This window comes from Shewanella sp. AC34-MNA-CIBAN-0136, assembly GCF_040309945.1.
GTDB lineage: Bacteria > Pseudomonadota > Gammaproteobacteria > Enterobacterales > Shewanellaceae > Shewanella.
This window is the reverse complement of record NZ_JBEOPJ010000008.1, coordinates 1-57,671: the sequence shown is the minus strand read 5'-3', so window position 1 is coordinate 57,671 and position 57,671 is coordinate 1. Positions and strand designations below refer to the sequence as shown.

The 57,671-nt window shown below is 38.1% G+C and carries 50 protein-coding genes; 49 read left to right on the top strand and 1 reads right to left on the bottom strand.

The window, feature by feature from the left end; all coding sequences use genetic code 11:
- Positions 1 to 36: 36 nt before the first annotated feature.
- From hemH to glmM, 49 genes are all read left to right on the top strand, one after another.
- Positions 37 to 1,050 carry a ferrochelatase gene (gene hemH, locus AAEY94_RS09745; RefSeq protein ID WP_162023652.1) on the top strand — a complete coding sequence of 338 codons (1,014 nt, stop codon included), beginning with the start codon at positions 37 to 39 and terminating at the stop codon, positions 1,048 to 1,050.
- Positions 1,051 to 1,338: 288 nt separating this feature from the next.
- A complete protein-coding gene (gene yciH, locus AAEY94_RS09740; protein WP_059744130.1) occupies positions 1,339 to 1,668 on the top strand; it encodes a stress response translation initiation inhibitor YciH in 330 nt (109 codons plus the stop codon).
- A 33-nt stretch (positions 1,669 to 1,701) separates the two neighbouring features.
- Positions 1,702 to 2,262: a YqgE/AlgH family protein gene (locus AAEY94_RS09735; RefSeq protein WP_101086414.1), complete on the top strand. Its 561-nt coding sequence runs from the start codon at positions 1,702 to 1,704 to the stop codon at positions 2,260 to 2,262.
- A gap of 501 nt (positions 2,263 to 2,763) precedes the next feature.
- Positions 2,764 to 3,183, top strand: a complete 420-nt coding sequence (ruvX, locus tag AAEY94_RS09730; protein WP_059744132.1) for a Holliday junction resolvase RuvX — start codon at positions 2,764 to 2,766, stop codon at positions 3,181 to 3,183.
- A 1,177-nt stretch (positions 3,184 to 4,360) separates the two neighbouring features.
- Positions 4,361 to 5,221, top strand: a complete 861-nt coding sequence (locus AAEY94_RS09725; protein WP_157822787.1) for an HAD-IIB family hydrolase — start codon at positions 4,361 to 4,363, stop codon at positions 5,219 to 5,221.
- 1 nt (position 5,222) lies between these two features.
- Positions 5,223 to 6,443: a glycosyltransferase family protein gene (locus AAEY94_RS09720; protein WP_350978648.1), complete on the top strand. Its 1,221-nt coding sequence runs from the start codon at positions 5,223 to 5,225 to the stop codon at positions 6,441 to 6,443.
- Between the two features lie 27 nt (positions 6,444 to 6,470).
- Positions 6,471 to 8,219 (top strand): sugar phosphorylase, encoded by a 1,749-nt coding sequence (locus AAEY94_RS09715; RefSeq protein WP_350978646.1) that lies wholly within the window; start codon positions 6,471 to 6,473, stop codon positions 8,217 to 8,219.
- A 198-nt stretch (positions 8,220 to 8,417) separates the two neighbouring features.
- Complete coding sequence (locus tag AAEY94_RS09710) at positions 8,418 to 8,975, top strand: DUF4136 domain-containing protein (RefSeq protein ID WP_350978644.1); 558 nt, start codon at positions 8,418 to 8,420, stop codon at positions 8,973 to 8,975.
- A gap of 652 nt (positions 8,976 to 9,627) precedes the next feature.
- Positions 9,628 to 10,137, top strand: a complete 510-nt coding sequence (gene rfaH / locus AAEY94_RS09705; RefSeq protein ID WP_350978642.1) for a transcription/translation regulatory transformer protein RfaH — start codon at positions 9,628 to 9,630, stop codon at positions 10,135 to 10,137.
- A 462-nt stretch (positions 10,138 to 10,599) separates the two neighbouring features.
- Positions 10,600 to 13,347, top strand: a complete 2,748-nt coding sequence (locus AAEY94_RS09700) for an SLBB domain-containing protein (RefSeq protein WP_101086420.1) — start codon at positions 10,600 to 10,602, stop codon at positions 13,345 to 13,347.
- 74 nt (positions 13,348 to 13,421) lie between these two features.
- Positions 13,422 to 14,390 carry a Wzz/FepE/Etk N-terminal domain-containing protein gene (locus AAEY94_RS09695; RefSeq protein WP_350978641.1) on the top strand — a complete coding sequence of 323 codons (969 nt, stop codon included), beginning with the start codon at positions 13,422 to 13,424 and terminating at the stop codon, positions 14,388 to 14,390.
- A 43-nt stretch (positions 14,391 to 14,433) separates the two neighbouring features.
- Complete coding sequence (locus AAEY94_RS09690) at positions 14,434 to 15,372, top strand: exopolysaccharide biosynthesis polyprenyl glycosylphosphotransferase (RefSeq protein ID WP_101086422.1); 939 nt, start codon at positions 14,434 to 14,436, stop codon at positions 15,370 to 15,372.
- 35 nt (positions 15,373 to 15,407) lie between these two features.
- Entirely contained in the window at positions 15,408 to 16,484 is a 1,077-nt protein-coding gene (gene rfbB, locus AAEY94_RS09685; protein WP_101086423.1) for a dTDP-glucose 4,6-dehydratase, read from the top strand.
- Positions 16,485 to 16,614: 130 nt separating this feature from the next.
- A complete protein-coding gene (gene rfbA, locus AAEY94_RS09680; RefSeq protein ID WP_101086424.1) occupies positions 16,615 to 17,478 on the top strand; it encodes a glucose-1-phosphate thymidylyltransferase RfbA in 864 nt (287 codons plus the stop codon).
- Positions 17,479 to 17,497: 19 nt separating this feature from the next.
- Positions 17,498 to 18,055 carry a dTDP-4-dehydrorhamnose 3,5-epimerase gene (gene rfbC, locus AAEY94_RS09675; RefSeq protein WP_350978638.1) on the top strand — a complete coding sequence of 186 codons (558 nt, stop codon included), beginning with the start codon at positions 17,498 to 17,500 and terminating at the stop codon, positions 18,053 to 18,055.
- Positions 18,056 to 18,883 carry an NAD-dependent epimerase/dehydratase family protein gene (locus tag AAEY94_RS09670; RefSeq protein WP_350978636.1) on the top strand — a complete coding sequence of 276 codons (828 nt, stop codon included), beginning with the start codon at positions 18,056 to 18,058 and terminating at the stop codon, positions 18,881 to 18,883.
- The gene (locus AAEY94_RS09665; RefSeq protein ID WP_350978634.1) at positions 18,883 to 20,358 is read left to right on the top strand and encodes a lipopolysaccharide biosynthesis protein; all 1,476 of its coding nucleotides are present in this window, start codon (positions 18,883 to 18,885) and stop codon (positions 20,356 to 20,358) included. The genes AAEY94_RS09670 and AAEY94_RS09665 overlap by 1 nt, the downstream gene beginning before the upstream one ends.
- The gene (locus AAEY94_RS09660; protein ID WP_350978633.1) at positions 20,336 to 20,929 is read left to right on the top strand and encodes a CatB-related O-acetyltransferase; all 594 of its coding nucleotides are present in this window, start codon (positions 20,336 to 20,338) and stop codon (positions 20,927 to 20,929) included. Before AAEY94_RS09665 ends, AAEY94_RS09660 begins: the two co-directional genes overlap by 23 nt.
- Positions 20,922 to 21,518 carry an acyltransferase gene (locus AAEY94_RS09655; protein WP_350978631.1) on the top strand — a complete coding sequence of 199 codons (597 nt, stop codon included), beginning with the start codon at positions 20,922 to 20,924 and terminating at the stop codon, positions 21,516 to 21,518. The genes AAEY94_RS09660 and AAEY94_RS09655 overlap by 8 nt, the downstream gene beginning before the upstream one ends.
- A complete protein-coding gene (locus tag AAEY94_RS09650; protein WP_350978630.1) occupies positions 21,505 to 22,392 on the top strand; it encodes a glycosyltransferase family 2 protein in 888 nt (295 codons plus the stop codon). The genes AAEY94_RS09655 and AAEY94_RS09650 overlap by 14 nt, the downstream gene beginning before the upstream one ends.
- On the top strand, positions 22,376 to 23,641 hold the full coding sequence (locus AAEY94_RS09645; RefSeq protein WP_350978628.1) for a hypothetical protein: 1,266 nt from the start codon (positions 22,376 to 22,378) through the stop codon (positions 23,639 to 23,641). The genes AAEY94_RS09650 and AAEY94_RS09645 overlap by 17 nt, the downstream gene beginning before the upstream one ends.
- Complete coding sequence (locus AAEY94_RS09640; RefSeq protein ID WP_350978626.1) at positions 23,625 to 24,665, top strand: glycosyltransferase family 4 protein; 1,041 nt, start codon at positions 23,625 to 23,627, stop codon at positions 24,663 to 24,665. Before AAEY94_RS09645 ends, AAEY94_RS09640 begins: the two co-directional genes overlap by 17 nt.
- A gap of 11 nt (positions 24,666 to 24,676) precedes the next feature.
- Complete coding sequence (locus AAEY94_RS09635) at positions 24,677 to 25,276, top strand: DapH/DapD/GlmU-related protein (RefSeq protein WP_350978625.1); 600 nt, start codon at positions 24,677 to 24,679, stop codon at positions 25,274 to 25,276.
- Positions 25,269 to 26,270, top strand: coding sequence for a WaaS/CpsH family glycosyltransferase (locus AAEY94_RS09630; RefSeq protein ID WP_350978624.1), 1,002 nt, complete (start codon positions 25,269 to 25,271; stop codon positions 26,268 to 26,270). The genes AAEY94_RS09635 and AAEY94_RS09630 overlap by 8 nt, the downstream gene beginning before the upstream one ends.
- A 13-nt stretch (positions 26,271 to 26,283) precedes the next feature.
- A complete protein-coding gene (locus tag AAEY94_RS09625) occupies positions 26,284 to 27,699 on the top strand; it encodes a mannose-1-phosphate guanylyltransferase/mannose-6-phosphate isomerase (RefSeq protein WP_101086435.1) in 1,416 nt (471 codons plus the stop codon).
- A 3-nt stretch (positions 27,700 to 27,702) separates the two neighbouring features.
- Positions 27,703 to 29,139, top strand: coding sequence for a phosphomannomutase (locus AAEY94_RS09620; RefSeq protein WP_350978622.1), 1,437 nt, complete (start codon positions 27,703 to 27,705; stop codon positions 29,137 to 29,139).
- Between the two features lie 1,544 nt (positions 29,140 to 30,683).
- Positions 30,684 to 31,796 carry a polysaccharide export protein gene (locus AAEY94_RS09615; RefSeq protein ID WP_350978620.1) on the top strand — a complete coding sequence of 371 codons (1,113 nt, stop codon included), beginning with the start codon at positions 30,684 to 30,686 and terminating at the stop codon, positions 31,794 to 31,796.
- 35 nt (positions 31,797 to 31,831) lie between these two features.
- Positions 31,832 to 32,266, top strand: a complete 435-nt coding sequence (locus AAEY94_RS09610) for a low molecular weight protein-tyrosine-phosphatase (protein ID WP_350978618.1) — start codon at positions 31,832 to 31,834, stop codon at positions 32,264 to 32,266.
- A 14-nt stretch (positions 32,267 to 32,280) separates the two neighbouring features.
- Positions 32,281 to 34,512 (top strand): polysaccharide biosynthesis tyrosine autokinase, encoded by a 2,232-nt coding sequence (locus tag AAEY94_RS09605; RefSeq protein WP_350978617.1) that lies wholly within the window; start codon positions 32,281 to 32,283, stop codon positions 34,510 to 34,512.
- Between the two features lie 202 nt (positions 34,513 to 34,714).
- Positions 34,715 to 35,821, top strand: a complete 1,107-nt coding sequence (gene rfbB, locus AAEY94_RS09600) for a dTDP-glucose 4,6-dehydratase (RefSeq protein WP_350978615.1) — start codon at positions 34,715 to 34,717, stop codon at positions 35,819 to 35,821.
- Complete coding sequence (gene rfbA, locus AAEY94_RS09595; protein WP_350978613.1) at positions 35,818 to 36,693, top strand: glucose-1-phosphate thymidylyltransferase RfbA; 876 nt, start codon at positions 35,818 to 35,820, stop codon at positions 36,691 to 36,693. The genes rfbB (AAEY94_RS09600) and rfbA (AAEY94_RS09595) overlap by 4 nt, the downstream gene beginning before the upstream one ends.
- The gene (rfbD, locus tag AAEY94_RS09590) at positions 36,690 to 37,565 is read left to right on the top strand and encodes a dTDP-4-dehydrorhamnose reductase (protein ID WP_350978611.1); all 876 of its coding nucleotides are present in this window, start codon (positions 36,690 to 36,692) and stop codon (positions 37,563 to 37,565) included. Before rfbA (AAEY94_RS09595) ends, rfbD begins: the two co-directional genes overlap by 4 nt.
- Positions 37,566 to 38,123: a dTDP-4-dehydrorhamnose 3,5-epimerase gene (rfbC, locus tag AAEY94_RS09585; protein ID WP_350978609.1), complete on the top strand. Its 558-nt coding sequence runs from the start codon at positions 37,566 to 37,568 to the stop codon at positions 38,121 to 38,123. It abuts the gene before it with no gap.
- Positions 38,110 to 39,108 carry a UDP-N-acetylmuramate dehydrogenase gene (gene murB, locus AAEY94_RS09580; protein WP_350978607.1) on the top strand — a complete coding sequence of 333 codons (999 nt, stop codon included), beginning with the start codon at positions 38,110 to 38,112 and terminating at the stop codon, positions 39,106 to 39,108. Before rfbC (AAEY94_RS09585) ends, murB begins: the two co-directional genes overlap by 14 nt.
- Positions 39,109 to 39,127: 19 nt before the next feature.
- On the top strand, positions 39,128 to 40,378 hold the full coding sequence (murA, locus tag AAEY94_RS09575) for a UDP-N-acetylglucosamine 1-carboxyvinyltransferase (RefSeq protein WP_350978605.1): 1,251 nt from the start codon (positions 39,128 to 39,130) through the stop codon (positions 40,376 to 40,378).
- A 94-nt stretch (positions 40,379 to 40,472) separates the two neighbouring features.
- Positions 40,473 to 41,708 (top strand): hypothetical protein, encoded by a 1,236-nt coding sequence (locus tag AAEY94_RS09570; RefSeq protein WP_350978603.1) that lies wholly within the window; start codon positions 40,473 to 40,475, stop codon positions 41,706 to 41,708.
- A complete protein-coding gene (locus AAEY94_RS09565; protein WP_350978601.1) occupies positions 41,705 to 42,970 on the top strand; it encodes an oligosaccharide flippase family protein in 1,266 nt (421 codons plus the stop codon). The genes AAEY94_RS09570 and AAEY94_RS09565 overlap by 4 nt, the downstream gene beginning before the upstream one ends.
- Complete coding sequence (locus AAEY94_RS09560; protein ID WP_350978600.1) at positions 42,948 to 44,057, top strand: CapA family protein; 1,110 nt, start codon at positions 42,948 to 42,950, stop codon at positions 44,055 to 44,057. Before AAEY94_RS09565 ends, AAEY94_RS09560 begins: the two co-directional genes overlap by 23 nt.
- A complete protein-coding gene (locus AAEY94_RS09555; protein ID WP_350978598.1) occupies positions 44,054 to 44,890 on the top strand; it encodes an ATP-grasp fold amidoligase family protein in 837 nt (278 codons plus the stop codon). The genes AAEY94_RS09560 and AAEY94_RS09555 overlap by 4 nt, the downstream gene beginning before the upstream one ends.
- A 247-nt stretch (positions 44,891 to 45,137) precedes the next feature.
- Positions 45,138 to 46,058, top strand: coding sequence for an O-antigen ligase family protein (locus tag AAEY94_RS09550; RefSeq protein ID WP_350978596.1), 921 nt, complete (start codon positions 45,138 to 45,140; stop codon positions 46,056 to 46,058).
- The gene (locus AAEY94_RS09545; RefSeq protein ID WP_350978594.1) at positions 46,021 to 47,001 is read left to right on the top strand and encodes a glycosyltransferase family protein; all 981 of its coding nucleotides are present in this window, start codon (positions 46,021 to 46,023) and stop codon (positions 46,999 to 47,001) included. The genes AAEY94_RS09550 and AAEY94_RS09545 overlap by 38 nt, the downstream gene beginning before the upstream one ends.
- A gap of 27 nt (positions 47,002 to 47,028) precedes the next feature.
- Complete coding sequence (locus tag AAEY94_RS09540) at positions 47,029 to 48,195, top strand: nucleotide sugar dehydrogenase (protein ID WP_350978592.1); 1,167 nt, start codon at positions 47,029 to 47,031, stop codon at positions 48,193 to 48,195.
- Between the two features lie 27 nt (positions 48,196 to 48,222).
- Positions 48,223 to 49,227 carry an NAD-dependent epimerase gene (locus AAEY94_RS09535; RefSeq protein WP_350978590.1) on the top strand — a complete coding sequence of 335 codons (1,005 nt, stop codon included), beginning with the start codon at positions 48,223 to 48,225 and terminating at the stop codon, positions 49,225 to 49,227.
- A gap of 96 nt (positions 49,228 to 49,323) precedes the next feature.
- Positions 49,324 to 50,370 carry a DUF1972 domain-containing protein gene (locus AAEY94_RS09530; RefSeq protein ID WP_350978589.1) on the top strand — a complete coding sequence of 349 codons (1,047 nt, stop codon included), beginning with the start codon at positions 49,324 to 49,326 and terminating at the stop codon, positions 50,368 to 50,370.
- On the top strand, positions 50,370 to 51,323 hold the full coding sequence (locus AAEY94_RS09525; protein WP_350978587.1) for a UDP-glucose 4-epimerase family protein: 954 nt from the start codon (positions 50,370 to 50,372) through the stop codon (positions 51,321 to 51,323). The genes AAEY94_RS09530 and AAEY94_RS09525 overlap by 1 nt, the downstream gene beginning before the upstream one ends.
- Positions 51,324 to 51,332: 9 nt before the next feature.
- Positions 51,333 to 51,881 (top strand): sugar transferase, encoded by a 549-nt coding sequence (locus AAEY94_RS09520; protein ID WP_350978585.1) that lies wholly within the window; start codon positions 51,333 to 51,335, stop codon positions 51,879 to 51,881.
- Between the two features lie 296 nt (positions 51,882 to 52,177).
- Positions 52,178 to 54,112, top strand: a complete 1,935-nt coding sequence (locus AAEY94_RS09515; protein ID WP_350978584.1) for a polysaccharide biosynthesis protein — start codon at positions 52,178 to 52,180, stop codon at positions 54,110 to 54,112.
- A 113-nt stretch (positions 54,113 to 54,225) separates the two neighbouring features.
- On the top strand, positions 54,226 to 55,113 hold the full coding sequence (galU, locus tag AAEY94_RS09510; RefSeq protein WP_350978582.1) for a UTP--glucose-1-phosphate uridylyltransferase GalU: 888 nt from the start codon (positions 54,226 to 54,228) through the stop codon (positions 55,111 to 55,113).
- Between the two features lie 410 nt (positions 55,114 to 55,523).
- Positions 55,524 to 56,876 (top strand): phosphoglucosamine mutase, encoded by a 1,353-nt coding sequence (gene glmM / locus AAEY94_RS09505; RefSeq protein ID WP_350978581.1) that lies wholly within the window; start codon positions 55,524 to 55,526, stop codon positions 56,874 to 56,876.
- A 241-nt stretch (positions 56,877 to 57,117) separates the two neighbouring features.
- Here glmM and AAEY94_RS09500 read toward each other — a convergent pair whose 3' ends face one another.
- Positions 57,118 to 57,501 carry a four helix bundle protein gene (locus AAEY94_RS09500; RefSeq protein WP_350978579.1) on the bottom strand — a complete coding sequence of 128 codons (384 nt, stop codon included), beginning with the start codon at positions 57,499 to 57,501 and terminating at the stop codon, positions 57,118 to 57,120.
- Positions 57,502 to 57,671: the final 170 nt, after the last annotated feature.

The following is a 57,671-nucleotide window of genomic DNA, read 5'->3' as shown; positions in this document are numbered from 1 at the left end:
TATTTATAAAACCATATCAATAACGGAGAAGATACTTTGGCTAGATTTTCAGGGTTAGATAAAGACACCGGCCACAAAGCTCGTGGCAAAACTGGTGTATTATTATTGAATCTAGGTACACCAGATGCACCTACGGCATCAGCTGTTCGCATCTATTTAGCTGAGTTTTTGGCGGATCCTCGAGTAGTCGAAATTCCAAAGCTGATATGGATGATTATTCTTCATGGGATTATTTTACGTATTCGTCCTGCTAAATCAGCAGCCTTATACAAACAAGTCTGGACCGACGAGGGCTCTCCTTTACTGGCTATCAGCCAACGTCAACAAGCCAAACTAGCCAAACATCTTCAAGCGCAAGGGTACGATGCAAGTGTACATTTAGCGATGCGTTATGGTTCGCCATCAACGTCGAGCACCTTACAAGCTATGCATAAACAAGGCGTAGATAACCTAGTTGTTCTGCCTTTATATCCGCAGTATGCTGCGCCAACAACGGGTTCAGCATTTGATGCTTTAGCTAAAGAATTAATGAAATGGCGATATATCCCTGCACTGCATTTTATAAACACCTACCATGACAACCCAGATCTTATTGATGCGCTTGCAGCATCTATCCAAAAAGATTTTGATCAGCACGGTAAACCGCAAAAACTAGTGATGTCTTACCATGGTATGCCTGAGCGTAATTTGCATTTAGGCGATCCCTATTACTGTTTCTGCTTGAAAACGACTCGTTTAGTGGTCGAAAAATTAGGCTTAAGTGAAGACGATTACGTTGCAACATTCCAGTCTCGCTTTGGCAAGGCTAAATGGTTACAACCTTATACCGACGCAACAATCGCCAGCCTACCAGCCAAAGGCATCACCGACATCGCCGTCATCTGCCCAGCATTTAGCGCCGATTGCCTAGAAACCCTAGAAGAAATCAAAGGCGAAAATCGTCACGTATTTGAAGATGCCGGCGGCAAAAACTTCAGATACATTGAATGTTTAAATGACAACGACGACCACATCAATATGATGGCAAATCTGGTAAAACCTTTTCTATAATTTCATCGAAAAGAAACTACGATGAAATGAGGGTAACAAGCGGTAACAAGTGAACAGACGATGACAAGCTTCGCTGTTAAGATCTTTATAATCTAGCAGCGATGTAATTTCTCCGATGTTAATTTTAGCTCTTCACCGCTTGTTATCCTTCGACCTCGCTATATCGCTCGCTATCGTTTTCCACCGCTCTTCACCGCCAGTTATCATTCTTTTAATCGCCTTACATTGCTCGCCTCTGCTTTTATGATTTGTTAAACTCAAATAATGTTTTACTGCTAAAGAAATAATATGAGAATAGATCCCAATATCGCATTAGTTTATAGCACTGATAAAGGTCGTATTGATCAGCCAAAGCCACAAGCTGAAGTACCCACTGGCGACGGTATAGTGCGGATCCATAAAGACAGTAAAGGGCGTAAAGGTAAGGGTGTAAGTGTGATCAAAGGGCTCGAATTAGATGAAAAAGCCTTAAAAGACCTTGCGCAAAAATTGAAGAAACAATGTGGCTGCGGTGGTACAGTGAAAGACTTCTGCATTGAAGTACAAACTGACAATCGCGAACAAATAAAATCCATATTAGAAAAGTTAAATTTCACTGTGAAATTAGCGGGTGGATAATACAAAACGCTAAAACACTATTGGGGATAGCATATGGATAATTTCAAAGACCACTTTTTAATTGCAATGCCATCGTTAGATGACACATTTTTCGAGCGCTCGGTGATATACATTTGTGAGCATGATAAAAAAGGTGCCATGGGCTTAATGGTTAACCGTCCAATCGGTGTTGAGGTTGAAGATCTGCTTGAACAAATGGAACTCTATCTATCGCCAGAGTTTTTATTCTCCTTAGACAGTCAAGTGCTCATTGGCGGCCCTGTCGCCCCCGAACGTGGTTTTGTGTTACACACGCCTCAAAAGCACTGGGTTAACAGCACTGAAATTAGCGAAGAGACTATGTTAACCTCCTCGCGAGATATATTAGCCTCGATTGGTTCTGATAAATCACCCGAAAATTTTATTGTTGCGCTAGGTTATGCCGGTTGGAGTAAAGACCAGCTTGAACAAGAAATTGCCGACAACACCTGGTTGACGATTAAAGCGACACCAGAGTTATTATTTAACGTTGAGCCTGAACAAATGTGGCTAATGGCTACCCAACAGCTCGGGTTTGATATTTGGCAAATGTCGAGCCAAGTCGGACATGCTTAAAGCAAGGTAACAAGCGGGTAGAGAGATAACAAGCGGTTAAAAGATCACAGACGATGACAAGCGGTTATTAGATCATAGACGGTGACAAGCGATAACAAGCGGTTATTAGATCACAGACGATGACAAGCGGTTATTGGATCATAGACGGTGACAAGCGATAACAAGCGGTTATTAGAGCACAGACGATGACAAGCGATAACAAGCGGTTATTAGATCACAGACGATGACAAGCGATCACAAGCGGTTATTAGATCATAGACGGTGACAAGTGATAATAAGCAGGAACAGCGATTAAAACGATGAAATCCGAACGTGATGAAAAGCGCATGCTTGCTTACGAACACAATGACTCTAGAACTTAGGCTTTTTCGCTCGTAATCGCTCGTAATCGCTTGATATCGCTTGATATCGCTCGATACCGTTTGTCACTGCCCTTTCTACGTACGAAGCGTAGGCTCTTTGCCCTTATTAAATTATTCTCGCTCGATTAAAGAGATAAACATGCAACCACAAACCGTTTTAGGGTTCGACTACGGCACTAAAAGTATTGGTGTCGCTATAGGTCAAGCCATTACAGCTAGCGCCACACCTTTATTATCAATCAAAGCGGTTGATGGGATCCCTAATTGGGATGATATCGATAAATTATTGAAAGAATGGCAACCAGATCTTGTTGTTGTCGGTTTACCGTTAAATATGGACGGCACCGAGCAAGAGATGACTCAACGAGCTCGGAAATTTGCTAATCGAATTAACGGTCGTTTTGGCGTTAAAATTGCCACCCAAGACGAACGTTTAACCACTGCAGATGCTAAAGCCCGCTTATTTGAATTGGGTGGTTTTAAAGCGTTAACCAAAGGTCAAATTGATGCGGTGTCAGCGGTGTTAATTATTGAAAGCTATTTCGAAAACCAGTTCTAACTTAATGCCGAGATTCTAGGCCGCTACGCGGATAGAGCGACAGCTTCGCTGCTAAGATTTAGTCACCAGATTCCAGTACCGTTCGAGTTACTAGGTCTTTTAGCTTTTATAGCATCTAGCAGCGTAGCGCTCTAGTGATCTAGATTCTAAGTACTAGGCCGCTACGCGGATAGAGCGCTGCGCTTCTAGGAACAGCTTCGCTGCTAAGATTTTATAGAATCTAGCAGCGTAGCGTTCTAGCATCTAGGCTCTATCGCTTTTTATCGCTCGCCATCTCTTTCTATCGCTCGTTACCTCTCATCATCTTCTTTTTCTGCCCTAAAATGGTGCAATTTTTATTCATTGTTGCACATATCTTCTTATCCTGGTCAATACACCTTTTCACATCATCGTTTTTATTCTGAAAATAATATCAAATATATCAATGGGTAAAGTCTATTTGTGCCATTAAGGTGCAAAGTTATTACGTTTGGCACATATCCTGAATCTACCTAATCAGTTAATTGAGTTACAGCGACAACAGAAATAGCTATGGCGGGTGATAACAAGCGAACTGCGCTTACGAATTTAGTGATGACAGACGATAACGAGCGAACGCTGCGCTTACTGATAGAACTATGACGAGCGATAACAAGCGATAACGAGCGAATGCTGCGCTTACTGGTAGAGCTATGACAGGTGATAACAAGCGAACGTTGTGCTTACTGATGGAGCTATGACAGGCGATAACAAGCGAACGTTGCGCTTACTGATAGAGCTATGACAGACGATAACGAGCGGACGTAGCGCTTACTGATAGAGCTATGACAGGTGATAACAAGCGAACGCTGCGCTTACTGGTAGAGCTATGACAGACGATAACTAGCGGACGTTGCGCTTACTGATAGAACTATGACGAGCGATAACAAGCGAACGCTGCGCTTACTGATAGAACTATGACGAGCGATAACAAGCGAATGCTGTGCTTACGAATTTAGTGATGACAGACGATAACAAGTGAGGGCGATAACAAGCGGATTGTGTGGAAACGGGTGAACGTTGGCTTTCAGCTTTTATAGAATCTAGCCGCGCAGCGAATTAGCTTCTAGGCTTTAAGCTCGTTATCGCTCGTCACCGTTTATACCGCTAGATAACCGTTCTTGATAGTCAGCATTCAATGATTGAAAAGGGATACGATATGACAACACGACCACTTATCTTTACCGACATCGATGGCACTTTACTGGACCATTTTGACTATAGTTTTAGTCATGCAATTGAAGTGATTGAAGCATTGAATGAACGCCATATTCCTATTATCGCTAATACCAGTAAAACCTTTGCTGAAATGGTGAAGCTACAACAAACCATCGGGTTTAACTCACCGTTTATATCTGAAAATGGTGCAGTCGTTTATATTCCAATTGGGTACTTTGACCAACAGCCTGAAGGGACATTTACCCAAGGATATTATTGGATAAAAGAGTTTTGTCAGCCGCGACAATACTGGCTTGAATTGTTAAACCAACATGCACAAGCATTTAACGATGACTTTATTGGTTTTTCATCTTTATCAGTTGAAGAGTTATGTGAGATAACCGATTTGTCACCCGATAATGCCAAATTGGCTTTGATTAGGCATTATGCCGAGCCAGTACTTTGGCAAGGCAATGAAGCTAATAAACAAGCCTTTATTGAGTTGATGACAAGCGTTGGTGCACATACCCTGCAGGGGGGACGCTTTCTACATGTGGGCGGAGATAGCGATAAAGGCAAGGCAATGAAATGGTTAGCCGATATCTATTCCAAGCAATATAGCGCTCCAGTGACTACCATTGCACTCGGCGACAGTGGTAATGATAATGCCATGCTCGAAGCCGCTGATCTTGCAATACAAATTAAGTCACCTGTTCATCCATTTCCCATATTAACGACCCAAAAACAAAGTATTCAAAGCAGTGAGTGCGGCCCTAAAGGTTGGGCCGAATGCATTAAGCAAACTCTATTGTCTTCATCGGCTGAATCGCAGCTAAACCAACTACCATTTGGAGGGGCGTAACATGGCCGACTTTTATCAAAATGGCATTGTCACCACAATGCATAATTTAACCCGACGTACCCATGAAGAGCTTGAGCAAGACTTAATCAAGTTTTCAAAAACGCGTCCGTTAGGATTAATTTTGCCATCTCTGTATTCAGAGCTAGAAGGCGCCGCACTTAAAGATATTGTCAGTAAATTAAAACAGGTGCCGTATTTATCCGAAATTGTAGTTGGATTAGATAGGGCCGATCTGAAGCAGTACAAACACGCGCTAAGCTTTTTTGGTGAGTTACCGCAGCACCACCGAATACTATGGAATGACGGCCCGCGCTTACAAGCGCTGGATGCAAAGCTGCAAGCGTTAGGTTTAGCCCCTAAAGAGCTGGGTAAAGGTCGAAATGTCTGGTACTGCATGGGCTATATTTTGGCTTCAGGCAAAACAGAATCGGTTGCATTGCATGATTGTGACATCGTGACCTATGAAAAATCATTACTCGCTAGACTGCTTTATCCGGTCGCTAATCCACAGTTTAACTATGAATTTAGCAAAGGGTATTATGCACGTGTGTCTAATGGGCAAATTAATGGTCGAGTGTCACGTCTATTAGTTACACCGTTAATTAAAGCGCTTAAAAAAGTGGTTGGTTATAACGAATATTTAGAATACATGGACAGTTTTCGTTATCCATTAGCGGGTGAGTTTTCATTTAGACGAGACGTGCTCAACGACCTACGTATTCCAAGTGACTGGGGCTTAGAAATTGGGGTGTTATCAGAAATGCAGCGTAATTATGCCCATAATCGCATTTGTCAGGTCGATATTGCCGACAATTACGATCATAAACATCAAGACTTATCATTGGATAATGAAGAAGCGGGCTTGTCTAAAATGTCGATTGATATCACCAAAGCATTTTTCCGAAAATTAGCCACTCAAGGTAATACTTTTAGCACCGAATCGTTTCGAACCCTTAAGGCAACGTATTACCGTATTGCCCTCGATTATGTCGAAACCTATCACAATGATGCATTAATGAATGGCTTAACCACCGATATACATTTAGAAGAAAAAGCGGTTGAAATGTTTGCCCAAAATATTGTCACGGCAGGGCAACGCTTTTTAGATAATCCAATGGAAACCCCGTTTATGCCAACATGGAGCCGAGTCGTGAGTGCCATGCCCGACGTGCTTGAACAGCTTAAAGCTGCAGTTGAAGCCGATAATGCCGAGTTTAGCTAATATCAAAATCGACCAAGAGGACACCATATGTCAGTAATGGATGGATTACAGCAAAAGCTGCAGCAACAACTTAGCTGTATTTACAACGATGTCGACATTGGCATAAGTGTGCCAGCATTGGCTGATCAGCTCATCGATATCATGCGTATCACCGAGTATTGCCAAGTGCCCGAACCCTTTGTAAATCATTGGTCTGAAAAAGACATTATTATGATCACTTATGGTGACAGTGTGATCCAACAAGGGGAGCGGCCACTCACCACGCTGGCACAATTTATCGACAGCTATTTAAGTTGCATCAATGCTGTGCATATTTTACCGTTTTTCCCTTACAGTTCAGACGATGGTTTCTCGGTTATCGACTATTCAAGTGTTAACGAAGGCCTCGGTTCGTGGGCAGACATCAGTGCAATCGCCAGTAAACGACGATTGATGTCAGATTTAGTGATTAATCATTGTTCTAGTCGAAGCTTATGGTTTGATAATTTCTGTAAAGGTGAGGGTGTAGGCCATGACTATTTCTTTACTGCCAATCCAAATGATGACTTAAGTGCGGTGGTTCGGCCAAGAACGTCAGCACTATTAAGACCCACAGAGACACCTAACGGAACTCAGCATGTGTGGTGTACCTTTAGTCATGATCAAGTTGATTTTGATTTTCGTAATCCACAAGTATTAATCGAGTTTGTCCGCATCATTCGTCAATATTTAGATGCGGGTGTGAGTATTTTTCGCCTCGATGCGGTGGCTTTTTTATGGAAAATAGTCGGTAATAAATCAATTAACTTACCGCAAACCCATGAAGTTGTACGTTTATTGCGGACATTAATTGAACACGCCCAACAAGATGCCATTATCATTACCGAAACTAACATTCCCAACACCCAAAACTTAACTTATTTTGGTAATGCAAACGAGGCACATTGCATATATAACTTCTCGTTGCCGCCTTTGTTGATCAACAGCCTGATTACCGGCAGTTGCTTATACTTAAAGCGCTGGCTTATGAGTATGCCGCCCGCACAAGACGGCACAACTTACTTTAATTTTATTGCTTCTCACGATGGCATTGGTTTACGCCCGGCAGAGGGCTTACTCGATGAAGCTGAGATTGAAACTCTGGTCGACACCATGAAGCAGTTCGGTGGCCAAATTTCATCAAGAACCACAGAAGATGGCCTGCAAAAACCTTACGAAATGAACATAGCCTTGTTTGATGCGTTACAAGGAACCACTAAAGGTAAAGATCTATGGGGAATGCAACGTTTTGTGTGTGCTCATACCATCATGTTAGCGCTTGAAGGAATTCCAGGTATTTATATTCACAGTTTACTGGGAACCCGCAACGACTATGAAAAACTGGCCAATACCTCCCATAATCGGGCCATTAACCGTCATCGTTGGGATCTCAATCAACTAACGGAACAATTAAATGATGCCAACAGCGATCATAGCCAAGTGCTAACCGAGCTGACCAATTTAATCAATATTCGTACTCAGCAAATTGCATTTCATCCCAATGCCACTCAATTCACCTTACATCTAGGGTTACAGCTATTTGGTTTTTGGCGTCAAAGTCGTAATCGTAAACAAAGTATCTTCTGTATCAGTAACGTCTCGGATCAAATCACCGATCTCCCCATTAACGAACTGAATCTTATTATTGCGGAAAACTGGGTTGATCTATTAAGCGGACAACCAATAGAAGACATCACCCAAACAATGTCACTGCAACCGTACCAAACAGTGTGGATCAGCAATGTAAAAGAGCGGTGACAGGCGATGGTAATAGATGACAAGCGGGTCTCGCTTGCCATCGTTATTCCGCTTATACCGTTCGTTATCGATTTTGCATGTCATCGCTCTTTAACACTATTTCCGTTTGTTATCATTTGTTATGAAACCTTGTTAACTTGACAACGCCTTTGCTCTCTATAAGCTAATAAGAATTAACATCTTGTTTTTGGAGCCTGTATGAAAACCTTATTTATCGCTGCGGCAGTATTAGCATTGAGCGCATGTAGCACCTTGAAATCTACTTCAGACTTCGATCCATCGGTATCATTTGAACAATATAAAACCTATTCATGGGTAGAGAAAAAAAATGAAGATGCAGGCTATCATTTAGACGGACTCATGGACCAACGTGTTCGTGCTGCTGTCGAAACTCAATTAAGCCAAAAAGGCATCAGCAAAGCCGACAAACAAAATGCCGATTTATTAGTTAACTACATCACCAAAGTTGATAAAAAAATCAATATCGACACCTTTAACAGTAACTTCGGCTATAACCCATATTACGGCCCTCGTTGGGGATTTGGCGGCAGTATTCATAGTGAAACGACTGTGCGTGAATATGATGTTGGCACATTAATGGTCGACTTAGTTGATAACAAAACCGGTAAGTTAATTTGGCGTGGTACAGTGGCCGATACCGTGCGTGAACAAAGCACTCCAGAAGAGAGAATTAACACTATCAATCAAGCAATTGGTACTGTAATGATGAATTATCCACCCAAGCCGAATAAGTAACCTTTACGTCAACATAAAATATCTAATGAAAGCCTCGTTTATCGAGGCTTTCTTTTTTTGTAGGCTAGCAATAGCTATATCTATATCTATATCTATATCTATATCTATAGCGCCTTAAACTGACATTAATGACTAACATCAAACAGAATTTATAAATTATCGATCGATAGTCGATCAATAATGTATCGATGGAGTAAGTAATTTAATAATCGGTCAAGTCAGATTTGGATTGTCATAACTGGAAGCAAAATAACATGATAAAAGACAGTCAATTAGTTGTTAAATCTGTTTAGGTATACAAAATATCAACGGATTTTGAGACTGTGCGTTTGCATTTGGTAACCGCCAACGTAAGCAGATTGACATTACTAAGCACTTTTTATTATACATAAAGCAAAATTAACCGAGTGCTGTGCGCTAAAAGTGTTAAGTCAATGTAGAATGATAAATCAATTAGTTACTTCTGAATGTAGATAATAAATGATGGTGTTATTGCTTAATATAAAACCAGACAATGATTTAAACGCTGTATTTATAGGCATTAAGGCTCAAAAACACATTCAAATAAGTAAGTAATTTTGTTAATATCCCAAGTCGTGAATGGGATGTCACTTGCTCAAACTGATGAGCAAATCTAAACAAGCGAGTAATAATGAAATCTTGGTATTTACTGTATTGCAAACCACGTCATGAAGTACGTGCACAGCAAAATTTGGCTTTACAAGAAGTCGAGAGTTATTTACCTGTGATAACCCAGCAAAAAATGGTCCGCAATAAACCACAAATGGTTACGGCACCACTTTTCCCTAGCTACCTGTTTATCTATTTTGATCCTCTTATCACCAGCGTCAGCAAAATCCACAATACACGTGGTGCTAATCGTATTGTTGGCTGCCGAGAAGATATGACTCCCATTGACGACAGAATTATTTCAGCGCTTAAAAGACGTGTTGAAGGTTATGTACCAGAAGAGGTAAAACCGTTAGGCAAAGGCGATAAAGTCAAATTTGTCGATGGACCGTTTAAAGACCTTGAAGCAATATTCGACGAGAATAATCCAGATAAACGTTGCCATGTGTTATTTAACATCATGGGGCAACAGAAAAGGATTTTAGTTGAGTTGACGAATCTAACGCCTGTTTCTGGTAGCAAAACAGAATAATAGTAGTATGTTAAGACTTCCGCCCTAGATCTTGTAGGATATTGTCTATTCACATATTTAACTTTGGTTGTTATTTAACCAATTGATTGGTAAAAAGAACCAATATTAATGTTTTTATCTACTTTGCTATTTGTAGGTAAGTAAAAAACAATTTACTTACAACATTAAAGTTATCGTTTAGGTATAATTTCGCGCCGATTATTTAGATTATATCGGCGATAAAGATATATTTCGCACAGCGAAGGGCATGTTGGAAGCCGTAATCCATGGGCGGTAGCGTGTCTTAAAATCGATAATCAAAAATCTAGATGCGAGAGCGCTTCGCTGCTAGATGCTATAAAATCTTAACAGCAAAGCTGTCCCTAGTAGCGCAGCAACACTAGTAGGACGAAGTCCGTCCTCTGGCGAGCCTGCGAGTTCCTAGAACCATTTTAATTAAAAAAATAATATTGGAGATACCTGGTGTTACATAAAACCAAAAACGTGTTAATAGCTGGCTTATCAGCCCTTATTATTTTAACAACACAAGCAAATGCTGTTACACCTACACCGCAGATGCTTGAACAGTTTAAACAATTACCTAAAGCAGAACAGGAACGAATCGCCCGTCAGTATGGTATCGATCCATCAATGATTTCAGGTAGCTCTAATAATTCTGTTAACGTTACTAATCCTAACGTAGTTGAACCCCGTGATGATAAAGGCAACAAAGAAGATAAAGATCAATACACAGAAAAAAATAAAAAGAATGAATTTGATTTTAAAGAAGACAGTGACAAAGACGCACTAAAACGTTTCGGTTACGAAATGTTTGAAGGTGAACCAACAACTTTTGCACCAGTAACAGATGTTCCTGTACCAAGTGATTATATGGTCGGTCCTGGTGATGTTATTAAAGTTCAGTTATACGGCAAAGAAAGCAACGAATACAGTTTAACCATTAATCGTGATGGTACAGTACAAATTCCTGATTTAGGCCCTGTATCTGTTGCCGGATTAAGCTTTTCCGATTTACGTCAAGAACTGTCTAAGCGCATAAAGCAGCAAATGATTGGCATTGAATCAAATATCACCATGGGTGAATTACGTTCAATTCGCATTTTCATCGCTGGTGATGCCTACAAACCAGGCTCATATACCGTATCAAGTTTATCAACCATCACTCAGGCGTTATTCGTTGCTGGTGGAGTAAATGAAATTGGTAGTCTTCGTAACGTGCAAGTTAAGCGTAGTGGTAAGCTTATTGGCTCATTCGACTTATATGATTTATTACTTCGTGGTGATGCTTCTGGAGACATTAATCTCCGTTCTGGTGACGTGGTATTCATCCCATCAATCGGTGGTTTAGTCAGTGTTGCTGGTGAAGTACAGCGCCCAGCTATTTATGAACTGAAAAAGAACGAAACCATTGCGGATGTTATCAATATGGCTGCTGGTATTAAACAAGGTGCCTATCCGAAAAATAGCAGTATTGAGCGCTATAATACTAATGGATTAAAAACCATAGTTAATGTCGATTTAACTTCTGCCAAAGGTAACAACACTTTAGCTAAAGCTGGCGATTACATTCGAGTTAAAAATGCCTCTAATCAGTACGAAGATGCCATTACGGTAGTTGGTGCAGTGGTTCGCCCTGGTAAATATCAATGGAAGCAACAGCGTATTAGCGATCTTATGCCATCAATTTGGGGGGATTTACTCATATCTGCTGATTTAGATTATGGCTTAATCATTCGAGAAATAAATAAGCACGGCGATATCGAGACGTTACAGTTTGCCCCTGGTGAAGCCATTACTTCTCCTAATTCTGTACAAAACCTGGCTTTACAGCCTCGTGATAAAGTGATGATATTTAATTTTAATGACGATACTCAAAATCGCTTTGAATTAAACTCGTTAGTAAAGAAACGAGTGAATAAAGTTGAAGCATTGAAAGGTGATTCATTACTGGATGCAGATCTTTTCAAAGTAGGGTTCGAAACATTAGACAATTCAGTAGCAAAAAAATATACCAACGAAATTGCGGGCGTTGTCTTAAGTGAAAAAGAATCTGAAGAACAGTCGCTAGTCAGTAGCGAAGTCGCCAAAATGCTATCAAATCTTTTTGAAGACCGCGACTTAATCAAGCTCAGTAATGTGATGTCGCGAAAAGAGTTATTATATCCTATCGTAACCAAACTGACTCTTCAGGGTAACGCACAACAAGGCATAAGAATTGTCGCTATAGCAGGTAAAATTCGCCATCCAGGTGTTTATCCTTTAACAAATAACGCTAACGTAACCGACTTGCTTAAAGCCGCTGGTGGGTTGTTAGAAGGTGCCTACATTGAGCGAGCAGAACTAACACGCACACATACTACGTCAATAGTATCGGATATTATCCATAAAACCATTAACCTTCATGCAGCAATTAATGGCAGTCAAGAAGACAATCTCGAGCTAAAAGGTCGTGATATGGTCACTATTCTGACGACTCCAGAGTGGCAAGAAAGAAAAGTTATTGAAATCAAAGGTGAAGTTAAGTTTCCAGGTACATATAACATCAGACGTGGTGAAAGGCTATCAGACGTGATTGCTAGAGCAGGTGGGTTTACTGAATTTGCATATCCTTCAGCGTCAGTATTTGTTCGTGAATCCGTTCGTTTACAAGAGCAGCTCGAAATTAAGAAGTTAGCCGATCAACTTCGCAGAGACATTGCGACTCGTGGTGTATCAAAAGACGGTTTAGCCAGTAGTTATTCAGAAGTACAGTTAATGTTAACTGATTTGGAAAACATAAAAGCGGTAGGTCGTTTGGTTGTTGATTTAAATGCAATTAAATTAGGTATCCCAGAAGCCGATCTTCAACTTGAAGACAGTGACGTATTGTATGTTCCAACGACCAAGCAAACAGTTGCAGTAATGGGTGAGGTTCAGCATCCTTCAACGCATAGATTTAAAGAAGGCTTAACGTTAGAAGAATATTTACAACTGTCTGGTGGCTCTAGAGAGCGCGGAGACGAAGACCGAATTTATGTTATAAAAGCCAATGGTTCAGTGATGATGCCAACAAAGAGCATCTGGTTTAGTTCCGACTCTCAAATCTCGGCTGGCGACACGGTTATCATTCCTTTAGACACTGAATACAAAGATAACTTAACTCTCTGGTCACAAGTTTCGCAGATTATCTACAACTCAGCTGTAGCATTTGCCGCAATTTCAGGTCTGTAATCTCGTTCAGTCTAGTATGTAAAAATAGCTTTATACTGAATCTCTCGAATGAATAAAAAGATAAAGATAATAATATGAACAAACTAAACATATATGACGATGTTTATAAGCCAGAACAGCAAGCGTTTGCAGCAACAGAAAATGATGCAATTGACTTTCGCTTGCTAGTAAAATCATTATGGAAAGATAAATGGTTAATTGCAGTCACAACTCTATTCTTGTCCGTTGCAGCAGTTATTTTTGCTCTATATCAACCTAATATTTATCGTTCTGATGCATTGTTGGCACCAGCAGAAGCAGAGCAAGGTAGCGGTGGTTTAGCTGCTTTGGCTGGTCAATTTGGTGGTTTGGCTAGCATGGCTGGTATCAATTTAGGTAATTCTGGAAGTAGTGATAAAAGTAAACTGGCAATAGAGGTGCTAACCTCACGTTTTTTTATTCAAAACTTTATTGAAAAGCACGATATTCTAGCCGATGTGATGGCAGCTAAATCATGGGACTATAATAGTAAAGAGTTGAATTATGATTCAGATGATTACGACGTTGCCAGTAACTCATGGACTCGTGATGTCTCTGGACCATTTGCAGCCAAACCGTCATTACAAGAAGCATACAAAGAATTTGTGGCTAAGATGATAGTTTCAACATCCAAAGACACTGGAATGACATCATTATCAATCGAGCATGTTTCGCCAATCGTTGCACAAAAATGGGTAACATGGTTAATTGCTGACATAAACGCAGACATGAAAAACCGTGATGTTAATGAAGCTGAGCGCAGTATTGCTTTCCTAAAAAAGCAAATCGAACAAACCAATGTTGCCGATATTCGCTCAATTCTATATAAACTAGTTGAAGAACAAGCAAAAACCATTATGTTTGCTGAAGTTCGTAATGAATATGTCTTTAAAACGATTGACCCAGCGCAAGTAACACAAGAAAAAGCTAAACCTAAAAGAGGATTAATTGTATTATTAGGTGTTTTTTCTGGTATTTTTCTAGGGTTGTTTATCAGCATTATTCGTTATTTTTTCAAAAAATAAATCTTAGCGATTTAGTCCTTATTAAATTGAAGTATCCAAATTTATGCTAATAACAAACAGATTTAAATCTAGACGTCAGGCTCTAACACAGAAGGTTATCTATGTTTACTGTCCTGTCGAATTAGAGATTACGATAGGTCAAATAATCGACGATTTTTCATTTGATATGATAATCAATGATTTCACTATTACAGACTTCAGCAAAAAAGTGATCTGTCATTATCAGGCATCCAGCTTAACCAAAGAGCAGCGAAACTTTCTGGTTGTCGCAACAGAGTTAGGTGCATGGGTTGAACCGCTTGTCAGTTATTTAGATGGACGGTTAGGCTATACAGAAGTACGCCTGTTACATAGCAGCTACTTTCTGCACCAAAAAGCTTTTTCAATTTTGTCTACAAAGCGCACTCAATTAGCAAAAAGAATAGTGGATGTTGTCGCGGCATTATTACTTTTAATTGTGGCATTGCCCATCGCACTTTTAACGGCCATAGCCATAAAGTTAGAAAGTCCAGGCAATGTGTTTTATAAACAAAAACGCACCGGCCAATACAATATCGAATTTGAAGTGATCAAATTTAGATCAATGCGAAATGATGCAGAAAGCTCAGGTGCAAAATGGGCTTCTAAAAATGACGCCAGAGTGACTAAAGTAGGTCAATTTATTCGTAAAACGCGCATTGATGAACTACCGCAAATATTAAATATTCTCAAAGGTGAAATGTCGATAGTTGGCCCACGTCCAGAAAGAGAATTTTTCATCAATACACTCGAGAAAGAAATTCCATACTATCGTTTTCGTCATGCAGTTAAGCCCGGCGTTACTGGCTTAGCACAAGTGCGCTATCCATATGGCGACTCTATTGAAGATGCAGTCTGGAAACATAAATACGATATTTTTTATATAAAACACCATAGTACCAGGTTAGATATCAAGATTTTATTCCGAACCATAAAAGTGGTTCTCTTTGGAATGGGCAGATAGTTTTCGATTTGGTAAATAGATAAAAGAGACATATTGTGAAAATTCTTATTACAGGTGGTGCAGGGTTTATTGGCTCTGCAGTTGTTCGTCACATCATCGCTAACACTCCAGACAGTGTCATCAATGTCGATAAACTCACTTATGCAGGTAACCTCGAATCGCTAGCAACCATTAACGACAACTCTCGTTACCATTTTGAGCAAGTGGATATTTGCGATCATGCAGAGTTAAAACGTGTTTTTGCTACTTATCAACCAGATGCTGTCATGCATCTAGCGGCAGAAAGCCATGTTGATCGTTCAATTACCGGCCCGTCTGATTTTATCCAAACCAATATTGTCGGTACATATACCTTACTTGAGGCCACTCGCGAATATTGGAATACACTTACGCCAGAAGCTAAATTGGCTTTTCGTTTTCATCATATTTCTACCGATGAAGTGTATGGTGATCTCCCTCATCCAGATGAAGTTTCAGCAACAACTCATTTACCTTTGTTTACTGAAACTACAGCTTACGCACCAAGCAGCCCATATTCAGCATCAAAAGCATCAAGCGATCATCTTGTTCGAGCTTGGTTACGCACTTATGGATTACCAACAGTGATCACTAATTGTTCTAATAACTATGGTCCTTACCATTTTCCTGAAAAACTCATCCCACTCGTTATTTTAAATGCACTAGAAGGTAAGTCGTTGCCAATTTATGGCAAAGGTGACCAAATTCGTGATTGGTTATATGTAGAAGATCATGCGCGTGCACTTTACAAAGTGGTAACAGAAGGTAAAGTCGGCGAGACCTATAATATAGGCGGACATAACGAAAAACAAAACCTCGAAGTTGTGCAAACGATATGTACAATTTTAGATGTTTTAGTGCCTAAAAATGACCCTTATGCCGACCAAATTACTTATGTTACCGACCGACCAGGTCACGACCGACGCTATGCCATTGATGCCAGCAAAATGAGTAAAGAACTCAACTGGACACCAGTCGAAACATTCGAAACTGGCTTACGCAAAACCATTCAATGGTACTTAGATAATCAGTTATGGTGCCAGCACGTGCAAGATGGCAGTTACCAACGTGAGCGTTTAGGTATTAACGACTAGGTATTAACAACTAGGTATTAACGACTAGGTATTAACGCATAGGTTACAGCAATATGCAGTTAAGCTAGTGGGTGACATTATTATTTTATGATTCGGTTTAGCATATACCGTAATCTGTATTCGAGGTTTTATGAAAGGCATTATTTTAGCCGGTGGTTCAGGTACAAGACTACATCCAATAACAAAAGGCGTATCAAAGCAATTACTGCCTATTTATGACAAACCGATGATTTACTACCCATTGTCGGTATTAATGTTGGCGGGAATTAACCAAATCCTCATCATTACTACGCCAGAAGAACAAGATGGATTCATCCGTTTATTAGGTGATGGCAGCCAGTTTGGCATTAACCTAACTTATGAAGTTCAACCATCACCAGATGGCCTTGCTCAAGCATTTATTATCGGCGAATCATTCATTGGTTCAGACGATGTCTGCTTAGCATTGGGCGACAATATCTTCTTTGGTCAAGCATTTGGTAAACAATTAAAGCATGCAGTTCAAAACCTATCTGGAGCAACGGTATTTGGTTACCAAGTCATGGATCCAGAACGTTTCGGTGTGGTTGAGTTCGATGAAAACTTTAAAGCGTTATCAATAGAAGAAAAGCCAACAACACCTAAATCAAACTGGGCTGTTACAGGACTTTATTTTTACAATAATTCTGTTGTCAATATTGCTAAAAATGTTAAACCATCTGTACGCGGTGAGCTTGAAATCACCTGTGTTAATCAAGCGTATTTAGAGCAAGGTAACCTAAACGTTGAGCAATTAGGACGGGGTTTTGCATGGTTAGACACAGGGACTCATGACTCATTGTTAGAAGCGTCACAATTTGTTCAGACGGTTGAAAAAAGACAAGGTTTCAAAATTGCTTGTTTAGAAGAAATAGCCTTATTACAGGGCTGGTTAACAAAACAGCAAGTACGCGACATTGCGCAAACCTTAGCTAAAACCGGTTATGGTCAATATTTATTGAACATCACAAAATAATTTCAAAAAAGAAACCAATATGAATATTATTAAAACAAAAATTAAAGATTTGTTAATTATTGAACCCAAAGTATTTGGTGACGATAGAGGTTTCTTCTATGAAACATTTCAAGCTGAACGTTACAAAGCTGCGGGAATAGATGCTGACTTTGTCCAAGATAACCGTTCACGCTCAAGCCAAGGTGTTTTAAGAGGTTTGCATTTTCAAAAAACGAAACCTCAAGGAAAATTAGTCACGGTAACAGACGGTGAAGTCTTTGATGTTGCGGTTGATTTACGCCCAGGCTCTGAAACATTCGGACAACATGAAGCGATAATATTAACCGGACAAAATAAGTTACAGTTTTATGTGCCTCCAGGGTTTGCTCATGGCTTTTGTGTACTGAGCGATACTGCAGACTTCCAATATAAATGCACCGATTACTATGACCCATCAGACGAAAGTGGCTTATTGTGGAATGACCCAAGCTTGCAAATACAATGGCCATTAAGCAAGCCATTATTATCGGATAAAGACAGTATTCAGCCTACGTTAGAGGCAATTAAAGACAAACTGATTAACGGGTGGGGACAATAAATGGCACTTTATACTGTTTTTGGCGGCCGTGGTTTCATTGGTTCAGAAATCGTCAGTCAACTTCAAGCTCAAGGCCATAGTACTTTCGTGCCAGCAAGAGACGACACGAGTCTGTTAGAGCGCGAACTGGGGATTGTTTTATATTGTGCCGGAAATGGCGACTGTAAAAATACCCCTTTCTCTGTATTAGAAGCCAATGTCAGTTTACTCGCCCAATTACTGCAACATGCAAAGTTTGAGCGTTTAATTTATGTGTCTTCAACTCGGGTATACATGAATCAAGCATCAGCTAATGAACAAGCAAACCTAACGGTATGCGTCGATGATAACCGTCGTCTATTTAATTTAACTAAACTAGTTGCAGAAGAGTTATGCCTTAAAAGCGGTCGTAATGTCTGCATCGTTAGACCAAGTAATGTTTATGGCGTGGCGTTAAATAGTCCGCTATTTCTACCCGCTATTACCCGTAATGCGATTAACCACGGCAAAGTCGATATGTATATTGCTAAGGATTACGCTAAAGATTACGTGTCAGTAAAAGATGTTGCCTCTAGCTGTATTGAGATAGCATCAAATGAACTATGCCATAATCAAACCATTAATGTAGCAGCAGGTTATAACATAACGGCAAAGCAAATTGCTGATGTGCTACAAGAGCATACACAATGCGAAATTATCTGGCATGAAATTGACTTTCCTAATGAGTCTTTTCCAACAACAGACATAACCACAATAAACCAATTGATTACAAACTTTACGCCTAATAATGTGTTAGTTGATTTAAAAGACATGATTACCGAGTTTAAAAAAGTGTTAAGTACCAATTAATGAGCGGATTTAATCGTTTAATAAAAAACTCTTTAGCTAACATCATCAATGGTTTTTCAAATGTTATTTTAGGCATAGTAATATCACCATTTTTGATAAACATATTAAGTTTGGATGAGTTTTCAGTTTGGTCTATTTGTCTTCAAGCTGGAATTGCAGTTAGTATTTTTGGAGTGGCAGGACAAATAACCATAGGCCGCTTCACATCTCAGTTCAAGTTTAACAATGATGAGCTAGGATTAAATCGAGTTATTAACAACTACTTCAATATTATTCTCTATATTTTTATCTTTTTCCTACTCGTACTCGCTGTTGTTCTGGTTAACTTTGAATCGATATTCGCAAACATTCCAAATGAGATAGTTTTCGAGTCTAAAATCGCATTCTTGTTAGTTTTTGGCTCATTTACTCTCGGTATTTTTGCGACGGTATTCATTGGTTACTTCATTGGAATTGAGAAAAACCATGTCACGGCAAATATTAACCTTATCTCTAGAGTTTTTATTGGTATCGTAGTTGTATCTCTAGCTGACTATGGCTTAATTGCTATAGCGTCTGGCTACTTCGTGATTAATATTGTTTCCTATTTATTTATGTACAAACAGTTTAGTTCTTTTGAAAAACATCATTTTTCAATTGGTTTGCAAGGTAAAATCGACGAACTAGTAAAGTTCTTTGGTGGGTTAACGATTTGGAATGTGGCGCAGTTTCTAATATCCGGAATAGGTATCTTTGTTGTTTCTATTTACGACTTCGATAATCTAGCTTATTTTGTCCTCGCGATGACCATGGTGAATGCCATAGTTGGTTTGTTAGGTGCTATTGTAAATCCAATCATTCAACCTATAGTAAAGTTAAACGAAGCTGGTAACAAAAAGGGGGTTGATGAACTGGTGATATCGTTATCAATGATTTTTGCGTTGACGATATTCCTAGGTGTTAACCTTTCTAGCTATATCTCCTTACCGATACTTCAGCTTTGGGTTGGCGACAGTAATGGCGCATTAGCTAATAACTACTTCAATTATTTATTAGTCGCATTTGCCATTCGAATGGTTATTGCACCTTACGGTATGAAGTTAGTTGCCAATGCTCAGCAACTAAAAATTGCCCACTTTCCTGTTTTCGAAGGCCTGTTAAATTTCATTCTTTCAATTATTCTAGTCAAAGAATTTGGTGCAATCGGTGTAGCATATTCAACCATAATCTCAGCTATTACGATTATGCTTGTCTATACATTAAAATACTCAAAAGAAACCATTTTAGATAAAAGTGGTTTAATTATATCCTTGTCATTTCTGGTAATACCTTCAGTAGCTGTAATCTCTATTTTTTCCTTTGATTCTGTAAGTGATGCATATCGTATTTATTTGCAATTAGCACAGGTTGCTGTATTTATTGCTACTGGGTTCTATCTGAGTAAATATTTTGCGAAAGTTAAAGGTATTGTTAATGAAACTAAAGCAATTGATTAGAGATTACTTAGTCGTAATAAAGTCTAATTACTATAAAAGATTAAATAAAAATTCTGTTTTTGCGGATAAAACAATCCTTTTTAAAAAAATAGATATATCCAATTCATCAATCGGAAAATACACTTACTTTGCCGGTAAGGGAACTGTCAGTAATGCAATAATTGGTAGTTATTGTTCTATTGCCGATGGCGTTAAAATTGGCATCGGATTACACCCGCTTGATTGGGTCTCTACACATCCATCAACTTTCTCTAGTAAAACTATTTTTCCTTATAGACATTTTTCAAGATCAAAACCTTTTATCGAATCAGAAACCGTCACTATAGGTAACGATGTCTGGATTGGTTTAAATGCAATCATTTTGGATGGTGTCGTTGTAGGGAATGGCGCTGTTATTGCGGCGGGTTCTATCGTTACTAAGAATATTGATGATTACGCTATAGTCGCTGGAGTACCGGCAAAAATAATTAAGTATCGAACTCAGCCAGAAGTGACTAATATTCCATGGTGGGAACTCGATGATACTAGCTTGAATGAATATTTATCCAAGGCTGATGATTCACATGTATGAGTTTATTTATAAAGTAAATCGTCGTATTTACTTATTATTATGGAACATTCTATTTCAACGCGATTTTAAGTCATTTGGTAAAAAAACGACTATCTATAAGCCTAGAAATATTCAAGGTGCAAAGTATATTGATTTAGGTTGTAGAACATCATTTATGCCTGATGCTTGGTTACTAGCGCTTAAAATTGATGATAATGATCCGCAGTTAGTCATCTCAAATGATTGTTATATTGGTCATTATGTTCATATTGTTTCTGTAAGAAAAGTCATAATTGAAGATGCCGTTTTAGTTGCTGATAAAGTTTATATTTCAGATAATTTACACGACTTCGAATCAATATCATTACCGATAATCCATCAACCTGTTAAATACCATCGTGATGTGCTTATTAAATCAGGAGCTTGGATTGGTGAGAATGTATGCATTATTGGTGCTAGTGTCGGTAAAAATTCAGTCGTTGCAGCAAACTCTGTCGTCACAAAAGATGTACCAGATTACTGTGTAGTCGCAGGTGCTCCTGCCAGAATAATCAAACGTTATTGTCATGAAAGCCAGTCTTGGAAAAAAGTTAACCATGAATCAACATAAAAAACTGGGTCTAGTCACCGTTTTATTTAACTCACCAGACGTATTAGACGACTTTTTTGTTAGCTTATCCTGCCAGAATTATAAACACTATCAGATATATATTATTGACAATAGTACCATTCCTGAACCGTTAGCTAAATCGCGAGAACTAGCTGAACGTTATCAAATCCCTGTTACCTTTATCGATAATAAAGGCGATAACGTGGGGGTCGCAGCCGGTAATAATCAGGGTATAGATGCCGCATTAGATGACAACTGCGATCTGGTATTGTTTATTAACAATGACCTAATTTTTAAAGATGAAAATGTGCTGTCCACTCTGGTCAACAGCATGAACTCAGATGCACTCAATATGTGTAGCCCTGTTATTCTCAACTATCCAGCAAAAAAAATCTGGTACGCTGGCGGATACATAGACACAATTAAAGCTGTTGCCCCTCATCACTGTATAGATGATGAATACATTCCTAATAGCATACAACGCGCATCGTACGACTACGCACCCACCTGTTTCTTAATGGTTACGGCTGCATTACTCCGCAGAGTAGGGCGTATGGATGAAAAGTACTTTGCATACTACGACGACACTGATTTCTTATTTCGTTGTAACCAAGCTGGATACAAAGTAGAACTACTGCCAAATGTGGTTATTTACCATAAAGTGGGCAGTTCAACCGGCGGTGACTTATCCTACTTTGGCGCCTATCACCTAGCACGAAATAGAATTTACTTTATCCGTAAAAACATTAGTGGCATAAGAAAGTACATTAGTTTGCTTTACACTGTATCCACGCGTGGTATTAGACTTTTATCAGCCACCCCTGAAATTAGTCGGGCGATAAAAAAAGGGATGGCGGATGGTTTCAAAATGTAATCGTAATACTCCGCAAACATTATTGATGTTTTTCGCTGTCTCAATGATATTGTTTTCCCCTTCTTTAACAATGATTTTGTTAAAACAATCATCGTTTACATTAGGAATTGTCGTTGCTTCTTTGTGTATTTCTTTTTTCTTAGGTATTCATTTTTATTTACACAGAACGGTAAAACTCGACCAAAGTGTTATCTTTGCTTTACTCATTATAGTGTCATGCTGTTTTTTTGTTTTTGTGCACTTATTCTTTGTAAACCAACAATTACCAATGCTAGTCGAAGTGGATGCTAAACGATTTATTTTCAGCTTTGCCTGTTTATTTATCGTGGTGTTATCTGCTTTTTTAGCCGCTTTATATTTAAAAAATAACTCAAATACCTATCACTTTTACAGTGTGGTTAATATTTGTGGCATTTTATTGTTATTAAATGGGTTAATGAGTTTAACAAAAATAGATTTTTTTAGTACAGGGCTAGCTAAGCCAACATTTTTGTTTCTCGAACCGTCACATTTTGCCTTAGTAGTCACTCCATTTTTAATCTATTTTTGTCTCACTCTTTCTCGAAATAAAGCGTTATTACTACTGCTTATTGTGGCAAGTTGGGCTGGGTATATTCAAAATTTAACTCTGTTGATGGGGGTGGTATTAGCGTTTACGATTTCTACCCGCCAAAATTTAGTATTTGCAGCACTATTATTTACGTTATTTGTTGGTGCGCTAGTCACTTTACTGGGTATCGATAGCCTAAGTTATTTTACCGATCGACTGGTTCTTTCAGGTGATAACGACAACTTATCTGTACTGGTATTATTTCAAGGTTGGCAAAATGCAATAGAGACATTAACAACTCAATCCTACCTAGGTGGTGGTTTTCAACAGTTTGGTGTAACCACTGTTTATGGGTCGGTGTCCGACAAGCTTTATGCATTGCTTGGCTTCAGTATTAATCAATTTGATGGTGGCGCAACAGCGCCTAAACTTGTCGGCGAGTTTGGTATATTCGGAATCGTATTTCTATGTGGTTACTTAATATTTTATCTAAAAGTATTTTTAACACTAAGAAGCAATGCATCTGTTTCCAAAATGGATGTATTTTTTTATGCCATTTTTTTAGCCAGTTTTCTCGAGTTTTTTATTCGTGGTGTCGGCTATTTCAGCCCTCTAATGTATCTATTTCTAGTCAGTGTTTTTTATTTCACTGTACAAAAAGCAAAAATTAAGTTGGAAAAAAATGAAACTGATTGTTGATGGTATTATCGAAAACTTACAAGACAACGGTGGTTGTACCGTTTACTTTGCGCAAATACTTTCTTTTATGCAAAACAACAACATCGATCTTAACTATATTCGATTTAAAGACGAGCAAGGTCATATCCCACTGTTTGGCGAAAATACCCAAGTGAATTTTCAAGCCCCAAAGTGGCAAGAAAGATGGCGAGACGTAAACCTGCAACAAGTCACTAACGATACTGTTTTTCACTCTACTCATTACCGTTTAGCCAAACAAAAAGTGAAAACGGTGACGACAGTGCATGACTTTACCTACGAGCTGTACCGTAAAGGTCCTGCTAAATGGATGCATTCTTGGCAAAAATTTAGAGCGATTCGTAATAGTCATTTAGTGATTTGCGTATCGCAAAATACTGCCGATGATTTAATGAAATTTTGCCCTATCGATCCAAGTAAAATTCGAGTGGTGTACAATGGTGTGTCATCTGACTACTACCCGCTCGATACCACAGAACAAACGAATGAAGTGGTGTTTATCGGTGCCCGCGGATGGTACAAAAACTTCACGTTAGCAGTACAAACATTAAAGCATCAACCAGACTTAACCCTATCAATTGTCGGTGGTGGTAAACTTTCTGATGAAGAACTCCAGTTGCTTGAAGCGACAATACCTGGCCGATACGAATGGTTGGGACGCCTAACTGATGAACAGCTAAACGAACTTTACAATCGCGCCCATTGCTTATTTTATCCCTCTAGCTATGAAGGTTTTGGCATCCCAGTTATAGAAGCCATGCGCTCAGGTTGTCCGGTAATCGCGGTAAACGTGTCTTCTATTCCAGAAGTCGCAGGCTCTGCTGCCATACTCACTCAACAAGCTGACGTAGCAAGCTTCAACCAAGCATTTACCACATTACATAATCAACAAATACGCAGTTATATTATTCAAAAAGGATTTCAACAAGCGAGTCGTTTTTCATGGGAAAAATGTTACCAAGATACTCTCGCTGTTTATCAAGAACTTGATGCAATATCTTTGTAAAGGAATAGATTTTGGGTAATTTAATCAAACATTACGGCTTCTTTGGTATTCTGTCCTTAGCTTATGAGAAAGTATTAACCTATTTTCTGTTCAAACAAGCTAAAATAATACGTCGTCCATTTGATTGTCGCGGCAAACAAAATATCCAAATCGGTAAGGGTTTTTCGACTGGTCGTTATTGTCGTTTCGAAGCCCATGGCCAACATGGAGAAATTAATATTGCTATTGGTGACAATTGTCAGGTTAATGATTCAGTGCACATAGCAGCTCTAAAAAGTGTCAGTATCGGCGATAATGTGTTAATCGCGAGTCGAGTGTTTATTACCGATCTCAATCATGGTAGCTACGGTGGTGACGTGCATTCAGATCCACTATCAATATGCAAAGACAGACCATTAACAGGTACCCCCGTCGTAATAGAACAAAATGTATGGTTAGGCGAAGGAGTGATTGTTTTACCTGGTGTAACCATTGGCCAAGGTGCAATCATTGGCGCTAATGCTGTGGTATCTAAAAATGTACCGGCATTTTCAATTGCGGTAGGTAATCCTGCCAAAGTAATTAAAACTTATAACTTCGAGCAAAAAAAGTGGCTAGCAATTCATGGGTAATAACGACCACGCAGTATTAATTTGTCCCGCATTTTTCGACTATAAAGTACTGATTGAAAACCAACTAACAAAGCGTTTTACTTCTGTACACTCTTTTCCCGACAGACCGCTATGTTCTTCTATTGGTAAAGCGTTAATCAAATATAACGTAGCTAATTACAATCACTTTATTTCGCGCCAGTATAGTCAACAATTACTCGATAAAATCACTCCGTTAATAGACGATATAACCACCGTTATTATTGTTAAAGGCACCTGTATTTCACCGCTTTTAATACAGGGGATTAAGAGGTTAAATCCAAAAGTCCGCGTGGTTGTATATTGTTGGGATTCTATAGCTAACTCAAATGGATTTGTTCAATTAGCTGCGGCAGCAGATAAGGCTATGTCATTCGACTTTGCCGATTGCCAGCAACACCAATTAGAGTATGTGCCATTATTCTATCCAGATGATAACACTAGCAGCGCAGCATCAAACAAATCAGCCAACAGCTATCAATACAGTTTTATTGGCAGTTATCACGGCGACAGAGCAAAGCTGTTATATCAGGTAGTAAACAATCAACAAGGCCATTCTGCAGCCTCATTTATTAAAATTTATTTTCAAAGCAAAATACAATTCTGTGTATTTTATCTACTCGATCCTTATGTAAGAAAATGTCCTAAAGAATGGATTACATTCGACATTATTGATCGCGACACTATGAACGATATTTTCTCAGATAGTCGTTTTATTATCGATATACACCATAAAGGACAGTCGGGGTTAACCATGCGAACCTGGGAAACCTTGAGTCTAGATTACAACTTGCTGACAACAAATCCTTACGTGTTATTACACCAACCAATTGCAGCCATCGACATTCTCGACCGCACCAATGGAACCGTGTGGAGCAACGACCAAAAACAACAATTTGTTAAACAAGTTGCCATTGGCAATATATCGACAACACCTCTTTCCTTGTCCCATTGGTTGGACACACTTTTAAAATAGCATTGGCGGCATTATGACAATTACACCTATTATTATGGCTGGCGGTTCAGGTACACGTTTATGGCCGCTTTCGCGCGGTAATTACCCCAAGCAATTTTTAACCTTAAGTGGTGAGCAAACAATGCTGCAAAACACCATTACACGTTTAAAAGGCCTTGAACATACGCCTGCAATGCTTATCTGTAATGAAGAACATCGTTTTATTGCAGCAGAACAAATTAGGCAGCTTGGGGTTAAACATAGCGGGATATTTTTAGAGCCAGTAGGCCGAAATACTGCACCGGCCATTGCATTAGCAGCATTTAAAGCCACAGAGCAAGGCCAAGACCCATTGTTGTTAGTGTTGGCTGCAGACCATGTTATTGATGACGTAAGTGCGTTTCAACAAAGTGTCGCAAAGGCGGCAGAGTTAGCAGCACAAGACAAGCTGGTGACGTTTGGCATTGTAGGTAACAAACCAGAAACCGGCTATGGTTATATAAAACGCGGCCAGCAATTTCAAAGCGGTTTTGTTGTCGACAGCTTTGTCGAAAAACCGGACCTCGTCACAGCGCAACAATATATTCAAAGCGGTGATTATTATTGGAACAGCGGCATGTTTTTATTCAAAGCTAGCCGTTACTTAACCGAGCTAAAAGCATTTCGACCAGACATTTATGCCGCTTGCGAAGCAGCCATGCGAGTACAAAATAATGATCTGGACTTTATTCGTGTCGACAAAGCCGCGTTTGAAGCGTGTCCAGATGAATCTATCGATTATGCCGTAATGGAGCAAACTCAAGATGCTGTCGTTGTACCAATGGACGCCGGTTGGAGCGACGTAGGTGGTTTTGCAGCATTATGGGATGTATCTGAAAAAGACAATAATGGCAATGTGTTCAAAGGCGATGTTAAAGCTGTCGATACTAAAAACACCTTGGTTTTTGGTGAAGATAAACTTGTTGCCACCGTTGGTGTTGAAAATTTAGTCATCGTTAACACTAAAGATGCGGTATTAGTTGCGCATAAAGACCATTCGCAACACGTAAAAGCAATTGTTAATCAGCTTAAGTCTGAACAACGTTCTGAAGTCACATTTCACCGTGAAGTTTATCGTCCTTGGGGGCAATACGACTCAATTGACAACGGTGAGCGTTTTCAAGTTAAGCGTATTACCGTCAAACCTGGTGCGAAATTGTCAGTACAAATGCATCACCACCGCGCAGAACATTGGATTGTGGTATCGGGCACGGCCAAAGTAACCAATGGTGACAAAGAGATTCTATTAACCGAAAACCAGTCTACTTATATTCCCGTCGGCGTAATCCACGCACTAGAAAATCCAGGCAAAATGCCATTAGAACTTATCGAAGTTCAATCGGGTTCGTATTTAGGCGAAGATGACATCGTCCGTTTTGAAGACCGCTACGGCCGTGTAGAAGGGAAATAACTGATGTTAAACACTAAAGCAACTTTAGCTCAAAGCGGCGTGCTTTTTGGTACCAGTGGTGCGCGCGGGTTAGTTGAGCAATTTACCCCAGAGGTATGCGCTGCATTTACTCATGCCTTTGTCGCTGTTATGCAGCAAGACTTTACCTTTGATACCATAGCCATTGCGATAGACAATCGCCCTAGTAGTTATGCTATGGCCCAAGCTTGTGCACAAGCATTAGCGCAATTAGGCCTTAAATCTCAATATTACGGCGTAATACCAACACCGGCATTGGCCTATGTTGCCATGCAACAAAACATTCCTTCAATTATGGTTACCGGAAGTCATATTCCGTTCGACCGTAACGGACTCAAGTTTTATCGACCAGATGGCGAAATTTCTAAGCAAAATGAACTGGCGATTCTCTCGAGCCAAGTTGGATTTAGTGCATTAACCGAGCTCGACCCATTAACGGTTAATCCAAATGCTGCACAACACTATATTCAACGTTATTTAAATGTATTCAGCAATACACTATTACAAGGTAAGCGAATAGGCATTTACCAACATTCCAGTGCTGGCCGGGATATCTATCCTGAGTTGTTTAGTAAACTCGGAGCAGATGTTGTTACCTTAGAACGTAGTGATGTATTTGTTCCTATAGACACAGAAGCCGTGAGTGAACAAGACTGCCAAAAAGCGCTCGACTGGGTGAGATTGCACAAGCTTGACGCACTATTTTCTACCGACGGTGATGGCGATCGTCCTATGCTTGCCGACGAAAATGGTCATTGGTTAAGAGGTGATATATTAGGCCTGTTGTGCAGCAAGTACCTTAATATAGAAGCGCTGGCTATTCCTGTTAGTTGTAATACTGCTATAGAGCAAACTAAATTATTCCAAACAGTTAAACGAACTAAAATTGGTTCACCTTATGTCATCGAAGCTTTTGCTCCGTTGTTAACTCAGTTCGCTACAGTGGCAGGTTTTGAAGCCAACGGCGGTTTTTTACTTGGCAGTGATGTAAGCTTAAATCAATCTCAATCTAGTTTAACAGCCTTACCAACTCGTGATGCCGTTTTGCCGGCATTAGCGGTATTAGCTTTATCACAAACGACAGGTATTGCGGCTCAAGTAGGCCATTTACCGCAACGTTATACTCACAGCGATCGTTTAAAAGACTTTCCAACCGACAAAAGCAAAGCCATCATTGCAACGGTGCATGCATCACCTCAAGAATTACTGACGACATTAGGCGTTAATGCCGATGAACTTGTTAATGTCGATGCAACCGATGGCCTGCGACTCACCTTAGCAAGCGGATTAATTATTCATTTGCGCCCATCAGGTAATGCACCTGAGTTTCGTTGCTATGTCGAGGCCGATAACCTTGAAACTGCAAAACAATGGGTAACCAAAGTACTAACTATTATGACTCGCACTTTAGCGAACATGTAGTGCTTATACTAGGGCTTAAGACTTGGCATTAACATGTAACATTAATTTTTTGTGACTAGCCAATACTAACAAGATATTGCAACCAAGTTGCTGCAAGTTGAACAACAGCAGTAGCGCACACTAAAGTAGAAAAAGGTGTATCAGTCGGTTTCGGTTAAAATATGCAATTACACTGATAAAATAAAAAGTTAACTACAGACAGATTAATTAAAAATGCCAATAAATGTGTATTTTTGCTTCAAAAAAAGGATATTGCATCAGCAATATCCTTTTTTTATGACTAAAAATAAATACCGCAAGTCAAATATCTAATTGTAACCGTTATTGTAGGCTTATCATGATGATTAATTAGGGTTTAATACTGTATGTTAGTTTTTTTGGCTATAGTGTTTCTGTCACGTAACCGCAATATAATGTCAAAATTAATCACAAGATTGTCATTTCCGTCTGTAAATTACAGAAATTTTAAGTATAATCAGCGCTCAAAATGCATATTCGACGTAATTTAGTCGTAAATGCTTAAAAAATGGAAGTTTCGTTGAAATTTTAGGCATGCTGGAGCCGTAACCTATGGGCGGTAGCGTGTCTGAAGATCGCTCTAGGCTCTAATAGGCTCTAGACCGCTTCGCGGATAGTGCGCTTCGCTTCTAGATCGGACTTCGTCCTGCTAGGGACTGCTTCGCAGTAAAGATTTTATAGAAGCACCATAGAGCCTAGGCCGCTACGCAGCTAGTGCGCTTCGCTTCTAGGGCGGACTATGTCCTGCTAAGGACAGCTTCGCAGTTAAGATTTTATAGCAGCGCAGCGCCCTAGAATCTAGTCGTTAGGCTTTTGTTTCTACGCCGCTTCGCGGATAGTGCGCTTCGCTTCTAGATCGGACTTCGTCCTGCTAAGGACAGCTTCGCTGTAAAGATTTTATAGCAGCGCAGCGCTCTAGCAGTTAGAGCGGTGTCAGGCGGTATAAAGCGATGACGTGCGATAGCAATCTAGCGTTAACGTTTTTTGGTACGAAGCGCTAGTAATAGATAACAAACGGTATCAGGCGATATCGAACAATAAATAGCGAATGAGCCCTTTTGGCTTGTCGACTAATCTCCTTGAATAAATAATGGATTATGTTCACTCAATTCTCATAAGAAACATGGCAACGCCTTTGTTCCTTAACGAGTCAGCTAATCCTAAAATTATAAAAACGATAATAAATGAACTAGACTCTAGCAGTTAGAGCGGTGTCAGGCGGTATAGAGCGATGACGTGCGATAGCAATCTAGACTCTAGGCTTTTGCTTGCTAGCCTTTTGCTCTACTTAGAAGCGTAGCGCCCTAGAATCTAGCAGTTAGAGCGGTGTCAGGCGGTATAGAGCGATGACGTGCGATAGCAATCTAGCATCCAGGCTTTTGCTTTCTAGCCTTTTGCTCTACTTAGAAGCGTAGCGCCCTAGAATCTAGCATCTAGGCTTTTGCTTTTTAGGCTTTTGTTTTCTAAGCTTTCTATCTTTTACCCTTAATTCATTACAAAAAATTTAAATAAATTGGAATCATACAATGACGTTTAGTTACAAAACACTCATTACATCATTTTTGCTTGTATCTGTGTCGGGTTGCGCCATTGTTCCCGGCAGTCATTTTGAGGGGATTGATTCTGGTGATCAAACAAGAAGCCTCGAACAAGACTTAGATAAGGTCAACATTCAAATTATTGATGCATCATTAATAGCACAGCAAAAACAACTTCGAAAAAGTGCTAAACCGATGTCCAGTTATGCAGGTATCGATACCAGCAACTATAACTATAAATTAGGAATTGGTGACGTATTAACCATCGGTGTATGGGATCACCCTGAATTAACCATTCCTGCTGCGGTTCAACGTACTGCCGAGTTTGATGGTTTTAGGGTACAACAAGATGGCACCGTTACTTATGCTTATGCACCCAATATTCCTGCGGTAGGTAAAACAGTCAGACAATTGCATAAAGAATTGGTTGAACGGTTAAGTAAAGTCATAACAGACCCTCAAGTCGATATTAAAGTGGTTGGTTTTAGAAGCCAAAAAACCTATATCACCGGTGAAGTCACCCAACCGGGTGTGTTTCCTATTACAGAAATTCCATTAACCCTTATTGATGCATTAAACCAGGCGGGCGGCTTATCAGAATCTGCCGACTGGCGCACGGTGACATTTACTCGTGGTGAAACCACTGAGATTATAGAGTTAGACAAGTTTTATGCTCAAGGCGATATATCACAAAACCGTTTACTGCAAGACGGCGACATCGTGCACGTAAATCGTAACGATGCGCAAAAAGTGTTTGTATTAGGTGATGTCAAAAAAGCCGGTACGGTAATGCTTAACCGTTATGGCTTAAACCTAGCAGAGGCGTTAAGTGATTCAGGCGGCTTAAACGAAAATACCGCCGATGCTAACGGCATATTTGTACTGCGTAAACGCGATTATCAACAAACGGGTATTTTAGCCGATGTATATCAATTACATGCTAAGAATATTGCCTCGTTGGTACTGGCTGAGCAATTTGAGTTACAACCGCACGATATTGTGTATGTAACCTCTGCACCATTGGCCCGTTGGAACCGCGTAATCAGCTTGTTACTGCCTTCGGTCGCGTCATTAGATCAAATTGATGGTATTTCAAACTAATCAATCAATGTCTACTCCGTTAAGGGTTTTACACTATGTTTGATTCAGTATTAATGGTTTGTGCAGGCAATATTTGCCGCAGCCCAACCGCTGAGTATGTTTTAAAAAGCAAGCTTATCGATAAAAATATCACCATCGCATCAGCAGGATTAACCGCATTAGTCGGTAAATCAGCTGACTCCATGGCGCAAAAAATTGCCTTAAGTCATGGTGTGGTAATGGACTCACACCAAGGTCAGCAATTGTCGTCGCAATTAATTGCCACTAATAGTGTCATTCTTGTTATGGAACAACGCCATTTAAACGATGTTCACAGCCGCTACCCTGAGGCGCGTGGTAAAACGTTTTTATTAGGGAAATGGATTAATAATGCAGAAATTCCCGATCCGTATCGCCAAAGCCAAGAAGCCTTTGAGCATGTGTACGCATTAATCGATAGCGCATGTAGCGCTTGGCAAAAATATCTATAAGGAATGGCAACTTAATGAGTGCTCAGCCTACAACAAAAAAAACTGATAACCTTGCTCAGCAAGCACAAGAAATCGATTTAATGGCATTGTTTGGCGCCTTGTTAGACCGCAAATATTTTATTATTGGTTTAACCGCGTTATTCATGTTCGTCGGCGTGGTGTATGCAGTGTTATCAACACCTGTGTACCAGGCAACTGCGATGATACAAGTAGAAGACAGCGGCTCATCCGTGCCTGGTTTAGATGACATGGCGGGAATGTTCGAAAGTACTTCAACAGCCGTAACCGAAATTGAACTATTAAAATCACGCTCGGTGATTGGTGAAGCAGTCGATAATTTAAAGCTAGATGTTATTGCTGAGCCAAAGCTATTTCCATTTATTGGTTCTCGCTCATTTCGTAAATTTGCGCCTATGAATGAAGGTGATATAGCTGACCCCAGTTTTGGTGCCAGCAGTTACGCCTGGGGCGGCGAAATTATCGATGTATTCCGTTTCGATGTACCAAAATCGGCCATAGGCTTAGGTTTTACGTTAGTCACTTTAGAAAACAATGCAGTAGCGTTATTAAACGACGATGGCGAGCAAATTCTAAAAGGCAAAGTGGGCCAAGAGTTAAGTAATGCAAAATTTAACTTAACCGTGCGCTCGTTACATGCGCGCCCTGGAACTGAGTTTACAATCACTCGCCAAGATAGACTAAACACTATTCTAGATTTACAAACCGCAATAGGTGCCAGTGAGAAAGGTAAAGACTCAGGCATTATTAACTTAAGCTTACAAAGCGATAACCCGAATTATGCCGAAAAAGTACTCGATAAAGTTGCGGCAATTTATGTCCGTCGTAATGTTGAACGAAATTCTGCAGAAGCGCAAAAATCATTAGAGTTTTTAGAAGTTCAATTACCCGAGATTAAAAAGCAACTTGAATTTGCGGAGCAACGCTTTAACGATTACCAAATAAAGCGTCAGTCTATTAACATCACCCTAGAAACCCAAGGCGTGCTTGAGCAAGTTGTTGCCCTAGAGACTAAATTACAAGAGTTGGAATTAAAACGACTAGAAATAAGTCGTAAGTTCAAAAAAGATCATCCTACTTACCAGGGCTTAGTCGAGCAAATTAGTGCGGTTAATGATCAAAAGAAAGAGCTTGTAGGTCAGGTAGGCAATTTACCTGAAACTCAACAAGAATTGTTACGCTTAAAACGCGATGTTGAAGTCAGTAACGAGATTTATACCATGTTATTAGGTAAAACTCAGGAGCTGGATATCGTTCGTGCCGGTACCGTCGGTAATGTGCGCATTATTGACTCTGCCGAGGTCAACACCTCTAAACCAGTCAAACCTAAGAAGCCACTAATTGTAGTTATGGCAACGATGTTAGGTGGCATGTTAGCCATTGCGATTGTGTTAGTGCAAAAAGCAATGCACCGTGGCGTAGAAGACCCTAGCGAGATTGAAGCAATAGGCTTGCCTGTTTATGCCAGTGTGCCGTATTCAGAAAATCAACAGAAGCTTATGGGCTTCGGTAAATTGAGTAAAACCAAAGCGGCTGCAAAGGCTAAATCGATTTTAGCCATAGACAATCCGGCCGATTTATCCATTGAGGCCCTACGCAGTCTTCGTACCAGTCTGCATTTTGCCATGATGGAAGCAAAAAATAATATTATTGCTATATCTGGCCCAAGCCCAGGGGTGGGTAAGTCATTTATTTCGGTTAACTTAGCGGCAATACTGGCCCAAAGTGGTAAAAAAGTACTAATTATCGATGCTGATATGCGTAAAGGCTATTTACAAACCCAGTTTGGCCTAAAGTGGGATGATGGCTTAAGTGATTATTTATCTGGCCGTTTAACTCTAGGACAAGTGACTAAAGCAACTAAAGTTAATGGTTTAAGCGTCATTACTCGTGGCCAAATACCGCCAAATCCTTCTGAATTATTAATGCACACTAATTTTAGCAATCTAGTCGAAGAAGTAAGCGCTGCATACGATTTGGTTATTATAGACACTCCACCAATATTAGCGGTAACCGATCCGGCCATTGTCAGTGCCCACACTGGCACGACGTTGTTGGTTGCCCGTTTTGGTCAGAATCATCTCCGTGAAATCGAATTGACCCGTAATCGCTTCGAACAAAACGGAATAGACGTGAAAGGCGTTGTGTTTAATGGTGTAGTGAAAAAAGCAAGTAATGCTTATGGCTATTATGGTTATTACAACTATGAATATAAGTCGGATAAGTAATAGAGCCTATTGGGACTGTTTTTAAGAAAACAGTCAAACCGAGGCCCTATGCAGGTTAGCGAAGATTAGCCTGTCTCAAAATGGATTAAAAGTGTCTCAGCTTGGTTTGTAAGGCTGAGATCCAAAGTTGTAAATATTCAATTTCCCTTAATCTAAATCGACTCTTAAAATAGACTACTCAATAGCTCTCGGATACACAATAATGAAAATTTTAGTCACAGGTGGTGCCGGCTTTATCGGCTCTGCAGTAGTGCGTCATATCATCAATAATACCCAAGACAGTGTCATCAATGTTGATAAATTAACGTATGCAGGCAACCTCGAATCGCTTGTCAGTGTAGAACATTATGACCGCTATGCTTTTGAACAAGTCGATATCTGTGACCGTGCTGAATTGGACCGCGTCTTTAAGCAACACCAACCGGATGCCGTGATGCACCTTGCGGCAGAATCGCACGTTGACCGTTCAATCACCGGACCATCAGATTTTATTCAAACCAATATTGTTGGTACTTACACGTTGCTTGAAGCGACGAGAGAGTATTGGAATACGTTGTCAGTAGATGCCAAAAAAGCATTTCGTTTTCATCACATCTCTACCGATGAAGTGTACGGAGATTTGCCTCATCCTGATGAACAAGATGGGCAGAGTTCAAATGAAGCGCTACCATTATTTACTGAAAAAACATCTTATGCACCAAGCAGTCCTTATTCAGCATCTAAAGCATCAAGTGACCACCTAGTCAGAGCTTGGTTACGCACATACGGTTTACCAACCATTGTGACTAACTGTTCTAACAACTACGGTCCGTATCATTTTCCTGAGAAGTTAATTCCATTAGTTATCCTCAATGCATTAGAAGGGAAGCCACTTCCAATTTACGGTAAAGGAGAGCAAATTCGTGATTGGTTGTATGTAGAAGACCATGCTCGTGCACTTTATAAAGTAGTCACAAGCGGTAAGGTTGGTGAGACCTACAATATTGGCGGCCATAACGAAAAACAAAACTTAGAAGTCGTTCAAACAATTTGCTCAATTTTAGATTCTTTAGTGCCTAAAGCTACTCCTTATGCAGAGCAAATTACCTATGTAACTGATAGACCTGGTCATGATCGTCGTTATGCAATTGATTCGAGCAAAATGCAGCGTGAACTTGGCTGGACGCCGGTAGAAACATTTGAAACTGGGCTTAAAAAGACAATTGAATGGTATTTAACTAATCAAACGTGGTGTCAACACGTACAAGATGGCAGTTATCAGCGTGACCGTCTAGGTGTAGAAACATGTGGCAAGGAAACTAATAAATGAAAGGCATCGTATTAGCTGGCGGTTCTGGTACACGTCTGTACCCACTTACACGTGGTACGTCTAAACAAATGTTACCGATTTACGATAAGCCCATGATTTACTATCCAATATCAACGTTAATGTTGGCAGGTATCAGAGATATTCTGATTATTACCACATTAGAAGACCAAGCTGGTTTTAAGCGATTACTTGGTGATGGTAGTGATTATGGTATAAACCTAGAATTCGCAATACAGCCAAGCCCAGATGGCCTTGCACAAGCTTTCATTATTGGCGAAGAGTTTATCGGTAACGACAGTGTTTGTTTGGTATTGGGTGATAATATTTTTTATGGTCAATCCTTTAGTAAAACATTGAAGAATGCTGCGAACAGAGAAAACGGTGCCACAGTATTTGGTTATCAAGTCAAAGATCCAGAAAGATTTGGTGTGGTTGAGTTTGATAAAGATTTGAAAGCCGTATCGATAGAAGAAAAACCAACGAAGCCAAAATCAAATTATGCTGTCACCGGTTTGTACTTCTACGACAACAATGTTGTCGAAATGGCAAAGCAAGTTAAACCGTCACATCGCGGTGAATTAGAAATCACCACGTTAAATGAAATGTATTTGAACCAAGGTAACTTGAATGTTGAGTTGCTCGGTCGCGGCTTTGCATGGTTAGATACTGGCACTCATGAAAGTTTGCATGAAGCGTCTTCTTTTGTACAAACGATAGAAAATGTACAAGGTCTAAAAGTGGCCTGCTTAGAAGAGATCGCTTGGCGTCATGGATGGTTAAGTTCCGAACAACTCGCTGAATTGGCCAAGCCAATGATGAAAAATAACTATGGTCAATACTTGGAGCGTTTAGCTAGCGAAACTTCAGTATGAAAATATTAATTACGGGTAAAAATGGTCAAGTAGGGAGTTGTTTAGTCGATCTGCTCGAAGCACATACTGAGCTAACATTCTTAGCATTAGATCGTGAAGAATTGGATATCACCGACCCAATCCAAGTTGATAAAATAGTTAGTGAATTTCGGCCTAATATTATCGTTAATGCCGCGGCATATACCGCTGTAGATACAGCTGAACAAGAATGTGAATTAGCCAATGCTATCAATAGAGACGGTCCACAAAATCTTGCGCTAGCGGCAAATAAAATCAATGCAGTCATCATTCATATATCTACCGATTATGTGTTCAATGGCGATAGCGCAGAGAGCTATACTGAGCTAGATGTTACTGCTCCTCAAGGTGAGTACGGCCGTAGTAAGTTAGCCGGTGAACAAGCAGTTGCTCAGGCTTGTCCTAAACATATTATATTGAGAACAGCTTGGGTCTTTGGTGAACACGGTAATAACTTCGTCAAAACCATGCTACGCCTTGCTAAAACTAGAGATACCATAGGTGTTGTCGCTGATCAATTTGGTGGTCCGACTAATGCCGATGATATAGCAAAGGCAATTCTAACAATCTCAAAGCAGATTGCGCATGATAGTCATTCTTATGGTATCTATCATTTTTCTGGCTTCCCCTATGTAAGTTGGCATTCTTTTGCACAAAAAATATTTGAAATAGCATTGGAACAAAACGTACTCGTTCAGCCAATTAAAGTTAATCCAATAACCACACTAGACTATCCAACTCCAGCTAAACGTCCAGCAAACTCTCGTTTAAATTGTGACAAGATTTATAATGCATTTGGCATTAAACAGAGTGACTGGCAAGCAGCGTTAACACGAATTAAAGAGTATTTGTAAATGAAAGTAATAAATACAAAGATACCTGACGTTAAAATTATTGAGCCTACAGTATTTGGCGATGAACGCGGTTTTTTTATGGAAACTTGGAATCAATCTAAATTTGAAGAATTAGTTACAGGTAAACCAACACTATTTGTACAAGATAACCATTCAAAATCCAAGAAAGGAATTTTGCGAGGTTTACATTACCAAACTGAAAATACTCAAGGAAAACTAGTACGTGTAGTTTCTGGTGAGGTATTTGATGTAGCTGTAGATATACGAAAGGGCTCCGCAACTTTTGGTGAGTGGGTTGGGGAATACCTTTCAGCGGAAAATAAACGTCAACTTTGGGTCCCCGAAGGTTTTGCTCATGGATTTTATGTAACAAGTGACGAAGCTGAATTTGTATATAAATGTACTCACTACTATAATCCAAAATTTGAACACTCTATTAAGTGGAATGACGAATCTGTTAATATAGGATGGCCTCTATCGGCAACACCTATATTAAGTAATAAAGATATGAATGCTATTGATTTTAATGATGCGGAGTATTTTAATGGTTCAATATAATGTCCAATTACAAAAATTTAATACATTAAATTTATCTGCAATAGCCAAACAATTTCACCGAATATCTGATGAAAATGAGTTACGAACATTATTTGTAAATGATATTGTAAAAAATGATTGTTTTAAAGTTATTGGGTCCGGAAGTAATATTTGGTTGAGCAGTAAAGAAATACCTGTAGTCATAAAGTTAGAAAGTAAAGGTATTAATATTCAACGAAGCGAAAAAACTACAATAGTTGTGGCAAAAGCCGGTGAAAATTGGAGTTGCTTTGTTGATTTGCTCGTTTCAGAGAATATTGGAGGTCTAGAGTTTCTCAGTAGTATACCAGGTACCGTAGGAGCTGCACCGATCCAGAATATCGGTGCTTATGGCACAGAAGTTTGTCAATATATTAAGTCTGTTAGAGTGTTTGATACACGAACTTACGAGTTCAAAACATTTATTAATTCAGAGTGTAACTTTAGCTATAGAGATAGTTTATTTAAAAGTAGTATTAATAATTCCTTTGTTATTACAGAAGTTGAATTCGAATTTGAAAATGATTACGAACCGAACATTAGAGGGAATGAACTGAAGACTGCTATGTCTTCTGGAAACTTCAGTATAAAAAATATTGCTAAGAACATTAAAAATATTAGGTCTATAAAATTACCAAACCCAGTAATTGAACCTAATGCTGGAAGTTTTTTTAAAAATCCAATATTAAATAAATCAGAATTAGATAAGTTGATTTTGAAATGTGAAAATCTTGTTTATTATGAATATGAGACAGATTATAAGATCAGTGCAGCTTGGATTATTGAGCATGCAGGTTGGAAAGGGAAGAATGTTGATGGAGTTGCTATGAGTACAATGCATTCTCTCGTTTTGACAAACATATCAACGAATAGTTTAACTAGAATAGATTACTTTGTAACATCGTTAAAGAAAGATATTTCTGAAAGGTTTGGAATTAATTTGGAAGTTGAACCCGTTTTTTGGTAATTTATAGAGAGATATAGTTTTGGAAAAATTAATAATAGTTGGTGGGAAGAAGTTAAAAGGTTCTATACCGATATCAGGCGCAAAAAATGCTACATTGCCTTTAATTTGTGCAGCATTACTATTAGACGGTAAATTAATATTAGATAATGTCCCTGAGCTTAAAGATGTGTATACATTAATGGAAATTTTAAGTTCAATGGGTGCTAAGACCCAATTTAGTGATAATCACTTAGAAATAGATTGTTCAAATATTGAAAACACTTTCGCATCTTATGATTTGGTTAAAACTATGCGTGCATCTATTCTTGTTCTTGGACCTTTACTTACAAGGTTTGGAAAAGCTAAGGTGTCACTTCCTGGTGGATGTGCAATTGGCAGTAGACCTGTTGATCAACATTTAAAAGCCTTAGAAAGCCTAGGGGCTAAGATATTAATTGAAGAAGGTTACGTTATAGCTGAAGGCCAACTAATTGGCGCCGAAGTTTATTTTGATATGCCTACCGTTGGTGGTACTGAAAATATAATTCTTGCTGCGACGTTGGCTTTAGGCACAACAGTTGTCAATAATGCTGCTATGGAACCTGAAATCGTTGATCTTTGTAAGTGCTTAAGAAGTATGGGTGCTAATATTGTAGGTGACGGGACTTCAGTCATAACAATAGAAGGTGTGAGTGAATTAAATAGCTCGAAGCATACCGTTATGGCAGATAGAATAGAAGCTGGAACATTCGTCATCGCATCAGCGATAACCGATTCAAATCTAACTTTGACAAATATTAGAAAAAAAGATTTTTCTTCAATATTAAGTAAATTAACACAAGCTGGTATATCTTTAGTTGAGGATGAGAACGGTGTTACGGTTTATCGAGACAAACGTCTCAAAGCTGTGGATATACAAACTCAGCCACATCCAGGATTCCCTACTGATATGCAGGCTCAATTTACAGTGCTCAATTGTGTAGCGGATGGGGTTGGTACAGTCGAAGAAACCATTTTTGAAAATAGATTTATGCATGTTGCAGAACTTAATAGGATGAATGCAAATATTAGTATTCATGGCAGTCATGCTAAAGTCGTTGGCAATTGCAAATTTAAAGGCGCAACTGTAATGGCAACAGATTTGAGAGCTTCGGCATCACTTGTTATTGCAGGGCTTGTTGCAGAGGGAACTACTACAGTCGAACGTATTTATCACTTAGACCGTGGATATGAGAATATAGAGGCTAAATTGCAATCAGTAGGTGCAAGTGTAACTCGTATAACGAGCTAATTTGTTGATTAAATAAGAAGGTGATAGTTAATTTGATTATCACCTTTAATTTTAAGGATGATTGTTTAAGATAATTAAATAGTCAAATTTTGTCATGCAAAATGAAGAAAAGATTTCAAAGTACACTGAAACTAACATCGAAAAAATTGATGTTAGTAATTCTTGTAACATAGGCTTCATAATTGGTACTTTTGGTCATGGACGTGGTGGACATTTTTGGGATTTAAAAATAATTGCTGATAAAATAAGTGAGTCACAACAAGTAGTTATATTCAATATTGGAATTGGAATATCTCCAGTTCTAGAAACATCAAATGTTAAAGTAATTAATGTTCCACTAGGTTTATGTAAAGCACTTACTACATTTCAAAAAGCTGTAAATTATTATAATATTGATAAATTAGTTTCTATTGATCTTCGGGTTAATATCATACCCTCATTAATTTCTAAATTTTTTAAGATACCACTAATCTTGGTTAAACCTGGCGGTCCAAATCCAGGTCGTAATTATCCAATTGTGAAAGAACTTATAGTTTTTAGCTTGGAAAATTTCAATTATTTCAAGGAAAAGACTAGTTTTAATGAAACATTGATTCATTTTTTGCCCAATAGAAGTATGAAATCTGAAGTTAATATTCAGTTGGTTAACGAAATTAGAAAATGTTTTGTAGAAGAAACATTTAAGTTTGTTCAAGTTATAAGGATAACAGAAGAGTACTTTCTTAATCTGTGTCAATCTATAGAGCTAATAAGGTTGTTAAATGACGGGGGTAAATCTTATTCATCTACTTTAATTATTATAGGAGTTGTGCAGAACCAAAAGGTATATGAAGACATTAAGAAGTTAGCTGTAGGTTTACCAATATATTTCTTTACAGAAAACAAGTACACAGCTAAAGCAAGTGAGTTGTTAACAGTTGGTGATGCAGTTATAGCTAATGGCAGAAGCGTAATGGAAGGCGCTTCATTAGGGTTACCTATTTTGGTTTCAGCTAAAAACTCAAAACACCCTGTGTTGTTAAAACCCGAAAATTTTAAAAATGCTTTTAAAGTCAATTTTTCACCACGTTTCGAGATTGACGAAATAGATTCATATGAGGAAAATAACATACTAAGCATACAAGATATAATCAATGATGCAGATTGTTTAGCAAAGTCAAAGGGTTTCTCAATTCGTTGTTTTAACGATTTTTTCAATATTGATAAAGTAATTGTAAATTATATAGATATTATTAAAAATTCTAAATACAAAGGTTTAAGTTTATGGTCTTTATTTTTAATGTTTAAAATATATGTTTTTTCAAGGTTACGGATAAGGTTTAATCGGTGAATAAAAAAAGTAATGCTATAAGATCAGTTTTCTTTAATGTTAGTAGCAATATACTTTCTCAAATAATAGTAGTCGCTTTTATTCCCGTTTTAGCGAGGCTTTATAAACCTGAAGATTTTGGAATAGCCACCCTTTTTCTTGGTATCGCATCTTGCCTTGTTGCTATTTCATCCTTACGAATTTCTGTAACCATTCCCATTGCTGATTCTGTAAATGAAAAAAGTATTGGTATCTTTATAAGTTTTACTCTGATTTCACTTTTAGCTTTATTTCTTTCATTTTTAGTAAACTTTTTTGAAATGTTCAACAGTGGGGCTTTAGAAGGCCTTGGCTTAATTTTTGTTATTTATGTTTATATAACAGCAATAAACAATGTATTAACAAATACTGTCATTTCGAATGGTAACTATCCTTATATCGGTGGTGCTAAAGTTTCATCCTCGATTTTTTTAAATATAGCTAGATTATTGATGGTGTACTTTTCGGCGGCAGATGGTCTTATTTATTCTTTATTAGTTGCGGAATGTTTTGGTTTCTTGATCCTCTGGCTAGGTGCAAAAGATAATATTATAAAAAGTTTTAAGGTCTTTGTAATAGATAAGGTACAGTTTAGACAATTTTTAGTAAAATACAAAGACTATCCAAAGTATCAGGTTTTGTCTCAGTTTATACTTATTTCCTCACAATATGCTCCAGTTTTTATTATGTCGAGTATGTTTGCTGCAAATGAAGTTGGATTATTTGTTATGGCAAATAATTTGGTGAACATGCCGGTTAACTCAATTGGGATTGCTTTGAGTCAAATATATCTTGGTGAATACAGGAAAGAAAAAAATAGAGGTAAAATTTTTAAACATTCCTTACAAATGGTGTTTTTTTTCTTGGTACTTAGTATTCCATTTGTTGTGTTGTTTGTTTTTTTTGGACATAGTTTAATTAATATTTTATTAGGAGAACAATGGGCAGGTATTTCTTCTATTATAACTTTGTTGATAGTTCTTGGTACCGTTAAATTGTGTATGTCGGTTATTTCACAAAGTTTAAATATATTTAGAGCACAAAAGTTACAGCTTGGAATTAATTTAATATTTTTTATTTCCTCATATCTATCGCTCGGTCTAAGCGTCTTTTTGGGCTGTGATTTCCACAATACTGTTTTAATTTATACTCTTGCTGGTACTACAGCATTGTTACTCGGTGTGTTCATTATACTTTTAAATATTAGGGTAAATACGAAAAATGAAGATTGCATTTCTAGGTGACATATATTTAGACAAAGCATATTTGGAGTGCAAAGGGGATTTGTTACTAGACATTAAAAGCGAGTTGGATAAATGTGATTTTGTTGTGGCCAACTTGGAGTCCCCAGTAACAGCAGGTACTGATAGGCTAAGAAAAATTGGACCTAATTTAAAAATGTCACATCTACCAAATGAAATTTTGGATAGTATTGATATTTTTAGCTTAGCTAATAATCATATGATGGACTTTTCCTCAAGTGGTTTAACAGATACTATCAAATATCTAGAGTCTAAGGGAAAACGCTATTTTGGTGCCGGTGTAGATTTAAACACAGCTTTTAAAGAAACAGTGATCAGCAAAAATAATGTCACTGTAGCTTTAATTGGTATGGCTGAAGATGAATTTAGTCTTACTTTTGGGAATTATCCAGGTGTAGCTCCTCTGAATCCAATTTATTCTTATAATCGAATCGCTAGTGCTGTCACTAAATATGACCATGTAATCATTTTTATTCATGGGGGGAATGAATTTTCTTCGTTACCGAGCCCTAAGTACCGTCAGTTGTGTAAAATGTATGTTGATATGGGAGTTAGTAGCGTTATATCTAGCCATACGCACATTGTAGGGCCTATTGAGGAGTATAAAAGTAAGCCGATTTTTTATTCACTAGGAAATTGTCTTTTCAATAGTAAAAAGCCCCCTAAAGGTTGGCTTGAAGGCTTGGTTGTCAATTTAGAACTATCAAAAAAAGCAATAAATTATACTTACTTTGGTTTCAAACAAGCGGTATCCATAGGAGGAACTATGAAACTTTCTAATAGTGACCATTGTTCGTTTTATGTTGATTTGACTGCCATGTCGGCATCAATCAATGATAAAGATATTTATCTTAAATTGTGGGATGATTTTTTGGTAGAAAATTCAGAAAAGTATTTGTTTAGAGTTTGTTCTCCTGTTTTTTTCAAAGGAGCATACACTGTATTTAGCCGCTTGAAAATAAATAAATTACTGTATACAAGCCAGAGCAAATTACTGAAACAAAATTACATTTCATGCGAGTCACACCGAGAGGTTGTTTTAGATTCGTTTTCTAAGGAAGAAAAATGAAAAATATTATTAAGTTTATGATGTTAAATTTCATTCCAAAAAATAGATATGGGGATAAGTTATTTGCTTTTATTAGCTTTATTTATTTTCATCAAAGACTACCAAATAATTCAAGTAATTTTATAGATGTTCTGCATAACGTAAAAATGTCAGGGATATTAAATGATCCTACAAGATGTTTTATTTCAGATAAATATTTGGTTAAACAATTTGTTTCTGGCGTTTTAAATTCAAATTATTCAGTTCCAACGATCTGTTTACTAAATAATGAAAATGATGTTTTAAACTTTGTGGCTCCTTCAGATTGCATTGCTAAACCTTGCCATTCAAGCGGTAATGTAGTCTTTCTAAAAAAAGGAGATAGCATCAAGTTAGATAGTGTTCAAAGTTGGTTTGAAGAAAATTATTATGAGGTTACTAGAGAAATAAATTATAAGAATCTTAAAAAACGTATTATAGTTGAACCTATTTTGTATGGTAATGAAAATTTATCTGATTATAAGTTTTTCTTTTTTGATGGTAAATTTCTTTTCTTACAAGTAGATGTTGATAGAGCTGAAGTTCATAAACGTAGTTTCTATAATAAGAAATTTGAATTCCTAGATTTCTCAACTAAATACCAAATTTCGGAACCTCAGGTTAAACCTCGTAATTTTGTTGATATGTTATATATTGCAGAGAAACTAGCCGTTAATTTCGATAATATAATTAGAATTGATTTATATACTAACGGAGAGGATATTAAGGTAGGTGAAATTACAAACTGTCATGGTTCCGCTAGGGAAAAAGTCCTCCCGGCCGGTAAAGAAGTGATTTTGAATGATTACATATAAATTTAATATAAAACATTGCTTATCATTTTTACTGTTTTTTTCTTTATTCTTTAATACTGAGAACAATGTTTTTGTTTTTTATATTGTTTTTATCCTCAATTTTATCTATTTATTTTTTTGTCTGATTTCTAGACTAAAATTAAGAGTTGAACCCTTTGTTTATTTGTATTGTATATTCTTTTTTTGGTGTCTTGTTAGTGTTTTATGGGCTAGGAATGTAGACCTTGCAATTAGTATGGGTTTTCGTATGGCACTGGTTGTCGTAGCAATATTTTTTACGATCAATTTACAAGATAAAAAGAATTCTATTGTAAAATCTGGTTATTATGGATTATTATTTGGTGTTATTGTAAATGTGCCTTTAACACTGTTTGGTAGTCTATATATTAGTGAAAGGTTCAGTGGCACAACCATTAACCCAAATCATATTTCGTTACTCAGTGGTTTTGTGATTTTTTTGTCAATTGTAAACAGAAAAAATCTTAATAAATTAATTTTCATTATCACCATAATTTTGAGTTCATACTTGATTATTCAAACTGGTTCTCGCAAAGGTCTAATTCTTGTTTTTGTGTCATTGTGCATGTTGATTTTCAATATATCAGATAGGAAAATTGTAACGACTTATTCTTTTATTCTTACAGTTTTTAGTTTTAGCCTTTTTATACTTTTTGTAAATAATTTAGATTACTTTTCAACCTTGCACCCTACATTTGAACGCTTATACGAGTTAACTCACATAAATGTTAATGACCTTTCAAAAGAGGGGTTTGGTGGTGATAATAGTGCCAGGTGGAGAATGATTTTCATTGTTGAAGGCTTTAATATATTCCAGCAATATCCTTTCACTGGAATAGGTTTAGATAATTTCAAAACTTTGTATTCTGAAGATTTATATAGTCATAATAATTATATTGAGATTTTGTCCACATTAGGACTAGTCGGCTTTATTATTTATTATAGTTTCTGTTTTTATTTATTAAGACCGTTATTTAAGGGCGGGAAACTACTTTTATTATTCATGGTTGCATTTTTTCTTTCTATGGATTTTGCAATGGTGTCCTATTTTGAAAGGATGTATATCCTGCCTATTATTTTAATTTACTTTACAGTGAAAAGTGAGCAACCCATTGAGAGTCTTACATATAACAAACGCATTTCCTTATGACGGTCATCCTGAGTATGGATGTTTCATCAATGAACAAATACATAGTTTAAGTGATAAAGTCAGTTCTGAAGTTCTTTTTATTAATGCGCATAAAAATGGTACTCTTGAATACTTAAGATCTCTATCAAATATAAGAAAAATGGTAAAAAATGTTGATGTCATTCATTGTCATCATTTATTTAGTTTTATCGCCTTAAAGTTGTCATTTTCTACTAAAAAACCTGTAGTTTTATCTTTTCTAAATGATTGGACAAAAGAAGTTAAGTTAAATATACCCGAATTGCTTAAACACCATCTATGTAGTTTTTTCGTTAAATTACCTGAAAAAGTCATTTTTAAATCGTTTGTACCTGATTTTTTAAAGGGTGAACGTTTTGTATTTCTTCCTAATGGTGTCGACACTGATTTTTTTAATATATTAGAGCAAAAAGAATCGCGTAAAAAACTAGATTTATGCTCTAAAGCTAATTACTTGCTTTTTGTTAGCTCTAAAAATTTGTTTAGACATCAAAAAAGATACGACATCTTTTTGAATGTTATTGATGAATTGCAAGCCAAATACCCTAGTTTCAATTATAAGCCGCTTACAATGTCAACAGATGATCGTATTGCAGCTAGATTGAAAATTAATAGTGCTTCTTTACATCTATTATGTTCTGATTACGAAGGTTCTCCAAACTCTGTAAAAGAAGCTTTATCTAGTGGGTTGCCAGTTGTTTCTAGGCCGGCAGGAAGTGTCGAGGACCTTTTGTTTGAAATGCCTTATACATCATTAGTTAGAAGTGATTGTAGTAAAATTATTTCTGAAGAAGTTCATAAAATTATATCTCAGCCGGTAGACCGTAATAAAATCCGAGATTCTTTGATTTTAAAATCAATATCAAAAGAGCAAGTAGCGGATAAATTATTTAAGCTTTATATATCTTTAGTTAAAAATATTTAATTTCATGTATAACATTCGGAATATTCTATGAAAATTGCAGTAGCAGGAACTGGTTATGTCGGTCTTTCAAATGCCATGTTATTAGCTCAAAACAATGAAGTCATTGCTGTTGATATAATTCCTGCGAAGATTGATATGCTTAATAAAAAATTATCACCAATTGCGGATATCGAAATTGAAGATTTTTTAATTAACAAATCGCTCAACTTTACAGCTACGCTAAATGCAAAATTGGCTTATGTTAATGCTGATTTTGTTATAATAGCTACACCAACCGATTATGATATAGAAACTAATTACTTCAATACATCATCGGTAGAATCAGTGATTAAAGACGTAATGGCAATTAATCCTAGTGCTGTAATGGTCATCAAATCTACTGTGCCTGTTGGTTATACTGCTCGAATTAAAGAAGAGCTGAATTGTGAGAATTTACTTTTCTCACCAGAATTCTTGCGAGAAGGACGTGCTTTATATGATAATCTTCACCCATCTCGTATTATTGTCGGTGAACGTTCAGAACGTGCTGAAGTATTTGCTAAACTTTTAACTGAAGGGGCATTAAAAGATAGTATTGAAGTATTGTATACTGATTCAACTGAAGCTGAAGCAGTAAAGCTATTTTCTAATACTTATCTTGCTTTGCGAGTAGCTTATTTCAATGAATTAGACACTTATGCAGAAAGTCATGGATTGAATTCTAGGCAAATAATTGAAGGCGTTTGTTTAGACCCGAGAATTGGCAGTCATTATAACAATCCATCTTTCGGCTATGGTGGTTACTGTTTACCTAAAGATACAAAGCAATTACGTGCCAACTATGCTGATGTACCTAATAGTATTATAAGTGCTATTGTAGATTCAAATGTAACCCGTAAAGATTTTATTGCAGATAGTATTTTGAAACGCAATCCGAAATGTGTCGGTATTTATCGTTTGATTATGAAGTCTGGCTCAGACAATTTCCGAGCTTCAAGCATACAAGGTATTATGAAGCGATTAAAAGCTAAAGGTATAGAAGTCGTAGTATATGAGCCTGTGCTCGAACAAGATGAATTCTTTCATTCGAGAGTGATTAAGTGTTTAGACGAATTCAAATTAACTTGTGATGTGATAGTGTCAAATCGTATGGTTGATGAAATCAGTGATGTGAGTGATAAGGTGTATACTCGCGATCTTTTTGGTTCAGATTAGTATTTAAAATTAAATCTTGAGACTTTTATGAAATATTTAGTTACAGGTGCAGCAGGTTTTATTGGTAGTGCAGTTGTTGAAAAGTTAACTTTAGCTGGTCATAAAGTTGTGGGTATTGACAATATCAATGATTATTATGATGTTAATTTAAAATATGCTCGTTTGAAGCGAATCGAACATGATAACTTTCGGTTAATTAAACTTGATATTGCTGACAGAGAAGCGGTTAAAAATTTATTTGAAGATGAGCAATTCAATCGTGTCATTCATTTAGCTGCACAAGCAGGTGTTAGGTATTCGATTGAAAACCCACATGCCTATGTAGATTCGAATTTAGTTGGTCATTTAAACATTTTAGAAGGATGCCGTAATACCCAGGTTAAACATCTTGTGTATGCATCTTCTAGCTCTGTTTATGGATTGAATGCAAAAACCCCATTTTCGACATCAGACAGTGTTGATCATCCGGTTTCTCTTTACGCAGCGACTAAAAAATCCAATGAACTGATGGCCCACAGCTATTCTCATTTGTATGATATTCCAACAACAGGCCTACGTTTTTTTACTGTATATGGCAGTTGGGGGCGTCCAGATATGGCACCATACATATTTACCAAAAAGATTTTAGAAGGTGGAACTATTGATATCAACAATAATGGTGATATGTGGCGTGATTTTACCCATATTGCAGATATTGTGGAGGGTGTCATACGTATTGCAGATGTAATCCCAAATCGTGACAGCTCATGGAGTGTAGAAAAGGGTTCTCCAGCTACAAGTTCAGCACCGTATTCTGTCTATAATATAGGGCATGGCTCACCGATCAACCTTATGAGCTTTGTTGAAGCCATTGAAAATGAATTGGGTATCGAAGCCAACAAAAATTTTAGAGATATGCAACCAGGTGACGTCTATCAAACTTATGCAGAAGTATCCGACTTATTTAAGGCAACCGGATATAAGCCTTGTGTTGGCATAAATGAGGGTGTCGCTGAATTTGTAAAATGGTATCGAGATTTCTATAAAGTCTAATAATAAATATATAAACCCTTATTTCACGTTTTTACTGTGCTAGTAAATCCAACTCAAAATCTTTGAGTTGGACTTGTTTAATCTAGAGAAAATTAAATGTCAAAAATATCAATTGTTGGAACTGTTGGCCTCCCTGCTTGTTATGGTGGGTGGGAAACTTTAGTTGAAAATATGGTGAATTCAAAGTCCGAACACATTAACTATAGTGTTTATTGTTCATCAAAAAATTATAAAGTCAAGCCTAAAACATTTAATGGGGCAAAGCTGATATATCTACCACTATCGGCTAATGGTATATCAAGTATATTTTATGATATTTTTTCGTTAATTCATACTTGGTTTACTCGACCTAAAGTTGTTTTGATTTTAGGCGTTTCAGGTTGTATTTTCCTACCAGTTTTCAAGTTGTTTTCGAATGCGAAGATTGTTGTTAATGTTGACGGTATAGAATGGAAAAGAGATAAGTGGAGTGGTTTTGCTAAATCATTTTTAAAATTTTCAGAAGCTATAGCAATCAAGTTTTCCGACGTTGTAGTCGCTGATAATGATGGTATCAAAGACTATATTTTTGAGTCATATGGGGTTGGCTCTGAGGTGATAGCATATGGCGGAGAGCATGCTCTTACTTCTAAACCAAGTAATGATATTGATAATTTCTTTTTTACTGTCTGCCGTATTGAGCCTGAAAATAATGTAGAGATGATTTTAGAAGCCTTTTCCGAATCTGATTCTAAATATAAAATCGTAGGTAATTGGAATTCGAGTCAATATGGTATTAATTTAAAAACGAAGTTTTCCGCTTTTCCTAATATTGAAATGTTAGAACCTATATATGATTTAAATGTATTATTTGAATATAGAGATAAATGCGTAGGTTATATCCATGGGCATTCTGTTGGCGGGACTAATCCTTCTTTAGTCGAAATAATGCATTTTGGCAAGCAAGTGTATGCATTTGATTGTTGTTTCAACAGGTATACTACCGAAGATAAAGCTATTTATTTTATTAACTCTAAACAATTGTTAACTTTATTGAAAGAAGAATTCAGGAGCGATAATCTAGAATTAAAGGCTATAGCACTTAAACGTTATACTTGGAATGTAGTAAATAAACAATATGAAACTCTTTATGGTCTTAAATAATGTCAAATATTCTTATTACAGGTGGTAGCGGGTTCTTGGGGACTAATCTAATTAACAAATTAGATTCAAATAATGTTTCAGTTCTAGACAGAACCCATAAAGAATTCGCGGGTAGTGTACCTTTTTATGCGGGTGTTATAGATGGTCAATCCAATTATTCCGATGCATTACATAACATTGCTATAGTAATTCATTGTGCTGCGCGAGTACATATAATGGATGATGAGTCTAACAACCCACTGGATGATTATCGAGAAGTAAATACTCTCGGTACTTTAAATTTGGCCCGTCAAGCAGCTGAATCAGGAGTTAAACGTTTTATTTTCATAAGTACTATCAAAGTCAATGGTGAAGTAACTGAGCTAGGCAAACCGTTTAAGTCCTGTGATTCACGAAAACCTGAAGATTTCTATGGACAATCTAAGTCAGAAGCGGAAGAGCAGTTATTACAATTATCAGACGATACTGGATTGGAAGTCGTAATTATTCGGCCTACATTAGTTTATGGGCCTGGTGTAAAGGCAAACTTTGCTTCGCTATTGAATTTGGTATCTAAAGGCTTACCTTTACCATTTGGTTGCATTAAGAATAACAGACGTAGCTTAGTTTCAGTTCAAAATTTAGTTGATTTAATTATTACCTGTATTGATCACCCAAAAGCAGTGAATCAAGTTTTTTTGGTATCGGATGATAACGATGTATCTACTGCCTCAATGGTAAAACAAATGTCTAATGCGCTAGGGAAACAAAATCGCCTGCTACCTTTACCTTTATGGTGTTATCTCTTAGTTGGCAAGTTAACTGGGAAGACTGATGTCGTTGATAGATTATTAGGCTCCCTGCAGGTTGATATTACGCATACTAAGCAGACGTTAAGTTGGACACCACCACAAACGCTTGAACAAGGTTTTAAAGAAACTGCAGAAGCTTTTCTTCTTAATAAAAATAAATAGAGTATTTACATGATCCGTCTAATCGATTTTCTAGCAGCTTTCTTTGGTTTGCTCTTACTTTGGCCTGTTTTACTTATCGTTACTGTTATTGGCATGTTTGATACTGGCTCACCAATTTTTGTTCAAACTCGTGTAGGTAAAAACAAGAAAGCCTTTAAACTGATTAAGTTTCGCACAATGTCTGTAGAAACTAAATCTGTGGCTAGCCACCTAGCGAGTAATGCATCGATTACAAAGTTGGGTAACTTTTTACGCAAAACCAAAATCGATGAATTGCCGCAATTAATTAATGTCGTAAAAGGTGAAATGAGTTTAGTTGGCCCTCGTCCTAACTTGTTTAACCAAGAAAAATTGATTAAAGAGCGTGATGCATTAGGTGTGTATGATGTTCTGCCAGGTGTAACGGGGTTAGCACAAGTTCAAAATATTGATATGTCAACACCCAAGCTTTTGGCGGAAACAGATAAACACATGATTGATACGCTGAATATCAAAAACTATTTTAAGTTCATCTTGATGACAGTCACAGGTAGTGGTAGCGGTGATGCAGTAAAATAGATCTATTTATTTGTACACACTCGATAAGCCCTTGATTTTACGTCTGCGATGATAATTTTTTTGTCACAATGAATCTTGTTTGCAGGGTAAATTGTCTCTGGTTCTTGCTTTGTCATTATCAAACCTATATCAGCCAATGTCTTATTGAATATTGTGCTGATATTGTCTTTTCACTATCATATAACTTTTATCAATAATGTACACTCGTGTTAAACTCGATGTTTTGACTAGTTTTACAAGCTTTTATGTAGATAAGATTTTTTATTATTATGAATGTTATTAATTTGGAGCGCAAAATGGATTTTTTGCAACGTATTTTCTCCTTACCTCGTCCTCAGAAACGGTTGGTAAGTCTTTTTATTGATTCATTTTTTTTAGTTTTTGCTTTTTGGACGGCACTATTAGTTCGACTTGATGATATCAGCGTGTTGAGCAATCTCACCCTATGGATAGTTATTTCAATTGTTCTTCCCATTAGTTTAGTCGTTTTTGCCAAATTAGGACTTTATCGCGCAGTGCTACGTTATATGGGGTTACAAGCGCTTGTTGCAATAGTAATAGGGGTTACTGTTTCAACTATTACATTAGTGTTAGTCTCTTTTTATGCTGAAGCTAATATTCCTCGCACAGTTCCATTAATTTATGCTGCTTTTTCATTAGTGTTTATTGGTGGTTCAAGAACGATTGTTCGTTCTATTGTCGGTTCTGGAATGAAACGTACTGGTGAGCCCGTCATCATTTATGGCGCTGGCGTAAGTGGTAGACAGTTACTAACATCACTTGTTCAAAGCCATGAATATTACCCATTTGCATTTGTCGATGATGATGCGTCATTGCAAGGAACCGTTATTCAAGGGGTTCATGTTCATTCTCCTTCAATTATTCGAAAGTTAATACAACAAAAATCTGCGACTAAAGTGTTATTGGCTATGCCTAGTGCCAGCCGAACTAAACGTCAAAAAATACTCGCTCGTCTTGAGCCATTAGCTGTTCAGGTGTTAACTATTCCTGCAATGTCTGATCTCGTTAATGGAACCAAGCTTTACACTGACATTAAGGAAGTCGAAATTGATGACCTGCTTGGTCGTGACGCTGTTAATCCTCAGGAAGATTTATTGTCAGCCAACATAAAAGATAAAGTGGTTATGGTGACAGGGGCTGGAGGCTCTATCGGGTCTGAGTTGTGTCGACAGATTTTAAAGCAATTACCTAAAAAGTTAATCCTACTTGAGTTATCTGAATTTGCTTTGTATGCCATTGACCGCGAATTAAATGCAATAGCAAAAGAACTTGGTTTGAATGTTAGAATTCTCCCTATGATGGGCACTGTTCAACGTGAAAATCGCGTACAAGCTATTATGGAGTCGTTTGGGGTGCAAACGGTTTATCATGCTGCGGCTTATAAGCATGTGCCACTAGTTGAGCATAATGTGGTTGAGGGTGTTCGCAACAATGTATTTGGTACTCTTTATACCGCTCGAGCCGCAATAGCGGCAAAAGTTGAAACATTTGTTCTTATTTCCACAGATAAAGCTGTGCGTCCAACCAATGTAATGGGCACAACTAAGCGCATGGCTGAGTTAGTACTACAGGCGTTATCTCGAGAGCAAAATAAAACGCGCTTTTGTATGGTTCGCTTTGGTAACGTACTCGGATCGTCCGGATCTGTTGTCCCTTTATTCAGAACTCAAATCGTTAATGGTGGGCCGGTAACCGTTACTCATCCTGAAATTACCCGCTTTTTTATGACCATACCAGAAGCATCCCAGTTAGTTATTCAAGCGGGTGCTATGGGCAAGGGCGGCGATGTTTTTGTTTTGGATATGGGCAAGTCAGTAAAAATTGTTGATTTAGCCAAGAAAATGATCCGCCTAAGTGGTTATGAAGTCCGTAATGAGAAAAATCCTGAAGGCGATATTGCAATCGAATTTAGTGGATTACGTCCAGGCGAAAAGTTATATGAAGAACTGCTTATTGGTGATGATGTCACAGGAACAGAGCATGAGCGAATCATGACAGCAAATGAACTGTATCTAACCTGGGCTGAATATTCGGTAATTTTAGATCGTTTAGATAAGGCTTGTCATGATTTTGATCATGAAGCTATTCGTGACATATTGCTCAAAGCGCCTACAGGCTTTGCGCCCACTGATGGTATTTGTGATTTAGTTTATCAGCAAAAAGCGAAAAACTATGATGCTGCTAAAAAAGTAATTAATCTTGTATCTTAATTATCTTAATTATTTTGATTAAAGTGACTTATTAGTCCATTAATTTGTTTTCACTCATTTATGGCTTGTTTGAATCTATCCTGAGGTTAGGCTCATTTTTATAAGGATTTAAAATGAAAGTTGTTATTCCTGTTGCAGGTCTTGGTACTCGCATGTTGCCGGCCACCAAAGCCATTCCCAAAGAGATGTTGCCATTAGTTGATAAACCGTTAATTCAATATATTGTTAATGAGTGTGTTGCAGCAGGCATCAAAGAGATTGTCTTAGTGACTCACGCCAGTAAAAATGCGATTGAAAATCACTTTGATAAATCATACGAGCTCGAGTCAACGCTTGAAAAGCGAGTAAAACGTCAATTACTACATGAAGTACAAGCGATTTGCCCTAAAGACGTGACTATTATGCATGTTCGTCAAGGCGAAGCTAAAGGTTTAGGTCATGCGGTATTATGTGCTTACCCTTGTATTGGTAACAGCCCGTTTGCAGTAGTGTTACCAGACGTTATTTTAGATGAATATACTGCGAATCAAAAAACTGAAAACCTGGCGGCGATGATTGCACATTATAAGGCCTCTTTTGCTAGCCAGATTATGGTTGCACCAGTACCTGAATCTGACGTTAATAAATACGGTATAGCCGATTGTAATGGTGTTGAGATAGCACCAGGTGATTCAGCTAAGATTAAAAGAATGGTTGAAAAGCCTGCTATTGGTGAAGCACCGTCTAATCTAGCGGTTGTTGGTCGTTACGTGTTATCTGAAAAAATTTGGGCTTTATTGGCTAAAACACCAGCGGGTGCTGGTGATGAAATTCAGTTAACTGACGCTATTGATATGCTGATTGAACAAGATACCGTTGAAGCATTTAACATGACAGGTAAGTCACACGATTGTGGTGATAAATTGGGTTATATGAATGCTTTTGTTGAATATGGCCTACGCGATGCTAAGTTAGGCGCAGATTTCAAAAAAAGTGTTGAAAAAATTCTGCTTGAACAGTAATTTTTTACTGATAATTTGAAAACCAACTTATATCTAGTTGGTTTTTTGCTTTTTGCAATTAGCTAAAAGCCTAGAGCGCTGCGCTGCTAGGACGCTACGCGGCTAGATGTTAAGAATAGGGCGCCTGCGGCTGCTAGGACGACCTTCGGTCTTCGAGGACGCTTTGCTGCTAGATGCTATAAAATCTTAGCAGCGAAGCTGTTCTTAGCAGGACGAAGTCCGCCCTAGAAGCGCAGCACACTATCCGCGTAGCGGCCTAGAATCTAAGAAGCGGAGCGACTCTAGCAGGACGCAGTCCGCTCTCTGGCGAGCCTGCGAGTTCCTAGAACCTAGCAGGACGAAGTCCGTCCTAGAACTTAGCAGTGACGAAGTCACGCCCTAGGTACTTAATTTTTAATTTTGGAGTTTTTATGTCTCGTAAGTATTTTGGCACCGACGGTGTACGTGGAAAAGTGGGGACGTTTCCTATTACGCCTGATTTTGCTATGAAGTTAGGTTGGGCTGCGGGCAAAGTATTAGCGTCAACCGGTACACAAGAAGTGTTGATTGGTAAAGATACGCGTAGCAGTGGTTATATGTTGGAGTCGGCGATTGAGGCTGGTTTATCTGCTGCTGGTGTAAATGTGGCATTAATTGGCCCTATGCCAACGCCTGCAGTGGCATATTTAGCCTCAACGTTTAGAGCTGATGCTGGTGTTGTTATCAGTGCTTCACATAATCCGTTTTATGACAATGGCATTAAATTTTTCTCAAATTCTGGCACTAAGCTTAATGACGAGCAAGAGCTTGAAATTGAAGTTTTACTCGACCTGGCGTTAAATCATAATGCGATGGAGTGTGTTTCATCTGAATTATTAGGTAAAGTCCGCCGGATTACTGATGCTGCAGGTCGTTACATTGAGTTCTGTAAAGGCGTATTTGCTAAAGATTTAACCTTAGCAGGCCTTAAAATTGTCGTCGATAGTGCTAACGGTGCGGCGTATCATATTGCGCCCAATGTATACCGTGAGTTAGGTGCTGAGGTGATTAGCATTAATGATAAGCCTAATGGCACCAATATTAACGACCATTGCGGCGCGACCCATTTAGACAGTTTGCAAACAGCGGTTATGGTACATGAAGCTGACTTAGGCATTGCGATGGACGGTGATGCTGACCGGGTGATGTTTGTTGATCACAATGGCCATGTTGTCGATGGCGACCAAATTTTATATATTCTGGCTAAAACAGCTAAACAACAAGGTACTTTGAGTGGCGGTGTTGTTGGTACGTTAATGTCTAACCTTGGCCTTGAAATAGCGTTAAAAGAAATGGATATCCCGTTTAAACGCGCCAAAGTGGGTGACCGTTATGTGGTTGAGCAATTAAAAGCCACTGGATGGCGAATTGGCGGCGAAGGTTCTGGTCACATACTGCACCTTGACCATGCATCAACTGGTGATGCTGTTGTGGCATCATTATTAGTATTACAAGCAGTATTACAGTCTGGCCAGTCGTTAGCTGAGATAGTATCGGGTATGAAAAAGTTACCTCAAGTACTGCTCAATGTTCGGCTAACCGCTAATAACGCTGATGAGATCTTAGCTTCTGCAGCAGTAAAACAAGCTGTAATCGAAGCTGAAGCAGTACTTGCCGAAAACGGTAGAGTATTATTACGTAAATCTGGCACCGAACCGCTTATCCGCGTAATGGTAGAGTCAACAGATCCAGAAATGTCACAGGCGCAAGCAGAGCATATAGCTAAAGTAGTCACTAGCTTCTAGGTTCTAGGCCGCTATGCGGATAGTGCGCTGCGCTTCTAGGGCGGACTTCGTCCTGCTAAGGACAGCTGCGCTGTTGAGCTTAGATGCTAGATGCTAGAATCTAGTGCGCTGCGCTTCTAGGGCGGACTTCGTCCTGCTAAGGACAGCTGTGCTGTTAAGTTTAGATGCTAGAATCTAGTGCGCTGCGCTTCTAGGGTGGACTTCGTCCTGCTAAGGACAGCTGCGCTGTTGAGCTTAGATGCTAGACTCTAGGCTCTGTTCTCAGCTTTCTAGCATCTTTAATCTTTGACTGTTTATTTTTGATCATTGTTCCGATGATTTTTGCTAATTCTTTTGCTTCGTTGACTAGCATTATTGAAGTTTTTTTGTCTAAAAATCCTGCTTCAACTCCTATGTATAGCTGGGTTACTAACTCGCCTAATGAACCTTTTGCATAGTATAAAAACCTTATTTTTTCCTTTGTTGTATCCCTTTCTTCACCTTCTGCAATATTTGATGGGACAGATAAGCCTGAACGAGTTATCTGATCTTTGAAACCCCAATTATCAACCTTTTCCGTTAATTTATAAATTTCACAAGATAATCTGGATGCTCTTTTCCATACATCTAATTGTTCAAATCTCATGTGTTCTCCATTTATTCTAGCTTCGCTTTGCTGCTAAGTTTAGGGCAGTTTTGCTGTGCTATTTGCTTTTATAGAATCTAGCCGCGTAGCGTCCTAGCAGCGCAGCGATCTAGGCTGTTGCTAAGATTTTATAGAATCTAGCCGCGTAGCGTACTAGCAGCGCAGCGATC

What these genes read in the sequence shown, in the direction of transcription:
- AAEY94_RS09620 (WP_350978622.1), top strand. Translation starts at nt 27,703, where the DNA reads ATGTTAAACACTAAAGCAACTTTAGCTCAAAGCGGCGTGCTTTTTGGT.
- AAEY94_RS09530 (WP_350978589.1), top strand. Translation starts at nt 49,324, where the DNA reads ATGTCAAAAATATCAATTGTTGGAACTGTTGGCCTCCCTGCTTGTTAT.
- rfaH (WP_350978642.1), top strand. Translation starts at nt 9,628, where the DNA reads ATGAAATCTTGGTATTTACTGTATTGCAAACCACGTCATGAAGTACGT.
- AAEY94_RS09645 (WP_350978628.1), top strand. Translation starts at nt 22,376, where the DNA reads ATGGTTTCAAAATGTAATCGTAATACTCCGCAAACATTATTGATGTTT.
- AAEY94_RS09570 (WP_350978603.1), top strand. Translation starts at nt 40,473, where the DNA reads ATGCAAAATGAAGAAAAGATTTCAAAGTACACTGAAACTAACATCGAA.
- AAEY94_RS09610 (WP_350978618.1), top strand. Translation starts at nt 31,832, where the DNA reads ATGTTTGATTCAGTATTAATGGTTTGTGCAGGCAATATTTGCCGCAGC.
- AAEY94_RS09525 (WP_350978587.1), top strand. Translation starts at nt 50,370, where the DNA reads ATGTCAAATATTCTTATTACAGGTGGTAGCGGGTTCTTGGGGACTAAT.
- murB (WP_350978607.1), top strand. Translation starts at nt 38,110, where the DNA reads ATGGTTCAATATAATGTCCAATTACAAAAATTTAATACATTAAATTTA.
- AAEY94_RS09625 (WP_101086435.1), top strand. Translation starts at nt 26,284, where the DNA reads ATGACAATTACACCTATTATTATGGCTGGCGGTTCAGGTACACGTTTA.
- AAEY94_RS09550 (WP_350978596.1), top strand. Translation starts at nt 45,138, where the DNA reads ATGGCACTGGTTGTCGTAGCAATATTTTTTACGATCAATTTACAAGAT.
- AAEY94_RS09695 (WP_350978641.1), top strand. Translation starts at nt 13,422, where the DNA reads ATGAACAAACTAAACATATATGACGATGTTTATAAGCCAGAACAGCAA.
- rfbA (WP_350978613.1), top strand. Translation starts at nt 35,818, where the DNA reads ATGAAAGGCATCGTATTAGCTGGCGGTTCTGGTACACGTCTGTACCCA.
- AAEY94_RS09665 (WP_350978634.1), top strand. Translation starts at nt 18,883, where the DNA reads ATGAGCGGATTTAATCGTTTAATAAAAAACTCTTTAGCTAACATCATC.
- AAEY94_RS09630 (WP_350978624.1), top strand. Translation starts at nt 25,269, where the DNA reads ATGGGTAATAACGACCACGCAGTATTAATTTGTCCCGCATTTTTCGAC.
- AAEY94_RS09540 (WP_350978592.1), top strand. Translation starts at nt 47,029, where the DNA reads ATGAAAATTGCAGTAGCAGGAACTGGTTATGTCGGTCTTTCAAATGCC.
- AAEY94_RS09515 (WP_350978584.1), top strand. Translation starts at nt 52,178, where the DNA reads ATGGATTTTTTGCAACGTATTTTCTCCTTACCTCGTCCTCAGAAACGG.
- ruvX (WP_059744132.1), top strand. Translation starts at nt 2,764, where the DNA reads ATGCAACCACAAACCGTTTTAGGGTTCGACTACGGCACTAAAAGTATT.
- AAEY94_RS09500 (WP_350978579.1), bottom strand. Translation starts at nt 57,501, where the DNA reads ATGAGATTTGAACAATTAGATGTATGGAAAAGAGCATCCAGATTATCT.
- AAEY94_RS09725 (WP_157822787.1), top strand. Translation starts at nt 4,361, where the DNA reads ATGACAACACGACCACTTATCTTTACCGACATCGATGGCACTTTACTG.
- rfbB (WP_350978615.1), top strand. Translation starts at nt 34,715, where the DNA reads ATGAAAATTTTAGTCACAGGTGGTGCCGGCTTTATCGGCTCTGCAGTA.
- AAEY94_RS09615 (WP_350978620.1), top strand. Translation starts at nt 30,684, where the DNA reads ATGACGTTTAGTTACAAAACACTCATTACATCATTTTTGCTTGTATCT.
- AAEY94_RS09535 (WP_350978590.1), top strand. Translation starts at nt 48,223, where the DNA reads ATGAAATATTTAGTTACAGGTGCAGCAGGTTTTATTGGTAGTGCAGTT.
- AAEY94_RS09655 (WP_350978631.1), top strand. Translation starts at nt 20,922, where the DNA reads ATGTATGAGTTTATTTATAAAGTAAATCGTCGTATTTACTTATTATTA.
- AAEY94_RS09735 (WP_101086414.1), top strand. Translation starts at nt 1,702, where the DNA reads ATGGATAATTTCAAAGACCACTTTTTAATTGCAATGCCATCGTTAGAT.
- rfbC (WP_350978609.1), top strand. Translation starts at nt 37,566, where the DNA reads ATGAAAGTAATAAATACAAAGATACCTGACGTTAAAATTATTGAGCCT.
- AAEY94_RS09520 (WP_350978585.1), top strand. Translation starts at nt 51,333, where the DNA reads ATGATCCGTCTAATCGATTTTCTAGCAGCTTTCTTTGGTTTGCTCTTA.
- yciH (WP_059744130.1), top strand. Translation starts at nt 1,339, where the DNA reads ATGAGAATAGATCCCAATATCGCATTAGTTTATAGCACTGATAAAGGT.
- AAEY94_RS09710 (WP_350978644.1), top strand. Translation starts at nt 8,418, where the DNA reads ATGAAAACCTTATTTATCGCTGCGGCAGTATTAGCATTGAGCGCATGT.
- glmM (WP_350978581.1), top strand. Translation starts at nt 55,524, where the DNA reads ATGTCTCGTAAGTATTTTGGCACCGACGGTGTACGTGGAAAAGTGGGG.
- rfbD (WP_350978611.1), top strand. Translation starts at nt 36,690, where the DNA reads ATGAAAATATTAATTACGGGTAAAAATGGTCAAGTAGGGAGTTGTTTA.
- AAEY94_RS09560 (WP_350978600.1), top strand. Translation starts at nt 42,948, where the DNA reads ATGAAGATTGCATTTCTAGGTGACATATATTTAGACAAAGCATATTTG.
- AAEY94_RS09660 (WP_350978633.1), top strand. Translation starts at nt 20,336, where the DNA reads ATGAAACTAAAGCAATTGATTAGAGATTACTTAGTCGTAATAAAGTCT.
- AAEY94_RS09650 (WP_350978630.1), top strand. Translation starts at nt 21,505, where the DNA reads ATGAATCAACATAAAAAACTGGGTCTAGTCACCGTTTTATTTAACTCA.
- rfbA (WP_101086424.1), top strand. Translation starts at nt 16,615, where the DNA reads ATGAAAGGCATTATTTTAGCCGGTGGTTCAGGTACAAGACTACATCCA.
- AAEY94_RS09555 (WP_350978598.1), top strand. Translation starts at nt 44,054, where the DNA reads ATGAAAAATATTATTAAGTTTATGATGTTAAATTTCATTCCAAAAAAT.
- AAEY94_RS09605 (WP_350978617.1), top strand. Translation starts at nt 32,281, where the DNA reads ATGAGTGCTCAGCCTACAACAAAAAAAACTGATAACCTTGCTCAGCAA.
- galU (WP_350978582.1), top strand. Translation starts at nt 54,226, where the DNA reads ATGAAAGTTGTTATTCCTGTTGCAGGTCTTGGTACTCGCATGTTGCCG.
- rfbC (WP_350978638.1), top strand. Translation starts at nt 17,498, where the DNA reads ATGAATATTATTAAAACAAAAATTAAAGATTTGTTAATTATTGAACCC.
- AAEY94_RS09670 (WP_350978636.1), top strand. Translation starts at nt 18,056, where the DNA reads ATGGCACTTTATACTGTTTTTGGCGGCCGTGGTTTCATTGGTTCAGAA.
- AAEY94_RS09720 (WP_350978648.1), top strand. Translation starts at nt 5,223, where the DNA reads ATGGCCGACTTTTATCAAAATGGCATTGTCACCACAATGCATAATTTA.
- AAEY94_RS09690 (WP_101086422.1), top strand. Translation starts at nt 14,434, where the DNA reads ATGCTAATAACAAACAGATTTAAATCTAGACGTCAGGCTCTAACACAG.
- AAEY94_RS09640 (WP_350978626.1), top strand. Translation starts at nt 23,625, where the DNA reads ATGAAACTGATTGTTGATGGTATTATCGAAAACTTACAAGACAACGGT.
- AAEY94_RS09715 (WP_350978646.1), top strand. Translation starts at nt 6,471, where the DNA reads ATGTCAGTAATGGATGGATTACAGCAAAAGCTGCAGCAACAACTTAGC.